The organism is Mycolicibacterium wolinskyi (assembly GCF_002101965.1).
GTDB classification, from domain to species: Bacteria; Actinomycetota; Actinomycetes; order Mycobacteriales; family Mycobacteriaceae; genus Mycobacterium; species Mycobacterium wolinskyi.
In genome coordinates this window covers 398,665-453,837 of record NZ_LQQA01000010.1, presented here as the reverse complement: position 1 = coordinate 453,837, position 55,173 = coordinate 398,665, and the positions used below count along the sequence as shown (strand labels likewise).

Below are 55,173 nucleotides of genomic sequence, written 5' to 3'. Positions count from 1 at the left end.
GACATGGGTGCCGATGTCATCAAAATCGAACCCCCGCAAGGTGATAACACGCGCTACATCTCGGTCGGCCCCGCTCCGGGGATGAGCGGCGTGTTCGTCAATGTCAACCGCGGGAAGCGCAGCGTGGTGCTCGACCTGCAGGCCGAGGCGGGCAAGGAGACGCTTCGAGACCTGATCGCAGGTGCCGACGTGTTCATCCACTCGATGCGGGCCAAGGCGGTTGCCCGCCTCGGCTTCGGCTATGACGACGTCAACGCGATCAACCCGCGCATCGTCTACACCAACTGCTACGGCTACGGCCGCCGTGGACCGGACGCGGACCGCCCGGCCTACGACGACACCATCCAGGCGGAGTGCGGATTGCCCGCGGTGCAAGAGCAATTGACCGGGGAGGCGGCCTACGTTGGCACCATCATGGCCGACAAGGTGGCCGGGCTGACGGCGCTCTACGCGACCATGATGGCGCTGTTCCATCGCGAACGTACCGGCGACGGGCAGGAGGTCGAGGTCAGCATGTTCGAGACCATGGCCTCGTTCATGCTGGTCGAACATGCCAACGGTGCGATGTTCGACCCGCCACTCGGGCCGGCCGTCTATCCGCGCACGGTCGCGCCCAACCGCAAGCCGTACGAGACCAAGGATGGTCACATCGCCGCGCTGATCTACAACGACAAGCACTGGAACACATTCATCGACGCCGTGCAACCCGCCTGGAACAGCGACGCTTTCGCCACACTCGAACTCCGCGCCAAACAGATCGACACTGTATACGGCCTGGTGGCGCAGACCCTCAAGGAACGCACGACCGACGAGTGGCTGGACCTTTTCCGGGTGCTGGAAATCCCCGCCGCACCGATCAACAGCCCGGACGCATTGTTCGACAACCCGCATCTGAACGCCGTCGGGCTGTTCGAAACCGTCGAGACACCGCACGGTCCCGTCAGGTTCCCCGGTGTGCCGACGTGGTTTTCGCGAACGCCCGGCCGGGTGGGTGGGTACGCACCGGAGCTCGGCGCGGACACCGCCGAGGTGCTCGGCGAGTTGAGCTCGCACGATAGAGCGGGATAGAGAGGCTTCGAGTGGATTTCGATCTGGGTGAATCGGCCAACGCGCTGCGCGGTGAGTTGCGTGAGCTGATCCGCGAGCAGGTACCCGCCGATTTTCTCGGTGCATTTACCGACGACCCGGCGGATCTCGCGGTGGCCCAACAGTTCTGCCGAACGCTGGCCCAGCGTCAGCTGTTGTGCATGTCCTGGCCCAAGGAATTCGGCGGCGGCGACGCGTCGGTGTGGGAGCAGACCGTCGTGCGCGAGGAGATGTGGGCGCATCACGAACCGCGCGGTGCGCAATACATGGGCGTGAACTGGGTCGGCCCCATCATCATGCGCCACGGAACACCGGAACAGCAGCGCAAACACCTGCCGCCGATCGCCAACGGCGAAGTCATCTGGTGCCAGGGATTTTCCGAGCCCGAGGCGGGCTCCGACCTGGCGTCGCTGCGCACCTCGGCACGCCGCGATGGCGACGGCTGGCGCATCAACGGCCAGAAGATCTGGACGTCGTACGCGACCATGGCTCAGTGGTGCTTCCTGCTGGCTCGCACCTCCAAAGGCGAGAAGAAGCAGCAGGGCATGACGATCTTTCTGGTGCCGATGGACGATCCGGCGATCACGGTCCGGCCCATCCGCACCATGATGGGTCCGCACCACCTCAACGAGGTGTTCTTCGACGAGTTGAAGGTCACCGAGGCCGACGTGTTGGGCACGGTCGATCAGGGCTGGTCGATCGTGCAGGACGTGGTGTCGTTCGAGCGGGTCGGCATCGCCAGATACGCCCGGTGTGAACGGCTCCTGCAGGCCGCGCCCGATGTGCTCGGCGACGCCTGGGAGGAGTTGCCCGCCGAACTGCGCGGCAGGTGGGCCCGGATGCTTACGCATTGCCGGCGCGCCCGCCTGATGGCTTACCGAGTCGTGGCGATGCAGGCCACCGGGCGGGTGAATCCCGGTGACGCCGCGGCCTATCGGATCGCGGTGACGCGCCTCGATCAAGACAGCGCCGAGGTGCTGATGGAGATAGCCGCGGTTCTACCGCGCGGTGACGGCGAGTACTTCCGCGCCGAGGTGGAGGATCATTGGCGCTATTCGCAGGCGTCGACGGTGTCGTCGGGCAGTATCGAGATGCAGCGCATCCTGTTGTCGCGCACGATGCTGGCGGGAGCGCGGGCATGATCCTCGACCTCAGCGACGACGCGAAAGAGTATGGCCGCCAAGCACTCCGCGCGTTCGAAGCCGCCGGCGGAGATGCGCTCCTGCAACAAGCCGAGGCCAAACCCGAAGCCCGTGAGGCCCTGGTGACCCCGGTGCTCGACGGGCTCGGTACACACGAACTCGACCCCCGCACCGATCCCGACTCGCTTGAGGCGGCCGCGGCCCTGTGCCGCAGTGCCGGGTACTGGGCATTGCCCTATCCGGTGGCCGAGCGTCTGGCCGGCACACTCGTCATCGCAGAAGATTCTCCGCAAGCCGCTGTCGCCGGACTCGATACCAGTTGGGCTGCAGTGACACTGGACGGCCGATGCTTTCGCGTCACCGGCACCTCAGGTGCGGGCCCGGCGTTCACCACGGCGTTGGAGCTCGCCGCGGTTGACGGTGACGCAGAGGTGGCACTCGGCCTGGTACTGCCGTGCTGGACGTTGCTGGGCATGCTCGACCGCGCGATCGATCTCACCGTCGCGCACGTGAGCTTGCGAAAACAGTTCGGCCAGACGCTGTCGTCGTTTCAGGGGGTCCAGTTCCAGCTGACCGAGGCCGAGGTGGAACGCAGCGGCGTCGACATGCTCGCCAAATATGCGCTGTGGAGCCTCGGCACACCGGATGCCGTCAATGACGCGCTCGCATTGCGGATGGCCGCGGTCGAGGCCGCTGAGGTGGTGTTCCGCGTCTGCCATCAACTGCACGGCGCGGTCGGGTTCTGTGACGAGACGACGCTGTCGTGGCTGTCGCGCTTCAGCCAGCCGTTGCGGCGCTTGCCGTTCGGGCTGTCGCAGACCCGCGACGCTCTGACGGCCCGCCTTGGCCGGCGCGGACTCACGGGATTGTTCTCGTGAGCGAGCTCGATGAATTCCGCGCAACCGTGCGGGACTGGTGTGGCACGCATGTGCCGACAGACTGGCGCGAAGCGCAGACCGGTGTCAGCGACGAGGAGTTCGTGACGTTCCAGAAGTCGTGGTTCGCCGAATTGCACAGCGCCGGTTATGCGGTTCCGCACTGGCCGGCCGAATGGGGCGGTGGACTGCGGACGCGAGGAGCAACAGGGCCGATGCCGGTGCCGCAGCAGATCGTGCTCTTCCAGGAGCTTGCCGCGCACGACGCGCCGCGGCTCGTGCTGGCCTTCGTCGGGATCCACCACGCCGCCTCGACATTGTTGGCGGCCGGCACCGATGCGCAGCGACAGCGACACCTGCCGGCGATCCTCGACGGTGAGATCTGGGTGCAGGGATTCTCCGAGCCCGAGGCCGGATCGGATCTCGCCGCATTGCGGACGAGTGCCCGCGCCGATGGCGAGAACTTCATCGTCAACGGGCAAAAGCTGTGGGCCAGCGGCGCCGTGCACGCGGACTGGTGCCTGCTGCTGGCCCGCACCGACCCCGACGCGCCGAAACGCCATGGCATCTCGTACTTCCTGATGGACATGACGACACCGGGCATCGACGTGCGGCCCATCCGCAACGCCGTCGGCGATTCTCACTTCTGCGAGATCTTCCTCAACGACGTCGTCGTACCGGCCGCGAACCTGATCGGCCCGGTGAACGAGGGCTGGCAGGTCGCCCAAGCCACCCTGGGAGCCGAACGCGGCATGACGATGCTCGAGTTGGCCGAGCGGCTGAGCAACGCCGGATTCCGCTGGCTCGTGCAAGCGTGCTCACCCGTGGCCGATTCGGTTGTGGCAGATCGACTGGCACAGTTCGAGATCGAGCTTGCCGGGCTGCGTGGGCTCTGCCGCGATCTGGTCGAGCGGGCGGAGGCGGGTGCGACCGGACCTGCCGACGCCTCGATCGTCAAGCTGTACTACAGCGAACTGCTACAGCGCATGACGGGCTTCGGTGCCGAGATCGGCGGTCTCGCGGCCCATACCGTGCTCGCCAAACCAGTGTCGAGCGGCTGGGAATCGGGTGCGTGGATGCTCGACTTCATCGGCTCATGGGAATGGACCATCCCCGGCGGGGCGAGTGAGATTCAGCGGACCATCATCGGCGAACGCGGACTGGGGCTGCCCCGATGAACTTCTCCGAACTCCATGACGAAATGCGCTCGGTTGCCGCCGATCTGCTCGCCAAAGACACCGTCGACTGGCCGCTGCTCATCCAGGCGGGCTGGGTCGGCCTCGACGTGCCCGACCACCTCGGCGGCGCCGGCGCCACGTTCGCCGAGGTTGCGGTGATCTGTGAGGAGATCGGCCGCGCGGCGGCGAAAACCGCATATCTCGGCGGGGCGGTACTCGGCATCGGTGCGCTTCTTGCCCTGCAGCCCAACGAGTTCCGCGATGAGCTGCTGGCAGACGCGGTGGAAGGCCGGCAACGGGTCACGCTCGCATTGTCCGGGGAAACGGCCGATGAACCGTTCGAGCTCACCACGACGCGGCTCGGCTGGCGCGTTCACGGCCAGGCGACCTTCGTGTCCGACGCCGTGGGTGCACAGCGACTGCTGTTGCCCGCGCGCGACCCCGACGGGGTTGCGGTGATCGTCGACGTCACGGCCGATGCGGTCGGACTCACGGTCGCCGATCAGCCGGTGCTCGACGAGAGTCGCGGCCTCGCCACGGTGAGCGCGCACGGCGTCGAGGTCGACCACGCCGCGGTGTGGCGCTTCGACGGTGATCCGGAAACGCGGCTGCGCGGGCTGGGGGAGCGGGCCGCGCTCGCGGTCGCCTGCGACAGTCTCGGTGTCGCGCAGGCCATGCTCGACACCACCGTTTCCTACGTCGGGGTCCGCCGGCAGTTCGGCCGGCCGATCGGGTCATTCCAGGCCGTCAAACACGCCTGCGCCGACATGCTCGTGCGGATCTCGGTGGCTCGCCAACTCGTGACCGCCGCGGTAGCCGACTCCGACAGCACGGCGATCTCGATGGCCAAGTCCTATGCCTGCGACACCGCCGTGGACATCGCAGGCAAGGCCATGCAACTCCACGGCGGCATCGGTTACACGTGGGAGAGCGGCGTGCACGTCTACCTCAAACGAGCCGCGCTCAACCGGTCGTTGTTCGGATCCCCGGCAGGCCACCGCACCCGGCTGGCCCAGCGTTATCGGTAGGTGCCGCCCGTCGTGGGAGTACGGTGCGGCCTGTGCAAAAGCGACACCCGGGCTTCGCGACGACCGTCACGCGTGAGTTGGCCGAAGCCACCCTGCCCGACGTCGAAACGCTGATCGACCGGTTGCTGTCGGCGATCTTCACCGACAATCCTGAGTGGACCGATTACGGCAGCGTGCCCCGCGACGACCTGCGTGAAGGCTGCCGGGACTATCTCACCCGCGTGCTGGAACTGCTGAGTGGGCGGGTGGCCGGCCCCGATCCGGCCGACGAGGTGGTCGGGGCGATCGCCCGGCACCGGGCCGAGCAGGGCGTCCCGTTGGAGGTCATGCTGCGTACGTTCCGGCTCGGTGGCCGGATCGTGTGGGAGGCGCTGCTGGAGCGCGCCGAGCAGACGGGCGTCGCCCCCGACGATGTGCTCGACGCCGGCACCGCCACGTGGACCGTGATCGACGAGCTGTCCTCGGCGCTGTCGACGTCCTACCGCGACAGTGAGCAGGAGCGGGTGCGTCACGACGAGCAGCGGCGCAACGCCCTCATCGAGGACCTGCTCGGCAGGCGGGCCGGCGACACCGGTTTCGCCGCCCGCGTCGCGCGCGAGCTGGAACTGCCCGCGACCGGCGGTTATCTGGTGGTGGTTGCCGATGTCCGGCCGGACGGAACACCCGCGCTCGCCGGCCCGCGAACGGTGCTCGACGCGCTCGGCTTCCGGTCGGTCTGGCAGACCAAGGTCGACACCCGCATCGGCGTGGTGGCACTGGAGCAGCGCGACGCCGCCGACGTCGTCGCATGTCTTCGCCCGTTGGCCCGGGGGCGGTCCGCGGCCTCGCCCGCGGTGTCCGGGCTCGCCGAAGCCGCCACCGCCTACACGCTTGCGATGATCGCGCTCAGCATGGCGCCGTCGACCGCGACCGAGCTCGTATGCCTCGACGAGCACTACCCGGAGGCGCTGCTCGTGCGGTCGCCCGACCTGGCTCAGCGGCTGGTGGCCCGCAATCTCGGCGGCATCCTCGACCGGCCCGCCCGCGAACGTGAGGTTCTGCTCGAGACGCTCATCGTCTGGCTCGAGGAGGACCGGTCGACCGCCAACGCCGCCGTGCGGCTGCACTGCCACCGCAACACGGTGCTCAATCGGCTGCACCGGATCACCGAGCTGGTCGGCAGACCACTGCACGGCAGAGCCGCCTACGTCGAACTGTCGCTCGCGTTGTCGGTGCTCGATCTCCCGCAGATTGGGCAGTCTGCCCAATCTGGGTGACTCAACGCTGGGCCGTCGCCCATGGTGGCCGCGCTCACACCGCAGCAGACTCAAGGGCGTGCGTGAGTTCGACCTTCTGGTTATCGGCGGTGGCCCCGGCGGCTATGTGGCGGCGATCCGGGCGGCCCAACACGGGCTCTCGGTCGGCCTGGTGGAAAAGGAACGCCCGGGCGGAGTGTGCCTGAACTGGGGCTGTATCCCCACCAAGGCCATGCTGCGGTCCGCCGAGGTGCTGCAGACCGTGCGCGACGCCGCCGAGTACGGAATACGTGCCGACAACGTCGGTTTCGACTACGCCGCGGTGCGTGGCCGCATGACCGAGGTGGTCACCGGCCTGACCGACGGTGTCGCCGGATTGCTGAAAGCCAACGGCGTCACCGTGATTGAGGGACACGCCCGGTTCACCAGCGCGACGACGGTCGACATCTACGACGTCGCAGCAATCGACGGACCGCGCTACGCGGCCACCCCGGGGCAGCTCGTCGACGCCGCCACCGCGCGCGACGTCATCATCGCGACCGGTTCCACGCCCATCCGGTTGCCCATACCGGGTGCCGACCTGCCCGGCGTGATCACGTCCGACGGCGCGTTCGGACTGACCAGTGTGCCCGAACGGGTCGTGATCGTCGGGGGCAGCGCCGTCGGCGCCGAATGGGCCAGCCTGTTCGCGGCATTCGGCAGCACGGTGACTCTCGTCGAGATGCGCAGCACGCTCGTCCCCGCCGAAGATGCCGAAATCGGTGCGGCACTGGGCCGCTCGTTCAAGCAACGTGGCATCACGGTGCTCACCGAATCCACCGTCACCTCGATCGCCCAAGCGGACGCATTGCGCGTGACGGTCGACGGGCCGGAGGCCGCCGAAATCGACGCCGATGTGGTGCTTTTCGGGGTGGGCCGCAAACCGAACACGGCCGATCTCAGCCTCGACGCGGCGGGGGTTGCCGTCGACGCGCGGGGGTTCATCGCCGTCGACGAGAAACTCCGCACGAACATCGACCACGTCTACGCGATCGGCGACGTCACCGGTAAGGCCCTGCTCGCGCACGTCGCATCGCACCAGGGTCTGACCGCGGCCGACGTCCTTGTCGGCCACGACAAGCAGATCGACTACAACGTCGTGCCCGCCGCCACGTTCACCCACCCCGAGATCGCGAGCGTCGGCCTCACCGAGGACGCGGCGAAGGCGGCCGGGCATGACCCGGTCACGGCGAAGTTCCCGTTCGCCGCGCTCGGCCGGGCCCGAACCTTCGGCGACACCGAGGGTTTCGTGAAGATCGTGGCCGGCCGGCAGTACGGTGAAGTGCTCGGCGTGCACATCATCGGCCCGTCCGCCAGCGACCTGATCACCGAGGGCGCGTTGGCGATCACGCTCGAGGCCACGCTCGACGAACTCGCCGACACCATCCACGCACACCCGACGCTCGGCGAGATCGGCATGGAAGCCGCACTCGCCGCGCTGGGCCTGCCCGTACACATCACTCCGCCGAAGCGTTGAGGAGCACCCGATGACCGACACGATCGACCGGCCGACCCATGTCGGAGAAGATCTCGAAACCCTGTGCGGCTACTACCGCCAGATGGTGTTGATCCGGCGGTTCGAGGAGCGCGCCGCGCAGGGCTACACCCAGGCGAAGGTGGGTGGTTACTGCCATCTCAACCTCGGTGAGGAGGCGACGGTCGTCGGCCTGATGGCTGCGCTGCGCCCCACCGACTACCTGTTCACGAACTACCGCGAGCACGGCTACGCGATCGCCAAAGGCATCGACCCCAAACGGGTCATGGCCGAACTGTTCGGCCGCACCACCGGCACCTCCAAGGGGTGGGGTGGGTCCATGCACATGTACGACACCGAGACGCGCCTGCTCGGCGGTTACGGCATTGTCGGCGGCCAACTTCCGCTCGCGGTCGGCGCCGCGCTGGCGATCGACTACCGCGGCGGCGACGACGTCGTGATGTGCCAGATGGGCGACGGCACCACCAACATCGGTGCCTTCCACGAGTCGCTCAACATCGCCGCGTTGTGGCGGCTGCCCGTGGTGTTCGTCGTGATCAACAACAACCTCGGCATGGGGACGACCGTCGAGAAGTCGTCGGCCGAACCCGAGCTCTACAAACGTGCCGCGGCGTACCGGATGACGGGTGAGCGGGTCGACGGCACCGATGTGCTGGCGGTTCGCGACGCCGCACGCCGGCTGGTCGAGGCGGCCCGCACCGAAGGCAAACCCGCGCTGCTGGAAGCCGTCAGCCATCGCCTGCGCGGGCACTCCGTGGTCGATCCGGCCAAGTACCGCACCGAAAGTGACGTGGCCGCCGCGCACGAGGCCGATCCGCTGACGCTCTTCAAACACACGCTGCTACGTGCCGGCGCCTTCGACGAAGACGGCGCCGCGGCGCTGGAGAAGTCCGCGCAGGAAGAGGCCGACGCCGCCGTCGCGTTCGCCGACGCCAGCCCGCACCCCGATCCGTCGACGTTGTTCGACTACACGTATGCGACCCCGGTTCCCGGTGAGTCGCGCCGGCTGCCCGCTGACCCATTGTTCTGACCGCATTCCCAGCAAGAAGGAAAACCGTTGTCTGTCATCAGTTATCGCGAAGCGCTGCGCGACACCCTGCGTGAGGAAATGCAGCGCGACGATTCGGTCTTCCTGATCGGCGAGGAGATCGGGATCTTCGAAGGCTCGTACAAGATCACCGCCGGGCTGCTCGCCGAGTTCGGCGAGAAGCGCGTGCGCGATACCCCGATCGCCGAGGAAGGTTTCGTCGGCGCTGCCGTGGGGGCCGCGATGCTCGGGCTGCGGCCGGTTGTCGAGATCATGACGATCAACTTCTCGCTGCTCGCGCTCGACCAGATCGTCAACCACGCCGCCAAGATCTACGGCATGTTCGGCGGGCAGACCAGCGTGCCCATGGTCATCCGAACGCCGGGCGGTGGCGGACAACAGCTCGGCGCAACGCATTCCCAGAACATCGAGCTCTACTACGCGTTCGTCCCGGGGCTCAAGGTGGTCGCACCGAGCACCCCGGCCGACGCACGTGCGCTGTTGCGGGCCGCGATCCGCGACGACGACCCCGTGCTGTTCCTGGAGAACCTGGCGCTCTACAACACCAAGGGTGAGGTACCCGCCGACCTGGCGCCCGCCGAAATCGGCAAGGCCGCGGTGCGCCGGGTCGGAACCGACATCACAATCATCGGCTACTCCCGGATGGCCGCTGTCGCAACGCAGGTCGCGCGGCGGCTGCACGATGAGGACGGAATCGAAGCCGAGGTCATCGATCTGCGCAGCCTGCGTCCGCTCGACCGGGACACCCTGGTGGATTCGGTCCGCAAGACCGGCTGTGCCGTCATCGCCGAGGACGACTGGCTCACCTACGGCATCGGCGCCGAGGTCGCCGCGTCCATTTCCGACGGCGCGTTCGATTACCTCGACGCCCCGGTGCGCCGCGTCGCGGCCGCCGAAGTTCCCCTGCCCTACGCCAAACCGCTCGAGCAGGCCGCGCTGCCCTCGGCCGAATCGCTCTACACCGCGGCGCGCGAAACACTGGCCGCCGTCGGCCGGCTCTGAGACAACCTGAGGAACGCACGTGCCTGAAATCACCATGCCCCGGCTCTCTGACACGATGGAAGAGGGCGTAATCATCGCCTGGCACAAGAACATCGGCGATCGGGTGGAGCGCGGCGACATTCTTGCCGAGATCGAAACCGATAAGGCCATCATGGAGCTCGAGTCCTACGACGAGGGCATCCTCGAGCGCATGCTTGCCGGCGAGGGCGACCGTGTGCCCATCGGTATTCCCATCGCCGTCATCGGCGACGGGAGCGGCGCCTCGACCGAGCCGGTCGGCGCACCAACGCCCGCGCCCGCTCCCGCCGCAACCCCACCAGCCCCGGCACCTGCGCCAGCCGCACCGCAGGCGTCCGGCGATCGGCCGAAAGCCTCACCGCTGGCCCGCAAGATCGCCGCCGAGAACGGTGTCGACCTGGCCGCCGTGACCGGGAGTGGACCCGGAGGCCGGATCATCCGCAAAGATGTCGAGAACGTGCGTCCCGCCGAAACACCGGCCGCCCCAACGCCTGTCGAAGGCGACTTCGACGCGGTGCCGCTGACCACGTTGCAGCGGGTCGCGGCCAAGCGCCTCACGGAGAGCAAGCAGACCGCACCGCACTTCTATCTCACCGCGGCCGTGGACGTCACTGCATTGCTGGCGTTCCGGGAGACCGTCAATGACAGCCTGCGGGCCGCGGACGGTCCGAAGGTCAGTGTCAACGACTTCATCGTCCGCGCCGTGGCGTCGGCCCTGCGCAGCAATCCCGGCGTGAACGTGTCGTTCGGCGGTGACGTGCTGCTGCACCATCACGGTGTGCACATCGGCGTCGCGGTCGCCGTGGAGGCCGGTCTCGTGGTGCCGGTGGTCCGCGACGCCGACCGCAAGTCCGTGTCGCAGATCGCCGTGGAGACCAAGGAGATGGCCGGGCGCGCCCGGATCGGCAAGTTGCGGGCCGACGAGATGTCCGGCGGCACGTTCACGATCTCCAACCTCGGCATGTTCGGTATCGAGCAGTTCGCCGCGGTCATCAATCCGCCCGAGGCCGCGATCCTCGCGGTCGGCGCGGCCACCGACGAATTGCGCCTGATCGACGGCGAGGTGGTGGCCCGAAAGATCCTGCGGCTGACGCTCTCGGCAGACCACCGGGCGATCGACGGCGCGACCGGTGCGGTGTTCCTGCGTGATCTGACGACGCTGCTCGAGAACCCGTTGCGCATCGTCGCCTGACACGTCCGCGATGAGTTTTGTTCGCGGCTTCGGTCGGTACCCATGACCGACCGCACACCGTGAAGGAGACATCATCGTGGTTACCCGTCAGACCGCCCCGCTGGGCGCCCCCACCTGGATCGACCTGACCACTTCCGACGTCGAGCGGGCCAAGCGGTTCTACGGCGCGGTGTTCGGCTGGACCTTCGAAACCGGCGGCGAGGAGTACGGCGGCTACGTCAGTGCGTTCCTGGACGGGCGTGTGGTCGCCGGGATCATGCACAACGATCCGCAGTGGAATTCGCCCGACTTCTGGACCACTTATCTGCACACCGCCGACGCCGAGGCCACCGTGGCCGCGGCCACTGCGGCCGGCGGCAGCAACTGTGGTGGCGTCATGGACATCCCGGCCAAGGGCCGGATGGCGATGATCACGGACCCGGCCGGAGCGTTCTTCGGGGTGTGGCAGCCCGCGGGGCATCAGGGATCGGAGGCGTTCAACGAACATGGGGCGCCGCTGTATCACCAGCTGACCACCCGCGACTATGCCGCATCGCTCGACTTCTACCGCACGGTGTTCGGCTGGACCACCAAGACGGTGTCGGACACCGACGAATTTCGCTACAGCACAGCCGCATTCGACGGTGAGGAACTCGTGGGCGTGATGGACGGCAGCGTGTACCTGCCGGAGGGCGTGCCGTCGACGTGGACCTGCTTCATGGGCGCCGAAGACGTCGACAAGACCATCGAGTTGATCGTCGACAATGGCGGCTCGGTGGCACGTGCGGCCGAGGACACCCCGTACGGCAGGCTGGCCGCGGTGGCCGACCCGACCGGAGCCGGGTTCAACCTGTCATCTTTGCAGGGCTGAGGTGTGTCGACGGGGTGGGTGCGGGTACCTCTGAAACCATGCCTCGTCACGAGATCTACCTCAAGGCGTGCATCAACGGCGCACGCACCCCGGATCAACACCCATCCCTGCCGGTGACGCCTGAGCAACTGGCCGACGCGGCTGTCGCGGTCCATCGTGCCGGGGCGGTGGCCGTGCACCTGCACCCCAAGACCGCAGACGGCGTGGACTCCCTGGCGCCCGAGCACGTCGCCGCGGCGGTGTCGGCGGTGCGCCAAGCCGTCCCCGGCCTACCGCTCGGTGTCACGACCGGCTACTGGGCACTACCCGATCCTCGGGCTCGACTGCGGGCCGTCGAGGCATGGGATGTACTGCCCGACTTCGCATCGGTCAACTGGCACGAGCCGGGTACCGAGGATCTCGCTCGGCTCTTGCTGAGCAAGGGCATCGGCGTCGAGGCGGGGCTGTTCGACGCCGAGGCAGCGCTGGCGTGGGCGGGGTCAGATCTCGCCGAGCACTGTATGCGCGCCATGGTGGAGCTGCCACCTGACAGTGACACGACCACCGCCGACGTGCTCCTCGGCGAGATCATGTCCGCCAACCTGCCGATGCCGGTGTTGTTGCACGGCGAAGACGAAAGCTGTTGGCCCCTACTGGAACACGCAGGCGCGAAACGCGTCCAGGTCCGAATCGGCTTGGAGGACACCCTCTTGCTTCCCGACGGCGCCCCCGCGCCGGACAACGCGGCGCTCGTCGCGGCGGCGATGCGGCTGCTCAGTCGGTAGACGCTGCCAGCGCGAAGTCGGCGAAGTCGAAGCCGGGCACCACGACACAACTGACGAGGGACGGTTCGTCGTCGCGGGGCCGGGCACGTTGCCAGTGCCCAGGCGGAACAAGCACCTGTGGTTGCTGGCGCGCGGTGATGTCGGAGCCCAGCAGATGCGTTGTCGCACTGTCCTGTTGTGCGCCGATCTCCAACAACAGTGGGCTGCCGCGATGGTGGAACCACAGTTCGGCACTGCGCACGGTGTGCCACGCCGACTGCTGGCCCGGCATGAGCAGGAACAGGATCGCGGTGCCGGCGCTGCGCGGTCCGGTGTAGCCCGACGGCAGCGATGACTGGCTGATGGTCAGCTCGCTGCGCCAGGTCTCCCGGTACCAACCGCCTTCGGGATGTGGGGCGAGGTCGAGTCGCCTGGCCCAGTCGGGTAGTTCGGTCACACCCGATAGTCTCGTCGGTATGGTTCGTCTGCGTCCAGGATGGCTGGTGGCACTGTGTGCGGCGATCGTGGTGGTCGCCGCTTGGTTGCCCTGGTTGACCACCGGCGCCGACGGCGGTGGCCGGGCCAACGCGATCGGCGGAGCGGTCGGCAGCATCGTGCTGCCACGCGGCTTCGGGCCGGGTCAGCTCATCGTGCTGCTCGGGTCCACCCTCATCGTCGCGGGCGCGATGGCCGGGCAAGGCATCTCCGAACGCTGGGCATCGCTTGCCGGAGTGCTGATTTCATTGGTTCTCGTCGCACTGACGGTGTGGTACTACACGCTCAACGTCAAACCGCCGGTCGCGGCCGGGTATGGGCTGTATGTCGGCGGCGGGTTGGCGCTGCTGGCGGTGGTGTGCTCGGTGTGGGCGCTGGTGGCGACGGTGGGGCGTTGATGAGCGGGTTCGTGACGCCGGTGGTGCTGACCGGCGAACGGTGGGTCACGTTGGAACCGTTGACGCGTGCGCACATCCCGGAGATCGACGACGTCGCTGCGGACGGCGAACTGGGCACGCTGTGGTACACGATGACACCGGCGCCCGGCGCGGCCGAATGGTGGGTTGAGCGGATGCTGCAATTGCGCGCGGCCGATCACGGAGTCAGCTTCGTCGTGCGCAGCCTCGACGGCCGGCTCGTGGGTTCGACGAGCTATCTGAACGTCGACGGCCCTAATCGACGGTTGGAGATCGGGCACACGTGGTACATCGCAGCTGCGCGGGGCACCGGAGTCAACGCCGAAGCCAAGCTGCTACTGCTGAGCCACGCCTTCGACGAGTTGGGTTGCGTCGCAGTCGAATTCCGAACCCACTTCTTCAACTTCGCGAGCCGGGCCGCGATCGAGCGGCTCGGCGCCAAGCAGGACGGCGTGCTGCGCAGCCACCAACTCGGGCCGGACGGCATACGCCGCGACACCGTGGTGTATTCGATCATCGACATCGAATGGCCGGCAGTGCGGTCCAACCTGAGGTTCAGGTTGGACCGCCGCGGCCGGCCTGATTAATCTGCGTCGACGGTGTTGGTCTCGATCGACTTCCTGTCGGCGCCGTGGGCCACCTCGATCTTGCGTGGCTTGGCGCGTTCGGCGATCGGGATCGTGACGGTGAGAACGCCGTTCTCGTACGTCGCGGAAATCGCCGACGCGTCGACGCCGTCGCCGAGCGACAGTTGCCGTCGGTAGCTGCCGAAGAACCGCTCATTGGCCAGCCACTGCACGGACTGCTCCGAGCGGGCGGTCCGGTGTGCCGAGATGGTCAGTGTGCCGTTGTCGACGTTCACGTCCACCGAGCCCGGGTCGATGCCCGGAAGATCCGCGGTGAGGACGTAGTGGTCGTCGATCTTGCACAGGTCCATCGGCATGAACCGCGGTGTGCGAGTTGACCCGGCATCACCTGACAGCAAACTCCTGGTCAACGCATCAAGGTCACTGAACGGATCAAAACGAAGCACAGCAATCCACCTCCTGTGTCGACTCAAGGCCCGCCACCCTGGCGGGCAGCCAATCACTGTGCAACGCCGATATTAGCACTCGCAATAGGAGAGTGCTAGTACATTTTCGGATGATTCTTGGGTATCTGAGCAGCGCGAAGACGAAGTCGCGGGCCGGTGGTAGCGGCTTCTCGATGTGCTGATGTGCGTCGAAGAGCCGCCAAGCGCCGCTGGTCGCCGTTCGGGTAGTGGGACCTTCGCCCGTAGCGCCGAGCGGGCAGGCGCGGCTCCGCTGCGGACCTCCAGCCAGCTACCTCGGATACCCAACAAGAAACGCCGTGGCGGACATCCTTTCGGACATCCGCCACGGCGTTGCGTGACTACTTCGGCTCAGTCGTCGTGGCCGTGACCATGACCGCGGCCGTGGCCCCGCCAGTGTGGGCCGTCGTCGTACCACGGGCGGACCCAGCCGGGACCTTCGACGCATGCGGTCACATAGCCGTACGGACCCGTCGCGCAGATCTCCGGACCTGCCGCCGCAGGTGCCGCGCCCGCCACTGCCACGCCCACCGGCACTGCCAGCGCGCCGAGCCCGAGCGCAGCGGCCCGCATCAGTTTCGAACGGTTCATTCCCCACCTCCGGGTTGTTTGCCATGTACGAGCTCTAAACCCCCGTCTGTAAATAACCTTAGTGCATCTCAGCATCTTCCTGTGAAAGGGTTGAGAGCCTGCGCCGCAGTCACTTTGCTCTCGTGAAGCCCGTACCAGTCACGGCGTTGGAGGCGTTTGCAGTCAAGATCTACGACACGCGTCTGGCGCGGGGGCTGTGCGACCGGCGGGCCGGTAGCTCGGTGGGCTGGTTGGTTAGCCCGCGGTGTTTGCGCTGACGTCAGTTAGCGGCGTGGTCGTGTGCCCGAAGCGAAGCCAGCCTCCGATGAGTTTCGCCGCACCCGGTGGTCACTACCGTGGACCGAGAAAGAGGAGGTGGCGCGCATGTGTGCGCTCGAGGGCAAGATCGCGCTGATCACCGGCGGTGCCCGAGGCCAGGGGCGGGCACACGCCACGACGCTGGCGCGCGCGGGCGCCGACGTGGTCGTGTGCGACATCGCGGCGGACGTGGACGAAATCGACTACCCGCTGGCCACGGCCGCCGATCTCGACGAGACCGTCGCACAGGTCAAGGCGCTGGGCCGGCGTTGTCTGGCGATCACTGCCGACGTGCGGGATCTGGCGGCGATGCAGGCGGTGGTCGACGCGGCGATCGCGGAGTACGGCGGCATCGACATCGTGATCGCCAACGCGGGCATCGCCAGCAGCGCACCGACGGCGACGATGTCCGAAAAGCGTTGGCGCACCATGATCGACATCAACCTCACCGGTGTGTTCAACACCTTCAGGGCTGTTCTGCCGCACCTCATCGAACGTGGCGGGGGACGCATCGTCGCGACGTCCTCGATCGTCGCCGGAACCGGGGCGACGAATTCTGGTCACTATGCGGCAGCCAAGGCCGGTGTGGTTGCGCTCGTGAAATCGGTGGCTCATGAGGTGGCCGAGCATGGGATCACCGTCAACGCAGTGCTGCCCTCCGGGGTGAACACACCGATGATCCACAATCCGGCCACCTACAAGGTCATTCGGCCCGATCTGGAGAATCCCGGCCTCGCCGATGTCGAGGAGATGTTCCAGCAGGGGCGTCCGCGGCCCGGTCTGCTGGAGCCCGAGGACGTCGCGAACGCGGTGCTCTATCTGGTGTCGGAGCAGGGCCGGCTGCAGACCGGCGAATCGATGATCTTGTCCAACGGGCTGAACTGAGGCGGCTAGCTGTCCGACGACAACGCGAGCAGACGACGCAGGATCCACACGACACGCGCGATCGATGCGACCGCCGCGAAGGCCGCCGCGATGATCACCGCCTGTACCCACCAATAGCCCGCTTCGGTGTTCGCATCGGTCGTCAATCCGACGAGGGCTGCGACGAACAGCGCGAACAGCGTGGGCAACGCCGCGACGAACGCGGCGCCCACCCGCTGCTTGTCGCCGGCAGGCAACAGCCTGTCCACCGCCGTCATCGGCGTGCGCAACAGGTTGACCAGGATCGAAATGCTGGTCAGCGTGAACCCGCCCATCGTCGCCGCCACGGTCGCGAGTATCTGGTAGGCGGTGCGCCGCGCGGCCTCCGGAACCTCCGTCAACGCCACCGGCAGCCACCCGATCCTGCCGAACACGAGCCACCCGCCGACCACGATCAGTGCGAGCAGCCAGTCCGTCCATCGATGCCGAACCCAGTTGTGCTGCAGCCTCTCCGGGAGGCTGAACTGTGTGACCGGTCGATTACTGGCGTTCATCGTCGGGCAATTCGATCAGGGTGTCGGGAAACGGCGCGTCCTCATCAGGAACCTCGGCAACGGCCGACGACAGGTACTCATGGTTGCGAGTCAACGACTGTGCCAAGAGATCTCGCGCATACGCGGTCGATTGGGCCGGGTCATTCAAGCGGTCGGCGTCCACTTCGGTCTTCTCCACGAACCGGTCTTCGAGGAGGTCGACCGACCGTTGCGAACCGCTGATCGATCCGACGACGTGGGCGCTGTCGAACTCTGACAGCGCGCCCGAACCGCGTAGGGCATCGATCAACTCGCGGATGCGTCGGCGCACGGCGTCCTTCTGCGACTCGCTGCCCCGCCGGCCCACCGACACTCCAACGCGGACGACGCCGTCTTGCGCGAGGGCGCGTGCGCCGTCGAGCGCCTGAACCCAATCGCCCCCGACGAGGTTGCGATTGATACGGCTCACGGGGATCGCCACGTCGATCCTCGAAACGCTCATGTCGCTCAGCACCTGGTCGAGGTTCTGCGTGAGCACGGGCTCGATGCCGACGTCGATGTCGAGCTTGTGTTTGAGGTAGTCCACCAGCCGGCGGGCACGCGGGCCGTTACCACTGGTCAGCATCGCGACGATGTTGCGCTCGGCGAACTGGCAATACGTCGGCTCCAGCAGGCTTTCGTCGGCGGTCAGCGCGATCGCGCGGCGGGCCCCGGCCGCGTCACCGACACTGGGCAGGTTCTCCCGCCGGACCTTGTCGAGGATCAGCAGGCTCTGGTCAGCCGTGGCCGCCCCGTGGCCGATCAACACCATGCCGTCCGGGCAGCGCCGGTACCGGTTGAGCCCTTCGGCCTCGGCATGCGCCAGCCGCTTGACGACGCGCTCGGCCGGAAACCTGCCGGGCAACGGAGTGCCGTCGGGCTGCAGCAGGCGCCAGTACTGCACCGTTCGGTTCACCTGCCACCCCCTCTACTGCCTTGATCTGGGGCTCACGGTACTGGGACGGTCCGACAAGAGCCTGCACGTTCGGCACAGTGCCAACACAGGACAGGGCCGGCCCTTTCCGGGCGAAGCCAGCGTCCTCGTGGGCGGTGAATGCTTGGCAAAGTGCCCCCGGCAGGATTCGAACCTGCGACACCGGCTTTAGGAGAGCCGTGCTCTATCCCCTGAGCTACGGGGGCGGGGACCATGGCAGCTTACCGAAGCCGCGATGTGCCTGAACACCGAGTTAGCGCAGTGGCAGCCGGGCGAAGATCGGCGTGGTCGGGGTCGATGATCCGGTCCCGGGCTCGACGGTGAACGCGAGCGCCGACGCGTCGCCGAGATCGGACAGGACCGCGGTGGTCGAGGGTGCGACGGCTGCGGAGTCCATCGTGCCTGCCGACTCCGGGCCGGTGTCGCGCATCAACCACATCTGGTAGACGGTGCCGGTCTCGGGTGGCGTGACACCGTTCATGACGAGCACGCCGGCGTTGCGGTCGCGGGAGAACACGACCGTCGCGGTACCGCCGGTGGGAATCGGACCGGAGACGGTCCGCACGTCCGGTGCGGCGAAGACCTGCTCGGCCGTCGACGGCGTGGCCGCGGGGCGCATGACGATCCCGACACCGATACCGGCGAGTGCGATGACCACGGCTGCGGCGGCGGCCAGGAGGGCGGTGCGCCACCGCGGACGAGACGGCCGCAATTCGCGCACGTTCCCGGGAGCGACGGCGGCCAGCACCCGGTCGCGCAGATCGGTCGGCGGCTCGACGGCGGTGCTCGCGGCCACGCGGGCCATGGTCTCGCGCACGGCCCGCACCTCTGCGGCGAACTGCTCGGCGACTTCCGGTGGTGCGGAGGCCACGCGTCGTTCGATGTCGGCCAGCTCGGACTCCGGCACCGCGTGCAGTGCGTACGGTGTCGCCAGGGTCAGGAGTTCGGGATCGCCAGGGCTGGTCATGCCACCCCCAGACAATTGCGCAGGCCCCGGATGGCGTCGCGCATCCGGGATTTGATCGTCGCCAGGTTCGCCGCCAGCCGCTGCGACACCTGGCTGTAGGTCAGCCCGTCGTAGTAGGCGAGGTGGATGCACTCACGCTGAGCGTCGGTGAGCGAGTCGAGGCAGTCGGAGACCCGGCGGTGCTCGTCGAGGGTGATCACCGAATCGGCGACGTGGTCGGCGGGTGTCTCGACATTGGCCGCGCCGTAGCGGGACTCGCGTTGGCTTGCTGCCTGCTCGGAGCGCACGCGGTCAACCGCACGCCGGTGCGCCAGCGTCATCAACCAGGCCAGCGGTGAGCCCGCGTCAGGGTTGTAGCTCCCAGCGGTGTTCCAGACCTGCAGGTAGATGTCCTGCGTGGTTTCCTCGCTGTAGCCCGGGTCGCGCAGGACCCGCGTGACCAGGCCAAACACCCTCGACCGGGTGTGATCGTAAAACGCTGCGAAGGCGTCGACGTCGCGCTGGGCCACCCGGCGCAGGAGGGCGTCGAGTTCGGTGGTCACGTTCGGTAGCCTAGCCAGCCCGTCCAGCGTCGTCACACTAATCGAGATCTCGATAAGGGGAGTGTGAAAGGCGAAGCGGGAGAGCGGTATTCAGCGAAACCAGATCGGCTGGCGACGAGCTCCTGATCACTCCGATACGTCTGTTCCACAACAGGTATTCGGAGCGGGGCCCGGCCCGGATGGAACGTCGCTTACCGAAGCTCGGTGATCACTTTCGCGAACGCCTCGGAATGGGCGGCCTGCACGATGAAGTAGCTGATCCCATAGGTTTCGCGGAGCTCGCGCAGCCGGTCTGCGATCGCGGTCGTCGACCCGGACAGCACTCCGGGGTGCCGCAGCAGCTGCTCGTCGGGGAGCCCGGGCAGGAAATGGCGCGGGATGGAAAGGTTGGGCATCTCCTCGCCGACGGCGGGCATCGCGGTGATGGCGATGTTCAGTTCGAGGTCTGAAAATCGGTCTCCGGCGGCGTTGCGTACGAACGTGATTCGCTCCGCCAGCGGATCGCCGTCGACGTGGTCGCCGCCGGTGAACCCGATGATGTCGGCGGTCTCGGCGGCCACCGTCAGCAGCCGATCGCCGTTGCCTGCGATGAGGATCGGCACATCGGTCAGGTGCTCTTTGATGTGCTCGGTCACGTGGCGCAGATACGCGATGCGTTCGCGGGCGCCGGGGAACGGCAGCTCGGCGGCTTCGAACTCCTCGCGCACGTATCCGGCGCCCAGCCCGAGATCCAGCCGGCCACCCGACAGGTCACGCAGGGCCTCGACATCGCGGGCCAACAGCGCCGGCTTGTAGAAGCAGGCGTTGAGCACGAACGTCCCGACCCGCAGCGTGCTGGTCGCGGTGGCCGCTGCGGTCAGGGTCGGGAACGGAGCCGGCGCGCCGAGGTGGTCCGGCACGTTGATGACATCGAAGCCGAAGTCTTCGGCGCGGCGGGCGGCGTCGGTGACCTGTGCTTGTGACTCGGCCGTGCGCAGGCTCACGCCGAAGCGGAAATCGTTGGGCATCACCCGATCCTATGCACTGCGCCTGAATGTTTGGTGTGGTGAAACTCGGGCAATCCTCAGCCGTGAGCCGTCATCCCACCATGGGCGTCGAAGAAGAGTTCCTACTGGTCGATCCCGAACACGGCGAACCGGTTGCCCGCAACAGGGCCGTCGCCGGCTATGCCTCGACGCGCGGAGTGGAGCTTCAGCTCGAGCTCACGAGCTGTCAGGTCGAGACCAGCACCGACGTGATGAGCAGCAGCAGTGCGCTGCGCGACGAGCTCATCCGCCTGCGCCGGGTCGCCACGGAGGCCGCCGAGGCCAACGGTGCTCGCTTGCTGGCGGTCGCGTTGCCGCCGACCGTGCCGCACAAGTTCCCGATCACCCCGACCCGTCGCTACCGCAAGATCGGTGACCGATTCGGCATGATCGCGCACGAGCAAGGTATTTGTGGCTGCCATGTCCATGTGGCGGTGCCCAGCCGCGAAGCCGCCATCCACGTGAGCAACCGGATCCGTCCGTGGCTGCATCTGTTGCTGGCGCTGACCGCGAACTCGGCGATCTACCGCAACACCGACAGTGGCTACGCGAGCTTCCGGAGCATGGTCTGGACGCGCTGGCCGAGCGCGGGACCGCCGCCCTATTTCGATTCCCTCGAACAGTTCGACGCCACCGTCGGAATGCTGCGACAGGCCGGCGCGGTGCTCGACGACGGCATGATCTATTGGGACGTCCGCCCGTCGGCCAACTTCCCGACCGTGGAAGTGCGCGTGTCCGATGTGCCCGCCACCGTCGCCGAAACGGTGTTGCTGGCGACACTGGTCAGAGCCAGTGTGATGACGGCGCTCGACGCGCAGGACAACGGGGAGCCGACTCCACCGATCACGGATTACGTTCTGCGCGCGGCATATTGGAAATCGGCCCACGACGGCCTTGACGGCGAGACGATCGACTTGATGGAAAGCCATGCGACCGCGCCGACCCGGGTGCTGCTCGGCGGTCTGATCGAACGGCTGCGGCCCGCTCTGGAGGACCTTGGGGACTACGACATGGTGCGCGACGAGCTGGAACGCATCGTGGGGCAGGGCAACGGCGCGATGCGGCAGCGACGGGCGTGGCGCTCGCACGGCGACGTCGCCGACGTCATCGCCGAACTGGCGAGTGCGACGACGACTGCCTAGCCGGCCGCGCTCCATCCACGCGCCGCTGCCGCGAGGCCGTCGACCAGAGCCGAGGTCACCGGCGACAGCCCGTCATCGCCGGGCAGCGGGCTGCGCGGGCTCAGGCCGCGCACGCGCGAAGGCAGCTCGAGCTGTACACCGTTGGCGCGATTCACGGGATTGTCGGGGTGCTGGCCGCGCAGTTCGCGGGGCATCGCGTCGAGGTCGGTGATGACGTGATACCCGGGTATCGCTACGTGTTGGGCAACGTGCTCGGCCAATGCCCGGTTGCGTCCACCGGCGAGCAGGTGTGTGCCGCGGCCCATCCGGCCGTAGCCGTGCAGCGACACCACCGCGTCGACATGGTCGAGAAATGCTGTGAGCCGGGCGGATTCGTGTGACAGGTACTGGGCCGAGGGCAGGTGGTGTGGATAGTGGTCGGGGTGGCGCACCACATACACCGAGGCATCCGATGCGGCGGCGGCGCGTTCGGCGATCACGTCGGTCATCTGTTCCAGGCCGCCGCCGTGGATGGCCATGAAGCCGAAACGGGAACGCAGCGTCGCGGATTCGACGATACCCGGCGCGGCGAGCAGCTCCGAAAGCGATTCTGGCGCGGGCGAAGTCGTCGCGAGAGCACGTTGCGGCCAGTGCATCGGGTCCCAACGGCGCAGGAATTCGATCCAGCGGTGCGGCAACTCGTGATGAACGGCTCCGGCAAGGATGCGTTCGAGGTAACCCGGACGCGGTGGCCCAGGGTCGACGCGGTGGTCGATGTAGACCCATGCCGGCGCCGCGCCGTCGGCGGTGTGCACCGTCAGCCGGTCCCGTCGATATCGAACGGGCACCCCTTCGGCGCTGTCGAGGGCGTCGAGATCGTGATCGGTCACGTGCCACAGCACTCCGTGCACGTGCGATCCGTCGAACGGCTCGATGGTGGCCACGCCGCGCTGGTTGATCAGCCAGTCGTGGCCGTCCAAGCGTGCCGGCCTTGGATCTACGGCACCCGGACAGCGTCTGGCCATCTGTGCCACGCACAGATTCGAGCCGTAGGCGAAGTACGGGTGAAGCATTCAGCCTGTGACGGTCAGATAAATCAGCACCACGTTCAGCACACTAATCAGTCCGGCCACCACCCAGCCAAGTGCCGTGGTCACACGATGGTTGGCGTCGGCGCCCATCAGCGCTTTGTTGCTGGTCAGGCGGACGAGGGGAATCAGCGCGAACGGTATGCCGAACGAGAGCACCACCTGGGAGAGCACCAGGGCGCGGCTCGGGTCGACGCCGATGGCCAGGATGACCAGCGCCGGGATCAGGGTGACGAGGCGGCGCAGCAGCAGCGGGTAGTACCGCTTCAGCAGGCCCTGCATGATCATCGCGCCCGCGTATGCGCCGACGGATGTGGACGCGAGACCGGAGGCCAGCAGGCCGATCGCGAACAGTAGCGCGACCGTCGGGCCTAGCGTGTCGCGGACCGCGGCGTGTGCGCCTTCGATCGAGTCGGTGTTGTCGCGGCCCTGCAGGTTGGTCGCGGCGACCAGGAGCATGGACAGGTTGACCGCACCGGCCACGACCATCGCGATGCCGACGTCGAAGCGGGTGACGCGCAGCAGCATGCGCCGCCGCGGGCCGGCTTCGGGATGACCGTGGCGGTCGCGGGCAAGTCCGGAGTGCAGATAGACCGCGTGCGGCATCACTGTTGCGCCAAGCATGGCGGTCGCGAGCAGGATGCTCTCGGCCCCCTCGAAACGGGGGATCAGCCCTTCGGCGACCGCGGCCGCCGGCGGGGTTTCGACGAACAGACTCGTCAGGAAGCCGATCGCGATGACCAGCAGCAGACCGCTGATGACCCGCTCGAACATCTGTTGGCCGCGCCGGTTCTGTACGGCGAGCAGAAGTAATGAGACGACGCCGGTGATGACCCCGCCGATCAGCAGCGGCAGGTCGAACAGCAGGTACAACGCGATGGCGCCGCCGACGACTTCGGCGAGATCGGTTGCCATGGCGACCAATTCGGCTTGCACCCAGTAGGCGATCCGGCTCGGGGTCCGGGTGTGGTCGGCGACCGCCTCGGGCAGTGAGCGCCCGGTGACCAGGCCCAGCTTGGCGGACAGGTATTGCACAAGGCCGGCCATCGCGTTGGCGACGACGATCACCCAGACCAGCAGGAAGCCGAATTGGGCTCCGGCACTGATGTTGGCCGCGACGTTGCCGGGGTCGACGTAGGCGATGGCGGCGACGAACGCGGGCCCGAGCAGCAACCAGCTCGGCCTGGTGCGCACCTTGGTGTCTTCCAACAACTGTCCCAACTCCCTATCCGGATAGGCGAATAGGAAAGTTAGGTTAGCCGAAACCTTGTCTTTGGGCTAGCGGCGGGGGTGTCGACCGCCGCCGCCGTGGTGGTCACCGCCGCCGCCGAAGTCGATGGCGATGCCGGGTAGATCGTCGTAGCAAAGTGCGGCGTACGCCGGATCGCATCCGTATGGGAGATAAGGCCCGCGCTGCGTCGGGGTGGCGTTGATCTGCACATTGCCGGGGCTCGAGCAGCGCGTCGCTCCGCCGACATCGGTGCACTGCGGATCGGCTGCGGCCGTCGGCGCTCCGATAAGTCCTAATGCGGCAAGTGCCGCGGATGGGCCGACAAGGGTCTTAACGATCTCCGCGGCGTTCACCATCCGATGACGACTCCTCCTACTCCGAATCCCCAGCCATACCAAGGCCCGTAGTTCATGGCCGGAGGCGACGTGACGATCTGGGTGCTGCCGCCGGTCTGACATTGCGTGGTGGTGGGTCCGGTGTTCGTGCACTGCGGTGCGGCCGTGGCCACGGGTGCGGCGAATACTGCCAGGAATGGCACGGCCAGTACGGCGGCCAGGTACCGGGATTTATTTGTCATGACCTACTCCGATCGCTAGAGCAAGTCTACGTCCGAAAAAGCCGGGGTCAGAGGATGAAGAACTCGTCGTCCCAAGGGAACATGCCATAGCCGGGCTGGGGCGGCGTGGCGTCGATCTGAACGTTGCCCTCGGACGCACACTCGGTGGTCTGTCCGCCTTCGACCGAGCTGCCGCCGGTCACCTGGCACTGAGGCAGCAGATGCGGCTCTTTCGGCGCACTGGGTTCGGCCGCGGCCAATGGGGCCAGACCGATCGCGGCGGAAGCGCCGCCGACAAGCAAACATCCGGCAAGCGTGGTGAGGCGTGACTTCATCAGAGCGTCCCTTCCCCGGGGGTGTTTACCCGGCAGCGTACAGCCCTTTGCCAGTGATCAGTGGCAGATCGAGCGTGGTCCGGATTCCCGGGGCCGCGGCCACCACGGCGGGAATCGCGTTGACGACACGGGCTGCGGTGGCCACCAGACCGGCGTGGTTGTGATCGCCGTTCGGGCTGCTCAGGCACAGATCAAGGGCATAGGACGGCTCACCGGTCAGCTCGATCCGGTACGAGCCACCCTCTTGTGCGGGCTGCGGCCAGTCCGGACAGAGGTCATCGCGCAGCCGAGTGACGTGTTCGAGCACCACGGCAGCTTTTCCGTCGCGCATGCCGCGAACCTCGAACCGCATCGCCGCGGTGGTGCCCTTCGGAATGTGGCCGGCGGCGATCTCGAAATCCTCGGGCGCGGGGACCCGCGTATGTTCTTCGGTGACCGCTTCGAGTTCGATACCCAAACCCGCGGCGAGTTGCCGGACCACCGAACCCCACGCCAGGCTCAGCACGCCGGGCTGCAGCAGCATCGGGGTTTCGTCGAGTGACTTTCCGAAACCCATCACGTCGAACATCACCGTCGCGCTGTCGTAGGTCGCGTAGTCGACGATCTCCATGCAGCGGATCTGCTCGACCTGCTGGCAGGTTCCGGCAAGCGCAAGGGGCAGAAGGTCATTGGCGAAGCCCGGATCGATGCCGTTGACGAACAGGCTTGCCGCGCCGGCCTTCGCCGCCTCTTCGATGGGCGTGACGAGCTCGTCGGGTAGCACCTGCCACGGGTACTGCAGGAACACTGCTGAGCTACCCACGACGTTGATGCCGGCTGCCAGGATGCGCCGGTAATCCTCAAGCGCGTCAGGCAGCCGGTTGTCGGCCATGGCGGTGTAGACCGCGCATTCGGGCGCGGTCGCGAGCACTGCATCGAGATCGTCGGTGGCGAGGATGCCTGTCGAAACATCAAGCCCGGCAAGTTCGCCCGCATCCTTGCCGGCCTTGGCGGCCGAGGACACCCACACGCCGGTGAGCTCGTAAGCCGGATCGGTGATGAGTTGCTTGAGCGCGTGCCGGCCGACGTTTCCCGTTCCGATCGCCGCGACTTTGATTGCCATGGGTGTCCTTACAGGTCGGGGATGGGCAGATCGAGGTTCGGCATGGTCAGGCCGCCGTCGACCTCGAGAGTCTTACCGGTCAGGTAACTGCCTGCGGGCGAGGATAGGTAGACGGCGGCGGCGGCGATGTCGGCCGGATCCCCGAGACGCCGCATCGGAGTTGCCTTCTCCATCGGTTCACGGAGTTCGTCGTTGGACGCGACGATGTCGAGCGCGGAGGTGAGGATCGAGCCCGGCGCGATCGCGTTGACGCGTATGCGCGGGCAGAGGTCGAGCGCGGCCAGGCGCGTGTAATGAGCCAGTGCGGCTTTCGCGGTGCCGTAGGCGACGAACCCGCGCCCCGCGAGCCGTCCCATCGTCGAGGTGATGTTGATGATGCTGCCGCCGCCGGAGTGTTCGAGCATGAGCGGTACGGCCGCCGCGGTCAGCGCGTGCGCGGTCGACACGTTGAAGGTGAAGGCGTCGCGAAGGTCCTTGGCCGACGTGTTGACCAATGGCGCGGGCATGGTGCCGCCGACGTTGTTGACGACGATGTCTAGTTTCCCGAACGCCTCGGCAGCCGCGGTCGCGAGCTCGGCGGTGGACTCGGGATGTGCGAGGTCGGCGACGACGATGTGAGCGCGCCGGCCCGCCGCCGCCACCTGTTCGGCGACCTCTTCGAGTTGAGACTGCGTTCGGGCCGCGATGACCACGTCCGCACCGGCTTCCGCGAACGCCACGGCGATCGCGGCGCCGAGCCCACGGCCGGCGCCGGTGACGATTGCAACTTTGTCGTCGAGGCGAAATCTATCGAGAATCACGTGCGCTCCATTCGCTTACCGCGCGTCACGGTAGCAGTGGGCGCCAAGGCTTCGGGCGACTTTCTGAAACATGTTCTAGTTCGGCGGAATTTGTCGTACCCGTCTGGCAGTATCGAACGTATGTTCGAAGAACTCGATGACGCAGCGCTTGCTGCCGGGATCGAGCACGAGACCCGCGCCGCGGCTGCGTCGGATTCACGCCGGCTGCAGATGATCGCCGAGCTGATCGGTCGGCGGGTCGCTGAGCAAGACGACGAACTCCTGCACTGGGCGTGTGATTACTGGGATTCCGCGGCCGGGGAGGTGGCCGCGGCGATGAACGTCGGCCACCGTGCCGCTTCGCGGGAGATGCTGATCGCCGTAGCTCTGCAGGAGCGTTTTCCGCGGGTGGCTGCACTGTATGCCCAGGGCCGGTTGAGTTCTCGGCTGATCTCGACGGTCACGTGGCGGACGCGGTTGATCGAAGATGCCGAGACGCTGCAGATCATGGACGCTGCGCTGGTCGATCGTGTCGTCGAATGGGGACCGCTGTCGGTGGAGAAGCTCGAACAGTCCATCGACGCGTTGATCGAGCGCCACGATCCGGAGGCCTTGCGCCGGACCCGGACCGTCGCGCGGGACCGCGACGTATGTTTCGGCAAGCCGGACGACGCCACCGGCACGGTGTCTCTGTACGGCAGATTGTTGGCCACGGATAGGGCGGCATTCGAAAACCGCCTCGCACACATGATCAGCGGTGTGTGCGAGGACGATCCGCGGACGCTCGGGCAGCGGCGGTCGGACGCGATGGGGGTGCTCGGCGCCGGCGGGGATCGGCTCAAATGCCAATGCGGGAAGCCGGACTGCCCGGCTGCGGACGTGGTGGATGCGCGCGCCGCCAACACCGTCGTCTACGTGCTGGCAGAACCTGGCGCGCTCGACGCCGAGCCGGATCCCTACCTGTCGGGTGACGACGAGTCGAATCCCATACCGCGCGACGAGCCGCCCCGTCCGGCCAAGAAGCCGGCCAGCGCCGTGATCATCGGCGGTGGAGTGGTGCCCACACCGTTGCTGGCTCAGCTGATCGCTTGTGGGGCCAAGGTCCGCGAACTTGCGCAACCCTGCGGTGAGCCGGAGCCACGCTATCGGCCTTCGACAAGGCTGGCCGCGTTCGTGCGCATGCGAGACATGACGTGTATGTTCCCCGGTTGTGACCGCCCCGCGGTGAACTGCGACATCGATCATTCGGTGCCGTACCCGGCCGGAGCGACCCATCCGTCAAACACGAAGTGCCTGTGTAGAACTCATCACCTTCTGAAAACCTTCTGGGACGGTTGGTCGGACCGTCAGCTGCCGGACGGAACGGTCGTGTGGACGACGCCGAGCGGCCGGACGTACACCAAGAAACCCGCGAGCCGGCTGTTCTTCCCGCACTGGGACACCACCACCGCGGCATTGCCGCCACCGCGAGGAAGGACGGTCGCGACCGATCGCGGCGTGATGATGCCGCGGCGTGCGCTCACACGCGCCCAGCGGGAAGCACGCCAGATCAAAGCGGAGCGTGCACTCAACCGGGCTTATCTTGCCGAACGCAACAAACCACCCCCGACGTAGCGCGCCCAGGCGCACAATTGGGGTGTCGCGTACCGACGTGGGGAGCCCCGATGAACGATCACGCCCATGATTTCTTCGGCGACATCTTCCAGCGCTACTTCAGACCTGCGGTCGACGAATATCCGGGGATGGGTGCTGCGCTGGTCCACCGACTGATGACGTCGACAGACGACGTTCAAGATCGGCTGGCCGAGGCCAGACACGCCGCACTGGCCTGGAACGGGGAGGAGCGCAGCCCCGCCTGCATCACCTCGGAGCTGTTCGTCATAACCCAATGCGGACTGATGTACGCCGCGGGCTTCGGCGATAGCCGGCACCGGCATTACTACCTCGCCACACCGGCCGCTCTGTTCGACCCGTTCGTCGATCAGGTCGAAGGTGTGCAGCTGCATCCGGGTGAAGTGGTCGCCGTGGACCGGCGATGCTGCAACGACCTTGCCGCCGCTCATCCGATGGATGCCGCGCTCAGCCGGATTCTCGATGAGCACGAGGCGTTGCGGGTCAACGTTTCGATGTAGGACTGAGGTCCTATCCGCCCACAGGCTTGTGCGCCTCTCGCTCATTTTCTTGAAGCACGAAGATTTTTCGAAAGCGTGTAGCAAACAGCCCGCCTAAGGTCCTGTGAGGTTCCTGCGAGGCGTGGGACGCAATGCTGGATCTACGGCTCGGATCGCGATGCGAAGACGAATACACCGAGATGACCGATGCTTGGAGCGAGTTGCTGGCCCTCTACCTGAAGCAAATGGCACCCCGACTGGCAAGCGCTGTTGCGTCTGTGGTGCTGGCGTCCGTTGTGGTGGTCGGCTGTGGTGGGCCGCCCGCTGACGACGCAGCGCATCTGGCGGCGAACGCCGCGACCCCTGCCGGTTCCGTAGCGGCTGAACCCGACCCCGCGACACCTGAAGAAGTCGCGGCAAGACCGATTTACGGTGATCCGTCAGAAGCCTCCGAACACTGGGCGAAGCAGAGTTTCGAGGACTGTGGCCTGATGGCGGTCGCCAATGTGGTGGGCCTGATGACGGGCGACTTTCCGACGGAGGACGTCGTGATCGATGTTGCCGCGAACACCCCCAGCCCCACGAGGTCGGGACCGATTTACGAGCCGCCGGACCCGGGTGACGACACCACCGACAACGGAACGTCCTCGGCCGATCAGATCCGGCTGCTCAAGCATTTCGGAGTCGATGCGACGGCGACCGATGACGACATCTCGTCGTCGGGTGGAATTGCCACGGGATTGCCTGCTCTGGAGCAGTACCTCGGTGCGGGCCGTAAGGTGATCGTCGGCGTCAATGCTGAAACCATCTGGGGCGAGGACGGCGACCATACCGAGGACGACCACTCGGTCGTCGTGGCGGCCGTCGATGCCGATCAACGGATCGTGTACTTGTCCGACAGCGGAACCGACGACGGTGCGGGTGAACAGGTCGACCTGGATACATTCGAAAGTGCTTGGGCTCCTGGAGGACACGATCTCATAGTGACGGACGCACCGGCATGAACGATCAGCTGTCGGTCGGTCAACCCCAACAGTCGATCAGACCCCCGACGACGGCGTGGGCTATCGCGGCTCTCATCTTCGGAATCATCGGCGCCGCGTTGGTGAGCATCGTGTGTGCGGCAATCGCCCTGGCCAAGACCAGGACTGGCCAGGTTGGCGGCCGTGGTCTGGCAATCACCGGGTTGATCCTGTCCGGAACCTGGATTGTCGTCGGGGTGATCGCGGTCGCGGTCTTCGTGCTTCTTCCTGACGACAGTCCCGGCAATCGCTATCCCCCGGCGGTCGGCACCTGCTACGCATCCGAACCTGATGACGGCTTGGACGAGAGCGATGAGGTGGCATGCGATCAGCCGCACCGTGCAGAGGTTTTCGCGGTGTTCACCGTCCCCGGTGATACATATCCAGGTGACGATGTCCTCGAGAAGTACACCAGCAGGTGTAGTAGCGAGTTCGCCAAGTATGCAGCCGAAGATGCGGCCGGCTTTGATATCGACGATCTACGGCCAACTCGGGAGACGTGGTCATCGAGTGACCGTACGGTGAAATGTCTTGCCGTTACCCAGGATCCTGTCACAGGTTCCGCGCAAGGTTGAGCCAACGTTATGTGTCGCAAAGGTCTTCGGGAGGTCTTTAGGTGAGGTTGCGTTCTGCGGTACTCCCCATGTTTGGGATGTTTCTCATGGTGTTCGTTGTGGGTTGCAGTGAGGGGTTGTCGCCCACATCGACATCGTCGACGAGCGGTCGTCCGACGGCGTCGTCGCAGGCTCGGGCGGGGGAAGGGCCTGACGCCCAGTACTGCGCACACAATCAAGACCCGAAATGCGCCAAAGGCAGCTACCTCGGCCCGTTCGTCTCGCTGACCGCCGGAGGCGGACATTGGGATGCCAACGGCGCACCCGTCAACGGCGGGCCGGTCGGCGCCGACGGTTCGACCGGCAACAACCTGACGCAGGAGTACTGCGCGCGCAACGAGGACCCGGCATGTCCGATCGGAAGTTATGTGGCGCCCAACGCCATTCGCAATCCGGACGGCAGCCATACCTATGTGGCATGTGAGGGTACGGTGTGCACCAACCCCAATCACGGCGGTGCGGATCCCGCCGGTACATGGGGGCCGGACGGTCAGCCGGTCAACGGTGGACCGGTCGGTGCGGACGGTTCGGTCAACAACAATCTGACGCAGGAGTACTGCGCGAGGAACCAGGATCCTGGCTGCCCCGTCGGAAGCTATGTGGCACCCAACGCGATCCAGAACCCTGATGGCAGTAGCGGATACGTCCCGTGTGAGGGAACGATTTGCACCAATCCGAACCACGGCGCCGGCGACGCACCCGAAACCGCGGGGCCGCCGGTCGACGATGCGCCCGACGTCGATGCGCCGCCGCAGGGCGACGATTCCGGTGATGCAGGCGATGACACCACCGATGCCCCCGAGGTCGGCGACGCGCCATGAAACTCAGTCGCCCATGCCGCATTTCGTTGATGCATGTGTGAATTCTTTGAACCTGCCCTGAATTTGGTCGGACTCAGGTGTTCGTATGTGTTCCATATGAATTCGTGAAACGGTGGAATACCGCTGCTTAGGGTTAACGGACGTTGGCCGAAGTCCTAAGGAGCAAGAAACATCCGTGAAAATGACCGCAAAGTGTTCAGCCGCCGGTGTCGGATTGATCGCGAGCGCACTGGCGTGCGGACCGTCCGCCACCGCTGCGCCGTCTGAGGCGTCGGCAACGGAGACAATCAATCAACTGCAGAGCGAGGGATACCGGGTAATCCTGAGCAAGGTCGGCAACGGGGCGATCGAGAACTGCACGGTGAACGCGGTTCGGCCGGGCCGGACTGTTACCGGTCCGCAGCCGCCCGTCAACGGCAACTTCACGCTGATGGGTCCGGGCCAGGTGCTGCAGTACACAACGGTCTATGTGGATCTCGACTGTAAGCGGTGAGTGGCCGAGCGGCGGCCTAGGACGACTTCTTCGCCGCAGCTTTCTTTGCGGGAGCCTTCTTGGCGGCGGCCTTCTTCGCCGGTGCCTTCTTGGCAGGCTTGCTGTCGTCCTTGCCGCCGCGCCGTGCCTTCACGCTGGCTTCGAGCTTGGCCAGCAGGTCTGACACATCCTCGGTCTCGTCGAGCTCGGCCGGCTGCTGCTCCTCGACGGCGAATGCTTCGCCGCCTTCGAGTTTGGCCTGCACCAACTCGTGCAGCTGTTCCTGGTAGTCGTCGCGGAACTCGTCCGGTTTGAAATCGTCGGTCATCGACTCCACGACTTGGCCGGCCATCTTGAGCTCGGCCGGTTTGATCTGAACTTCCTTGTCCAGCACCGGGAAATCGGGATCGCGGATCTCATCGGGCCACAAAAGGGTGTGGATCATCATGACGTCGCGCTTGCTGAAGTCCTTGACCCGTAATGCCGCAAGCCGGGTCTTGTTGCGCAACGAGAAGTGCACGATCGCGATGCGGTCGGTCTCGGCGAGCGTCTTCGCCAGCAGTACATAGGACTTGGACGACTTCGAATCGGGTTCGAGGAAGTAGCTCTTGTCGTACAGCATCGGATCGAGCTGCTCGGCCGGGACGAACTCGACCACCTCGATCTCGCGGCTGCGTTCCTCGGGCAGCGTGGCGATGTCCTCGTCGGTGATGACCACCATCTGACCGTCGTCCGACTCGAAGGCCTTGTTGATGTCGCGGTACTCGACGACCTCACCGCACACTTCGCAGACACGCTTGTAGCGGATCCGCCCGTTGTCCTTCGCATGGACCTGATGGAACTTGATGTCGTGGTCCTCGGTCGCGCTGTAGACCTTGACCGGCACGTTCACCAGGCCGAAGGCGATCGAACCCTTCCAGATGGATCGCATATGGCCAGTATGGCCCACCGGCTCGCCGAGTCGCGGGAGTTGCTCCAGGAACACGGAGCCGTGGCCTTGCCGGCCGACCGCGGCCCGGTGGTGTCGGCGATGCCGACTGCTGGTCCGGCGAGGATCCGAGACATGTTTGCGGAGGTTCTATCCGCGGACCCGATGATGTGGCCGCCAGAGAGTCGGTGCGATGTCGGCAAGTCGCCGGGGCGGGACGCTGACGGCAAAGTCTTTCAATCCGCAAGTCAGGCGATTCTCTGACATTGGATTCAACTGATGATCTTGTGCAGTAGCATCCGGCGCAGACAACGGCGGGCGGGGTAGCAGCTGTGTAACCCGTTATAGAACGACCGTGCGGCTCTGGAACGAATACTTCTGGGAAGGATTCCTGGATGTCGGCAATGGTGGGAACCCCCGGTTTCGGTAAGCCCGGTGATTTATCGGGCCTCGACGAGGCCGAGATGCAGTGCTGGGATCAATTCTTTCAATCGGCGTGGCTGTTCTACGAGACGCTCAACCGCGAGTTGATCGGCACGCACAACCTGAGCCTGTTCGATGTCCAGCTACTTGACCTCCTCGCCAAGTCTGAAGGCGGATCCGCGCGAATGGGCGACGTGGCCGAGGCGTTGATCCTGCAACCGAGTCGCGTGAGCGAGCAGATCCGTCGGCTGGAATCCCACGGCTTGGTGCTGCGGCGAGCCAGCAAAAGAGACCGGCGAGGCGTGGTTGCGACCGTCACCCAGGAGGGACGCGCACGGCTGAAACCCGCCCTCGTGACCTATTCGCGCGTCGTCCGGACGTTCTACCTCGGCCAGATGAGCCGCCAGCAGATGATTGCCCTCGGCGAAAGCAGTCGTCGAGTAGCGGTTGGCTTGAAGTCCCGAATGGCGGCAAAGATCGGCCGCATTTGACTTATGACGGCTCGTCGTCGTCCTATTCGGCCAGCGAAGCGCATAAACCTCGGCTAGTGGTGTGGCCAGCCGTTGTACTCCTGACTGCAACTGCGGCAACCTGGTGAACGCGTTTCAATTTATGAATACGATACTTGTGCACTGAAACTGTCCGCCGCTGCCACAAGTGTGCTGACCGGAGTCGGCTGGACACATGAGCTGGCATCTTTGAATGCATTGATGTTGCACGGCCGCTTGCCGCGGAGCGGATTAATTGACACCTACGGCAACCGCGGCTTGCTCAGGTTTTTCTCAGGTAGGTTCTGGTTTGCCCGGGCTCACATCCATCCGCCTCAGAAGGGGACAAACATGGAAACAGCGGCTCGCTCATGCCTGATGGCCGGCGTCGCCCTTGTCGGCGCCGGCGCCATCGCGGCGGCACCGATTCATCCGGTCCTGCCGGCTAGCCAAGCCCCGGCCATACCGTCGTCATCGGCGTCGGTTGAGCTCAATGCCCTGGTCAACCCGATCGAGTTGTGGGCCGAGGTCCTGAGCACGACAGCGACCAATCTGGGCAGCATCGCCCAGACGGTGCTGGAGAATCCCGCCCCGATCCTGGGCAAGATCATCGACAATCAGCTGATCACCGCCCAGGTGTTCGCGTCCCTTGCGAGCACATTCGCCAGCGGCTTCGCCGACGGAGTGGGCCTGATGCCGCAGCAGATCGAGGATTCCATCCGCGCAATCCTGGCAGGCGACATCTATCAAGGTTCGATCAATCTGGCGACCGCCTTCCTTTCGCCGATCGTGAGAGGTGCATTCGGCGCGCTGAACCAGCTTCCCAATCTCATAGCCGTGCTGCAGAACCCGTTCGTCAACACGGCGGCAGTCATCGAAACCGCGATCACGCAGGGCATCCTGAACGTGGGATTCCCGCTTCTGACGCAGGTGCTCGCGCCGGTCGGCCAGATCGGCCTCACCGGACAGGCGATCTATGACGGGTTGCAGGCAAACGACTTCGAAGCGGTTGCCAACGCCATCATCAGTTTCCCGTCGGACATGGTGAACACCATCGTCAACGGCAATACCGAAATGGGCTTCCCGGGACTCATCGGGGCTGACTTCGGCCTGGTGCCCGGTCTGCTCGCCTTCGGTCGGGCGATCGCCGACTCCATCCAGCCGCCCGTGCTGACCAGTCCGCCGTCGCCCAGTGTTGCGCCCGACCTGAATGCTGAAACTGTCACCATCGACACCAGCGAGATCGACGGTGGGCAGAACGGTTCGGCCGATGGGCCTGCCGCAGTTTCTGATGACGCGCCTGCCGAAGACGCCGCTGCCGAAGACGCCGGCACGGGTGATCTCGCCGGTGACATCGAGAGTGAAGAAGAGTCGGCGCCGCCGGCCGCCGAGGTGGCTGTCGTCAAGAACAACCCGCTGGCCAAACTCGGCAAGCTTGGTCCGGACTCGAACCGCCAGGGCCGGGCTGCGGCGGCGGTCAAGTCGTTGGGCGATGACGTCGGCAAGGCCGTCAAGAAGATCGGTGACGACGTCAAGAAGGCGCTCGGCGTGAAACCGAAGAAGGAGAAGGAAAATAAGGAGCAGAAGGCCACTGCTGACGCCGGGGAGGAGTAACCGCGGAAGGTGAATACAGCAGACCCCCGAAACCCGGGGGTCTGCTGCTAGCAGCACCCGGCGTCAGTCTCGGGTCGCCTCCAGCGTGACCCGGTCCGGCAGATCGGCGCCTGGCCGGGCGACCGTCAATGCCGACGCGAGCACCGCCGTCGACAGCACTTGCTCCAGCGCGTCGGTGCTGATTCGGGCCAACTCCCGTCGCCGATCGGCACCCAGCAGCCCGCGTGACCACAGCGCGTCGATCAACCCCGTCATGAATGCGTCGCCTGCACCGACGGTGTCCACCACCTGCACCGGCCGCGCCGGAATCCGCACCACACCGGCGGCACACATCGCGAACGCACCCCGATCACCCATCGTCACCGCGACGATCGAGGGCCCCATGCTCAGCCAGGTCTTCGCGACCTGTTCAGGGTCGCGGCGGGGATCGAGCCAGCGGAGGTCCTCGTCGCTGGCTTTGACCACGTCTGCCCGCTCGACCAGACGGTCGATGCGGCCCCTGGCGGCTTCGTCGTCGGTGATCAACGCCGGCCGCACGTTCGGATCGAACGTGATGGTTGCCGACAGGTGATAGGCGTCGAGGAGGGCTGCGGTGGCGCGGCAACCCGGCTCGAGCACGGTCGCGATGGAGCCGGTGTGCGCGACGAGCGGGGGCGCCACCTCAGGGGTGCCGGCCAGTTGCCAGTCGATGTCGAATGTGTACCGCGCCTGGCCGGAGGTGTCGAGCACGGCCAGCGCCGTCGGCGTGCGCTTCGCCGACAGGCTTCCCGAAACCAGCTGAACCCCTGAGGCTTTCAGGTAGTCGACGATGCGCTTGCCGCGGTCGTCCTGGGCGATGTGGGTCAGGAAGTCGACGTCGCGGCCCAGCCTCGACAGGCCGACAGCGACGTTGAGGGGGCTGCCGCCGACGTGCTCGCCGCTGATGCGGCCGTCTCTCTCGACAATGTCGATCAGTGCCTCACCGATAACCAGAGCCCGGCTCATGGCCTCAATGATTCCAGGGTGGCCCGGGCGCCGTGGCGGTGTAGCGAATCCAGGGCCCACAGATAGTCGTCGACGAACCGCGGTGCGGCGGCGAGATCACCGAACAACGCGGTGTTCTCGATGAAGGCCGTCGGGTTCTCCCGCTGGGACCGGGCCAGCGGCACGAGCGTCTCGGCGAGCTGATCCTGCACGTCGATCGGCTCGCCCTGCTCATCGACGCCCTCGGCGTAGCGGGCCCAACTGGCCACCACGGCCGCCGACAGCCGCACCGGCGCGCCCGTCTTGAGGTTTTCCCGGACGACGGGCAGGAGCCATTTCGGGATCCGGTCCGACGAGCCGAAGCACAACCGGGCGATCGTGTCGCGCACCCCCGGGTTGGCGAACCGTTCGATCAGCGTGCGCTTGTAGTCGACGAGATCGATCCCTGGCACCGGCTGAAGCGTCGGTGTCGCCTCGGAATCCATGTAGTCCAACAAGAATTCGGCGAACAGCGGGTCGCTGGCGGCGTCGTGCACCAGGCGGTAGCCGGCCAGGTAACCGAAGTAGCACAGGGCCTGATGGCTCGCGTTCAGAAGGCGCAGCTTCATCAGCTCGTAGGGCGTGACGTCGTCGACGAGCATGACCCCGGCGTCCTCGTAGGGCGGGCGCCCGTCGGAGAACGAGTCCTCCAGAACCCACGACGTGAACGGCTCGGCCACCACCGGCCATTGGTCGGCGACACCGAATTCACTCTCGACCGTGGCGATCACGTCCGGTGTCGTGACCGGCGTGATCCGGTCGACCATCGAATTCGGGAACCGGACGTTGGCCGCGATCCAATCACCCAGACCGGGATGGCGCCGGTCGGCGTAGGTGGTGAAGGCCTGGCGGGCGACCTCGCCGTTGCCCTCGATGTTGTCGCACGAGACGATCGTCGGCGCACCGAGGCCGCGGTCGCGGCGCCGGGACAGCGCCTCGGTGACCAGGCCGAAGACGTTCAGCTCCGGCACGGCCTCGATGTCGTAGCCGCCCTCGGTGATGGTCAGCGAGACGATCCGGGTGGACGGGCTCGCCAAGAGCTCGATGACGCCATCGGGGTCGTCGGGCGCGAAGCGGTAGTCGACGATCGAACCGATGACCCGTGCCTCGCGCTTACCGTCGGGGTGCACGAGCAGCAGCGTGTAGAGGCCGTCCTGGGCCGCCATCACGTCAGCCATCTTTCGATCGGACGGCAGCACGCCGACGCCGCAGATGCCCCAATCGGTGGCCAGGCCCTGCTCCAAGAGCTGATCGACGTACATCGCCTGATGGGCCCGGTGAAAACCGCCGACACCGAAATGGACGATTCCGACCTGGATTTCGTCGCGGTTGTAGCTCGGACCCGGAATGGGCAGTTCCTTGAGCGTCGAGGCGGCCAGCTTAACCGGAGGTGTTGTGTACGTCACAATCCTCATGTTAGCGTGTTGAGCATCTACTCGCGACCCTGAGCATCTGCTCATATCGGAAGTGGTGATCAGTGACCGGACCGACGCCCGAGGATCTGCGCCTCGCACTGCGTGCGGCGACGCTGTACTACCTCGACGGCCTCACGCAGGCCGAGATCGCGTCGCGGCTCGGCGTCTCCCGCCCGACCGCCGGTCGGCTCGTGGCCAAGGCGAAGGCCAATGGCCTGGTACGCATCGAGGTGGTGGTGCCGCCCGACATCTCCGACGACTTACACGCCGACGAGGAGCGCGAACTGGAACGGCGGTTCGGGCTGACCGAGGCTGTCGTCGCAAGCAATGCGAGCCGGGCCGGGGCGGCGCTGTTGATGCGCCGGATCGGAGCCGACGAGGTGCTCGGGTTCACGTGGGGGCCCGAGCAGGTCGGCGTGGCGAGCGCGCTCGTTCCCGGGATCGCGAGCTGCCGCGCGGTCGTGCAGCTCGACGGTGCCATGTCGACCGCCGCGTACCAAACCGGCACCGAACAGATCCTCACCAGATGCGCCGACACCTTGCGCGCCGAGACGTTCCGGCTGCCCGCGCCGCTGTACGCCGATCCGGCGACCGTGGTGTCGATGCGCGAGGACTCGGTGATCTCGCGGACCCTCGACGCCGGCAGGCGCGCCGAGGTCATGCTGTTCGGAGTCGGTGCGGTGTCGACATCGACGACGCTGTTCGAGGGCAGCTTCCTCGATATCCGGATGCTCGACGAACTGGTCTCCCTCGGCGCCGTCGGCGAGATCGGCGGCCGGTTCTTCAACGCCTACGGCGAGCCCGTGCACGACGAACTGCAGCAGCGTGCGATGTCGGTCCCGCTCGAGGACATCCGGACCTGTGAGAAGACCATCCTGGTCTCCGGCGGCGCGAGTAAGCACCAGGCCATTCTCGGTGCCCTGCGGGGCAAGCTGGCTCGCCTGCTTGTCTGCGATATCGACTGCGCCCGTTGGCTGTTGACCCAATGAGAGGTGAGTACAGGTGAATCGGTTGAAAAGATTGGCGGCCTGCGTAGCAGCCGCGGGATTGCTGGCGACGGCCGGTTGCGCGGGCGCGGGCACGCTCGGCGCGACCGACCAGACGGTGACCATCGCAATGGTCTCGAACTCGCAGATGACGGACGCACGCGAGCTGTCCGCGAAGTTCGAAGAGGCCAATCCGGACATCAAACTGCGATTCATCACGCTGTCCGAGAATCAGGCCCGTGCCAAGATCACCGCATCGACGGCAATGGGTGGCGGCGAGTTCGACGTCGTGATGATCAGCAACTACGAAACGCCGCAGTGGGCGCAAAACGGTTGGCTGGTCAACCTTTCCGACTACGCTCGTCAGACACCCGGTTACGACGAGGACGACTTCATCCCGTCGTTGAAGGACTCGTTGTCGTACGAGGGCAACATGTACTCGGTCCCGTTCTACGGTGAGTCCTCGTTCCTGATGTACCGCAAGGACCTGTTCGAGCAGGCCGGTATCGAGATGCCCCGCAACCCGACCTGGCGGCAGGTCGCCGATGCGGCCGCCAAGCTCGACAGCCCGGACATGGTCGGGATCTGCCTGCGCGGCAAGCCCGGTTGGGGCGAGGTGCTGGCCCCGCTCGACACCGTGATCAACACCTTCGGCGGCCGCTGGTACGACGACCAATGGAACGCGCAGTTGACCAGTCCCGAGGTCGTGAAAGCCGTCGAGTTCTACACCAACCTGGTGCGCGAACACGGCGAGCCGAACGCGCCTGCAGCTGGATTCGGCGAATGCGCAACGCAGTTCGCGCAGGGCCTGGCAGCGATGTGGTACGACGCGACGTCTGCGGTGTCGGTGCTTGAGGATCCGCAAGAGTCGAACGTCGTTGGCAAGGTCGGCTATGCGATGGCACCCACGGTAGAGAAGCCGAATTCCGGCTGGCTCTATACGTGGTCGCTGGGCATCCCGGTCAGCAGCGACAAGAAAGACGCCGCATGGAAGTTCATCTCGTGGATGACCGACAAGAACTACATCAAGTTGGTCGGCGAGGAACTGGGCTGGGCCAGGGTGCCACCGGGTAGCAGGCTCTCGACCTACGAGATTCCCGAATACAAGGACGTGTCACAGGCTTTCGGTCAGGTGACGCTGGACTCGATCAACGGCGCCGACCCGCTGAAGCCGACCGTTGAACCCGTGCCGTACACCGGCGTGCAGTTCCTCGCGATCCCCGAGTTCCAGGACTTGGGCACCCGGGTGAGCCAGCAGATCAACGCCGCGATCGCCGGGCAGAAGTCGGTGAGAGAAGCGCTCGAACAGTCCCAGCAATACGCCGAGGTCGTGGGCCGCAGCTATCAGGAGAAGTCATGACAACTCTCGAGCGAGAAACCGAAACCGAAGCCCAGCACGTCGCCCGCATCAAACAGAAGCAGGATCTGGGGGTTTCGCGCGCCGAGGGTTGGCGGCGCCGCGGGCCGCTGCTGCCGGCGCTGCTCTTCATGATCGTCGTCACCCAGATCCCGTTCCTGTTCACGCTGTACTACTCGACGCTGTCGTGGAACCTGGTCCGGCCCGGCTCACGCCAGTTCGTCGGACTGCAGAACTACCTGGATGTCGTCGGCGACAGCGTCTTCTGGCAGGTCGCCCTCAACACGGTGTGGATCATCGTGGCAACGGTGCTGATCTCGGTGGTGCTCGGCCTGCTCCTGGCGCTCCTGCTCGACCGCGCGTTCCTGGGCCGCGGCGTGGTGCGCACACTGCTCATCACCCCGTTCCTCGTGACACCCGTTGCGGGAGCACTGATGTGGAAGACGGCGATGCTGGACCCGGTGTTCGGCATCGTCAACTGGGTGCTGCCCGGCCCCGACATCGACTGGGTGAGCAGGTTCCCGGTGTCGTCGGTGATCCTCGCGCTGGTGTGGCAGTGGACCCCGTTCATGATGCTGCTGATCCTCGCCGGCCTCCAGTCGATGCCGCGAGACATCCTGGAGGCCGGCCGAGTCGACGGTGCGGGGGCGTTTCAGCTCTTCCGCGAGTTGACGCTCCCGCACCTGCGGCGGTTCATCGAACTGGGAGCGGTGTTGGGTGCCATCTATCTGGTCAACACGTTCGACCAGATCTACATGATCACCCAGGGCGGTCCCGGTACGGCGAGCGCCAACCTGCCGTTCTACATCTACCAGCGCGCATTCCTGGGCTTCGACATCGGCCAGGCCGCGGCGATGGGCGTGATCGTCGTGATCTTCACGATGGTCATCGCGAGCTTCGCCCTGCGGTTGATCTTCAAATCGTTCACCGGCAAGGAGGAGGCGGCCTGATGACCACGACCGAGGTGCAAAAGCCAGTCGAAACCCCTGTCCGGAAGGCCAAGGTCAAGCGCCGCAAGTTCGATCCGTGGGGTGCGGTGGCCTGGATCGTGGGGCTGGGGTTCGTCTTTCCGGTGTTCTGGATGGTGCTGACGGCCTTCAAGCAGGAGGTCGACGCCTACACCGCCACCCCGAAGCTGTTCTTCGTGCCCACCCTCGACCAGTTCAAGGCGGTGTTCGAGCAGGGCGTCGGTACGGCGTTGCTGAATTCGCTTTTCGCAACGACGGTTTCGACCATTCTGGTGCTGGCCCTTGGTATCCCGGCGGCGTTCGCGCTGTCGCTGCGGCCGGTCCGCAAGACCCAGGACGCGTTGTTCTTCTTCATGAGCACCAAGATGCTGCCGATCGTGGCCGCGATCATCCCGCTGTATGTGATCGTGTCGAATATCGGCCTGCTGGACAATATTTGGGGGCTGGTCATCCTGTACACGGCGATGAACCTTCCCATCGCGGTGTGGATGATGCGGTCGTTCTTCCTCGAGGTTCCCGGCGAGCTGCTGGAGGCCGCGAGCCTCGACGGCGCCAGCACTTGGCGATCGGTTCGTGAGGTGATCCTGCCGCTGGTGTCGCCGGGTATCGCGGCGACCGCGCTGATCTGTGTGATCTTCGCCTGGAACGAGTTTTTCTTCGCGGTCAGCCTGACCGCGGTCCAGGCGCAGACCATGCCGGTGTACATGGTCGGCTTCATCGCCGGTCAAGGCCTGTACTGGGCCAAGCTGTGCGCGGCGGCGACGATGGCCGCGCTTCCGGTGGTTCTGGCGGGCTGGATCGCGCAGAACAAGCTGGTTCGTGGACTGTCGTTCGGCGCCATCAAGTAAGGGGAATTCAAATGGCTGCAATCACTTACCGCAACGCTTCCTGCATCTACGAGGGGTCGGACAAGCTGGCCGTCGACTCGCTCAACCTCGACATCGCCGACGGCGAATTCGTGGTGCTGGTCGGTCCTTCCGGATCCGGCAAGAGCACCGCGCTGCGCATGCTGGCCGGTCTGGAGGACATCGACGAGGGCAACATCGAGATCGGTGGCCGCGACATGGTCGGCGTGCCCTCCAAGGACCGCGACATCGCGATGGTGTTCCAGAACTACGCGCTCTATCCCAACAAGACCGTCGCCGAGAACATGGGTTTCGCGCTCAAGTTGCGCGGTGTGCCCGCCGCCGAGCGGCGCCGCAAAGTCGAAGAGGCGGCCAAGCTGCTCGACCTGGAGCCGTTCCTGGATCGCAAGCCCGCCAAGCTGTCCGGCGGGCAACGGCAGCGCGTCGCGATGGGCCGTGCGATCGTGCGCGAACCTCAGGTGTTCTGTATGGACGAGCCGCTGTCCAACCTCGACGCCAAGCTGCGCGTACAGACCCGCACCCAGATCGCCGCGCTGCAGCGCCGGCTCGGCACCACCACGGTCTACGTCACCCATGACCAGGTCGAGGCCATGACGATGGGGGACCGGGTCGCGGTGCTGCGCAACGGCAAGCTGCAGCAGTTCGCCTCGCCCACCGACCTGTACAACAAGCCGGCCAACGCGTTCGTGGCCGGGTTCATCGGTTCTCCCGCCATGAATCTGGTGACCGGGCCGATCGTCGCCGACGGTGTGCGCATCGGTGACGACGCGACGCTTCGCCTCGAACGCGACCAGCTCACGCTTCTGCACGAGGCTGGTCTGGAGACCGTCACCGTCGGCGTGCGGCCCGAACATCTCTCGGTATCCGACAGCGGCGGCATCGACGTCGTCATCGACCTGATCGAGGATCTGGGCAGCGAGATCTACCTCTACACCCACGCCGGGCCCGACGTACAGATCGTCGCGCGTGCCCTGTCCCGCGGCCCGATCAAGCTGGCCGACAGCATCGAACTCCGCAAGACACCGGAAGGCGTAGTGCACATGTTCCATCCGGAGTCGGGTGAGCGCCTGTAATCGCTCACCGAGACTGCGCGCAGATCGCGATTTTTCGTCGAACGGCGATCTCAGCGCAGGGTCGATGAAAGTGGGTACTTTGAGTTCATGGAGCGCTACGAACGGGTTCGCCTGACGAACCCTGACAAGGTGCTCTATCCCGCCACGGGCACCACGAAGGCGGAGGTGTTCGACTACTACCTGGCCATCGCCGATGTGATGGTTCCGCATATCGCCGGGCGGCCGGTGACGCGCAAGCGCTGGCCCAACGGCGTCGCTGAGGCCTCGTTCTTCGAGAAGCAACTCGCGTCGTCGGCGCCGGACTGGCTTGAGCGCGGCACCATCGTGCACAAGTCCGGGACGACGACCTACCCCATCATCAACACGCGTGAGGGTCTGGCGTGGATCGGCCAGCAGGCCTCACTGGAAGTGCATGTGCCGCAGTGGCGCTTCGCCGACGGCGAGCAAGGGCCGGCCACCCGCATCGTGTTCGACCTCGATCCGGGTGAGGGCGTGACCATGCGCCAGCTGTGTGAGGTCGCGCAGTCGGTGCGGGAACTGATGGGCGACATCGGGTTGAGCACCTATCCGCTCACGAGCGGCAGCAAGGGTCTGCACCTGTATGTGCCACTGGCCGAGCCGATCAGCTCGCGGGGCGCCTCCGTGCTCGCGAAGCGGGTGGCCCAGCAACTCGAGCAGGCCATGCCGAAGCTCGTCACCGCGACCATGACGAAGAGCCTGCGGGCCGGCAAGGTGTTCCTGGACTGGAGCCAGAACAACGCCGCAAAGACCACGATCGCGCCGTATTCCCTACGCGGACGCGACAATCCGACCGTTGCCGCGCCTCGCACGTGGGATGAGATCTCCGATCCCGAGCTGCGGCATCTGCGCTTCGACGAAGTGCTGCAACGGGTTTCCGACAACGGGGACCTGTTGGCAGAGCTCGATGAAGACGCACCGGTGGCCGACAAACTCACGACGTACCGCAGCATGCGCGACGCGTCGAAGACGCCCGAACCGGTTCCCAAAGAGATTCCCAAGACCGGCAACAACGACAAGTTCGTCATCCAGGAGCATCACGCCCGCCGGTTGCATTACGACCTGCGTCTGGAGCGTGACGGCGTGCTGGTGAGTTTCGCGGTGCCCAAGAACCTTCCCGATTCCACATCGGTGAATCACCTTGCGGTGCATACCGAAGACCACCCGATGGAGTACCTGACCTTTCACGGCACCATTCCGAAGGGGGAGTACGGCGCCGGGAGCATGACTGTCTGGGATACCGGAACATATGAGGCGGAGAAGTTCCGGGTCACCGACGATCCCGACGACACTCACGGCGAGATCATCATGACGCTGCACGGCAGCCGCATCAACGGCCGCTATGCGTTGATCCAGACCGAGGGCAAGAACTGGCTCGCGCACCGGATGAAGGACCAGAAGAACCCTCAGCCGCAGGACTTCGCGCCGATGCTGGCGACGGAGGGCTCGGTCGCCAAACTCAAGGCGACGCAATGGGCATTCGAGGGCAAGTGGGACGGCTACCGACTGCTCGTCGACGTCAACCGGGGCCGGCTTCAGCTGCGCTCTCGCCGCGGCCGCGACGTCACGGGTGAGTATCCGCAACTGAAGGCGCTGGCCGCCGACCTCGCCGACCATCACGTGATCCTCGACGGCGAAGCTGTCGCGCTCGACGAGTCCGGGGTGCCGAGTTTCGGCGAGATGCAGAACCGCGCCCGCTCCACGCGCGTCGAGTTCTGGGCGTTCGACATCCTGTGGCTCGACGGCCGATCGTTGTTGCGCGCCAAGTACTCCGATCGCCGCAAGATCCTCGAGGCGCTCGCGGCCGGGGGTGGGTTGATCGTGCCCGACCTGCTGCCCGGCGACGACGGGCCCGCGGCGATGGAGCACGTGCGCAAGAAGGGGTTCGAAGGCGTCGTCGCCAAGAAACGCGACTCGACCTACCAACCGGGCCGGCGTTCGGCGTCCTGGATCAAGGACAAGATCTGGAACACCCAGGAAGTGGTGATCGGCGGCTGGCGGCAGGGTGAGGGTGGCCGGTCCAGCGGCATCGGAGCACTCATGCTCGGTGTGCCCGGGCCGGACGGCCTGCAGTTCGCCGGCCGTGTCGGCACGGGCTTCACCGAGAAGGAACTGACCAAGCTCAAGAAGATGCTCGCACCCCTGCACACCGACGAGTCGCCGTTCGACCAACCACTGCCGAAGCTCGACGCCCGCGGCGTCACGTTCGTGCGACCCGCGTTGGTGGGGGAGGTCCGCTACAGCGAACGCACGTCGGACAATCGGTTGCGCCAACCGAGCTGGCGCGGGCTACGGCCCGACAAGACTCCGGACGAGGTGCGCTGGGAATAGGAGGCGATCGTCAGTCTGCGGTGACCATGCCGAGCAGCGCGTCGGTCAACTCGTCAGCGGTGGTTTGCCATTTGTCGGTGTGCAACAGGCCGCTTGCTTCGATGCCTGCGGCGCCGTGCACGCACGTCAACAGGATGCCGGAGTATCGCGCGGCGTCCTGTTCGCCGACGACTGCAGCGACGATGGCCAGGAATTCCTCGCACATCGCTTGCGCGGCCCGGACGACTGCCGACGGGTCGCTTTCCGGTGCGGTGAACATCAGTCGATAGAGGTGTGGCTGCTCGCGGCTGATCGCGATGACCGCGTGAAGCGCCGCGCGCAACGTCTCCGCGGGCAATGCACTGCTGTCGGCGCGCAGCGTCCGCATGCGGTCGCCCAGGCGCTCCCAACCCCCGGCGGCAACGGCGGTCAGCAGGCTCTCTTTGTCTGCGAAGTGCCGGTACGGCGCGCCGCGGCTCACCCCGGCGCGGGCGCCCACCTCCCGCAACGTGACCGCGTCGGGACCGCCGCCGTCGAGCAGCGCGCCGGCCTGCTGCAGCAGCGCGCGGCGGGTGGCCGCCGCCGATTCGACTCGATTCACTCGCCCAGCGTACCGGTTGAGTTGACAATGTCATCTGACGCCTGTGAGATGACGTTGTCAACCGAGTTTCGAAGAGGGACGCACGAATATGGCCGAGCAGCACTCGACCGCGCGGATCGCACTGCGCGCATTGGTCGACGAATACGCATTGGCGTCGGACACGGCCGACCTCGAACGGTTCGGTTCGCTGTTCACGGTCGACGGCGAATTCGTCACGTCGGCCCCCGGGTCGACCGAGCCCGTGACCCTACGCGGCCGGGAACAGGTGAAGTTCGGCCCGAGCGGAAATCAGATGTTCGAGCAGACCTTCCACGCGGTCCACAACCACATCGTTGATGTCGACGGCGATCGCGCAAAGGGCATAACCTATTGCACCGCAAGGCATCTGCTGCGCAAGGCCGACGGCAGTCTCGAAGTCATCCTGGCTCCGATTCGCTACATCGACAACTATGCACTCACCGCGGACGGCTGGAAGTTCGCGCGCCGTGAACTCGAATGGACCTGGCTGGAGCGCAGGCCGGCCCAGCCACCCGAGCCGTGGTGGTAACGATCACGGTCGTAAGCCGCGCCCGACGACGTCCGCGGCTAAGGCGAGCAGTTCGGCGAGGGCTTCGTCGCCCTGATGCAGACCGTCGGTGCGCCAGGCGAGGCTGATGACCCCGTTCCAGCTGGCCCAGAGCACGGTGGCGGCCTTGCGGGCGTCGAGCGGACGGATTGTGCCGTCGTGGATTCCGCGCTCGATCGCTTCGACCATGCGCGCGTTCTGCTCGTCGACCCGACGCGCGAGCCGTTCGGCGGTCTCCGCTGCCGCCGCATAGGGGCCGGGTGGCGGCGGGAAGGCGAGCATGCGGAAGAACTCGGGCTGATCGAGGTAGAACCGGAAATACTGCTCCGCGGCCGCCTCGAGCTGTTCGATCGGTGAGCGTTCGGGCGTGTATGCCTTGTCCATGTACTCGCGGTCGACGTCGAGTGCCCGCTCGATGACTGCCGCATACAGACCGGACTTGGAGCCGAAGTTGTTGTAGATCGACCCGACTGCGACGCCGGCACGCTCGGCGATCTCGTCGACCGTCACCTCTTCGAAAGGCAAAACGGCGAAGACTGCCTCGGCGGCCGAGAGCAGTGCATCAACGGTCCGCTGCTTGCGGGGATCGACGGAGTTCGAGGCGGCCATGGCGATCCCGACCATCGTAAGGCGGACGTCGGCACTTCTTGTAATCGTTGCAACAAGTCGGTGTTCGCGGTACCGTCGAGCATGGATCTCTTGCAACCGTTGCAATAGTTGCGCCGGAGTGCGAGGTAAAAGGAGCGTGACGATGTCGTCCCCCTCTTCCGAGTCCGAGCAGGTCGCACCGGTACCCGGGGCCGCTGACCTGGTCGAGCGGTTCGCGCAGGCCTGGGCTCAGATGGACCCTGACGCCTTCACACCGCTGTTCCGGCCCGATGTCCACCTGATTCACCCGATCGAACGAGACACACACGGGGTGCAGCAGGCCCGAAACTTCATGGCGCGGACGATGTCGTTGATTCCGGACCTGCGCTACGACGTTCAGGGCTGGGCGAGCGGATCGGACCACGTCATCATCTGGGGTCGGTTGTACGGCACGATCGGCGGCGGGCCGATCGAATGGCCTCTGGTTGACCGAATCAAGTTGGAAGACGGGCTGATCCGTGAGCGCGTCGCATACTTCGATCCGCTCGTGATTCTCGGCACCGTGGCTCGGCGGCCCAGCGCGTGGTGGCCGTTCGTCCGCGGTCAACTCCGCCGGCTGTCTGGTGGCTACACCCACCCGGCCGGTCGCCAGGACGAGCGTTCCTGAATCGCTCGCATGTCGCGATTCACGATGCCCGGGTAACGCTTCCCGGGATACCACGGTTGCCGAGTGACTTCGTCGAAACCTGGTATGCCCTGCACATGTTCGAGCATCCTGGCGCGCATGGCAGCGTCCGGCATCGGGCCGCTCGCGGCCGCCATGTTGTCGACGACGTGGTCGGGCACCGACGTCGCCGGCAGCGCCACCGCGACGGCGGGGTGCGAGATCACCCACTTGAGGAAATACTGCGACCAACTCCGAATATCAAGGTCGGCAACGAAACCCGGAAGTGGGCGATCTCCGACCAGCTGATGCAGCCGCCCCTTCTCGAGCGGCATGTTGACCATGACAGTCACGCCGCGGTCCATCGCGACGGGAAATACCTGCTGCTCGGCACTCCGCTCGGCGATCGAATAACGGGTTTGCACGAAATCGACGTCGCCGGTCCGCACCCAGTTGGCCAATTGCCCGAAATAGGCTGGGTCGTGGTGTGTCACACCGATCCGGCTGATCCGGCCTTCTGCCTTCCAGGCGTGCAGGATCGGCACGATCGTCTCGACGTTGACGAGGGAATGGCATTGCATCACGTCGATCGGTTTGGTGCGCGACAGGCGTTGCATCGAGGTGTTCAGGCTTGCGAGCGCATGCGATTCGTCCCAGAGATGTTCGCCCGTCGACCAGATCTTGTTGGTGAGAAAGATGTCGTTCTGGATCCCCGTGGGTACCGCGTAGCGCGCGATGTTCTCTTCCGACGTGCCGTACAGCGGCGACACATCGACGACCCGGCCGCCGGCTTCCCAGAACCGGCGCAAGACCTCGACCCGCTGCGCGCGAGCGTCTTCCGGCAACGCGTCGAAGGTTTGGAACGTCCCCAGCCCCACCGCGGGCAGTGAGATGTCGGATCCGGGGATGTTCGTTCGGATTTGCGTGCCGCTCGCCGGTGCCGGCAGCTGATCCGAGCCGCCGTCGGACACCGCTGCCAGCACCCCACCGCCCACAACGGTCGCTGCCGCCCCGAGCCCACCAATTTGCAGTACCTGCCGTCGTGTTGGCTGCCACATGCTTTCAGGATCGGCGTAAACCCGCCCGAACACACGGACCGATTGAGTACGCGGCAGTACCTTTGAGGTATGTCGATCGAACTGCGCACCATGCGCTACGTGATCGCCATCGCCGAGGCCGGCGGCTTTCAGCGTGCGGCCGAACAACTGCACATGGCGCAGCCGCCGCTGAGCCGTCAAATCCGGGAACTCGAACGCGAACTCGGCGTCGCGCTGTTCCATCGCAGGCCCACGCGTCTGACGGCCGAGGGACATGTCTTCGTCAAGCACGCTCGCGCCGTGCTGGCCGAGGCCGAGCGGACGGTGGCCGAGACCCGAGCGGCCGGCGGCGCGGCAGCGGGTGTGGTGCGAGTGGGTTGCGGGCCGATGTCAGGTTCCACTGACGTCCCGGCGTTGGTGCACGCGGTCGCGGCCAGGCACCCGGGAGTTGTCATCGAGGTGAGCGAATTATGGGACACCGCACTGTGTTCCGCGCTTGTCAGCGGCGAGGTCGATGTTGCGATCGGATGGCACCTGTCGGTCGGCGGCGAGCTGGCGCGCTGCGTTCTGCGGCGCGAGCCGTACGTCGTCGTGGTTGCCGACGACCACCCACTCGCCGGCCGAACGGCCGTGAAATTGCACGAGTTCGCCGGCGATACGTTCCGGTTCCTGCCCCGACGGTTCGCGGCGGCGTATTACGACGCGGTGTTGCGCGCGGTGCGCAGCACGGGCGTCGAATTCGCAGTCTGGGAGAACCCGCTGCCCGGGCTACGTCACTTCGGCGATCTTCACACCGGCGGGTTCAACGTGCTACCCACCTCGATCAGCCGGTCGCTGCCCGCCGGTCTGACGTGCCTGACGATCCTCGACGATCTGCCCCCGGCGGAACTCGCGATGGTCTGGCGACCGGGCACGGGCAAGGCGGTCGAAGCGGTTGCGGCGACAGCGAGATCGCTGTGATGGTCAGGGGATCAGATCGCGGGACGCGTCGAGCGCTTCCCGCATACCTCGGGTAGCCAGTTCGTCGGCCAATTCGTTGTCGCCGACCCCCGAGTGTCCTTTCACCCAGAACCACTCGACCTGGTGGCGCGCGCAGGCGGCCTGCAGCCGCTGCCAGAGGTCGACGTTCTTCACGGGTAGCTTCGCGGCGGTCAGCCAGCCGTTGCGTTCCCAGCCGAGCACCCATTTGGTGATGCCGTTGCGGACGTAGGTGCTGTCGGTGTAGAGATGCACGACCACGGGCCTCGTGAGCGCCTCGAGCGCCATGATGGGCGCCGTCAGCTCCATGCGGTTGTTGCTCGTGACTCCGGGGTCCCCGCCGCACATCTCACGCACGTGCTCGCGATGACGCAGCACGGCGCCCCAGCCGCCGGGGCCGGGATTCGGCCGGCACCCGCCGTCGGTGTGGATGACCACGACGTCGTTGCTCATGAGTTGTCCCGGGCCTCGTGCAGCACACGAACCGCCTTCGGGCCGACGCCGTGCAGGGCGAGAAGCTCATGGAGGTCCGCGGGCAGATCTGCGAGAGTTCGGTAACCGGCGTCGACGAGAGCGCCGGTCGCGGGACGGCCGATCGGGATGCCGTCGAACAGCCGGCCGCGGTCCGCGGGATCGGTCATGCGCAGAGAATAGGCAACCGCATCGAACGCCAGGCGTCCCGACACACGTCAGCGCTCGGGTATCGCCGAGATCATCGCGGTCCGGACCGACATGCCGAGATCGCGATGCCGCAGCGTCGTGATCCGCCGACCGCGCTGGACCGCGTCCTTGACCGGCCCGGCGTGCTCGCCGAAGAACGACGCTGTCGCGTCGATGTCCGCGACGACGTACGTGATGCCCCAGAGTGTCGACGGACCCTCGCTCGCGGTCTCCGGGGAGCCGACGACCTCGACGATCACCTCCCCGAACCGGAAGAAGATCTGGCGTATCGGCCGCCCGCCGAGTTCGGCGTCGCGTTCGCGGCGCGGGGCCACGCCGATGGCGGCCAATGATGCGACCGTGCGGTCGAGGTCGGGGGACATCAGAACGACGTGGTCGATCGCGGTGGCGCCGTTGGCGTGGCTGGCAGGCTGGGCTGGATCGGCGGCCGAGTGCGTGGTCGGGATGCCGTCGACGTCGGCCGAGCCTGCGGATTTTGGCAGGCCCCGCAACGACCACCCGACTATCCCGCTGCCTCGTTCCCGTCCGACCAGTCGGATTCGAGCGCCACCGACCCGGCAGACCGGGTCGCCATCGACCGTGAAACCTGCCCGCGTCCAGGCATCCGGTGAATCTGCGATTTCGAACTCGGCCACGGTGACGGTCATCGACGTGGCAGTTTATCGGCCGGGCGCTCACTTGCGCGGCGGACGTAACGCTTTCATCGCCAACCGCATGACCGGTGCGGGCACGTTGTCTTTGGCCGACAGTGCGGCGTTGGCCGCGCGGGTACGCAACGGCGTGCCTCGACCGAACCATCGGTTCAATGGTCCGCCGGACGGCTCCAGATCGACGTGCAGCGGCGGCTTTCCGTCGGCGGCGCCGAGGGCGTGCGCGATGACGATGCGCTGGATTTCGCTGGTTCCCTCGAAGATGGTGTACAGCTTGGCATCGCGATACCACTTCTCGACGGGATGGTCGGTGACATAGCCCCAGCCACCCATCGTCTGGATCGCCCGCTCAGTGGTCCTGACCGCCACCTCACTGGCCGCGAGCTTCGACATCGATCCCTCGCCCCGGTCGAACGGAACGCCGGTCGCTGCCATCCATGACGCGCGCCACGTCAGCAACCGCGCGGCGTCGAGCTGCGTGGCCAGGTCGGCGAGCGGAAACGCGATGCCCTGGTTGTCGATGATCGGCCCGCCGAACGCAACCCGACGGTTGGCGTATTCGGTGGCGTATTCCATTGCTGCCCTGGCGATTCCAAGGGCTTGCGCAGCCACCATAGGCCGGGTCTGCTCGAAGGTGCCCAGTGTCGCCGAACCGGAATGCCTCGCGCCCTCGATCGCTTCGCGGGCCCGGGCGAGCTTGCGCTCGAGCTTTTCGTGCCCGCCGAGAAGGTGGTCGGCGGGAACCCGGACGTCGGTGAATTTCAGCTCGGCGGTGTGCGATGCGCGGCAGCCCAGCTTGTCGAGTTTGCGGACCATCTCCAGCCCAGGTGTGCCCCCTTCCACGATGAACAGCGCCTGCCCTTTGTGGCCGAGCTGTTCGTCAACCACTGCGTTGACCACGTGTACGTTGGCGATGCCGCCGTTGCCGATCCACATCTTGTGGCCGTTGATGATCCAGTCCGCGTCGGGTCCCGAGCCGTCGCGAACGGCTCGGGTGCGCAGGTTGCGCACATCGCTGCCGCCTTCAGGTTCAGAAATCGCCAGCGCGGCGAGCTTGAGGTCGCCCGGAGTCCCGAAGCATTCCGGCGCCCACTGCAGCATCTGCTCCGGCGATGCGGCCTGCCCGATCGCCGAGAGCGCGAGCGCCGGCATGACGATGGCCAAGCCGATGCCGGCGCAACCCCAGAACAGTTCCTCCATGAACATCGGGAGGGACAGTCCGGTCGGGTCGCCGATCAGGTCGCGGTAGAACAGCGGGCTGTAGAAGCCCTGGGCAGCCGCTTCTTCGAGCACCGGCCACGGAAACTCCTGGCGTCGGTCATAGTCCGATGCCACAGGGCGAATGACCTGTTCGGCGAACTCGTGTGTGCGCCGCGCCAGGTCGTGCTGGGCCGCGGTGGGGGTGATATCGAATGCCATCGATCGGTCGGGTACCCACTGTGGCCCGCCCTGAACTCTCGACTGAAGCTCAGGCCGCAGGGGGGCCGGCGTCCGAGATCCGTCGCCGCGCTTCACCGAGCGATATCCGCAGCCGCCTCGCCAGCACTGCGGCGGGATCGAACTGCGGCGGCGACGCGGTCGCGGTGGCGACCATCCGGCCGAGCAGCCGTTGCTGAACGGTCGCCAACCGTTTCTCACCGGCGTGCAGGCGGCTCAAGACCTCCTGGAGCTCGGACCGTGTCAAGGCGTGCACCGACAACGCGTCGATCTCTTTGCATGCAGTGGCCAGATGTTCGAGAGCATCACCGAGGACGTCCCGTTCGGATACCAATATCGAACTCATGTTCGGAACGCTACGCCGACCCACCGACAACATTCAGTGCCGCGGAAGCGGGCACTCCGAAGGTGGCGCCGCGGCGCGCTCCGGTCCATCGGCCACGGCGCGGTCGGGCAGCCAGATGACGAACGTGCTGCCTTCGCCGAGCCGGCTGAACAGCGTTATCCGGCCCTCATGGCTTTCGACGATCTGGCGTGCGATGGCCAGGCCGAGCCCCGAACCCCGGCGAGACCCGTTGTCGCCGTTGGACGCGCGCTTGAACCGATCGAACACGTATGGCTGTTCGTCGTCGGCGATGCCGGGACCGTCGTCCTGCACGGCGATCCATGCCCATCCTCGGGTGCTTCCCCCGGCAACTGTCACGGTCGAATCGGTCGGTGCGAGCCGAATCGCATTGGAAAGCAGATTCGCCACTGCCCGGCCGAGCGACTCGGGGTCGGCATACACCACCGGTCCGGGGGAGCTGCGGGCGACGACAGCCAGCGGCCGCTCGGCGGCCAGCAGGCTGTGCTCGTCGACGACATCGCCGATGAATCCGTGTAGGTCCACGTTGCGATCGGCGAAGCTTCCGGAGCGTCGTCGCGCCGTCGCGAGCAGATCCTCCAAGAGCCGCGACATCCGAGCGGTCGCGCGGGAGATCACCACGAGCGCATGTTCGCGCTCGGCCACGGTGGCATCGGGGTTGGCCAGCACGGCCTCGACATTGGCCTGCACGACCGCGACCGGGTTCCGCAGTTCGTGCGACACGTCCTCGACCAGTGCACGTTCAGCGCGGAACGCGGAGTCGAGGCGGTCTAGCATGCCGTCCAATGTGTCAGCGAGTGCCCGGAGTTCGTCATGCGGGCCCGTGGCGCCGATGCGCTGCGACAGGTCGGTGGCGCGCAGGCGGTTGGCGGTGGCGGTGATCTGCCCGATGGGCCGTAGCAGTCGGCCTGCGACGATCCAACCCACGAGCAGGCAGATGACGAATATCGCCGCCAGCGCGATCAGCGAGTAATTGCGCAGCAAGTCCAACGTCGACTGGTTGACGGCCTGCTGGACGCTGCGCAGATCGGCGGCCTGAAAGTTCTCCCCGGGCCGGTAGACCATGGTGCCGTCGGGCTTGCGTTCGAACCGCTTGACCGTCACCGCGTCGAGCGGTGCGGCGTCGATCGTGCGGGACAGCGCGAAGTAGACGCCGAGCAGGATCAGCGCCGACAACGCGAACAGCCACGCCGATGTGGTGATCGCCATGCGGGCCCGGATGGTGCGGGCCCACGCCGGCAGCTTCACGTACTGCTCGCAGGCGAAACCGGTTGTGCGGCAGGCTCCTTCAACCGGTATCCGCGACCGACGAGCGTCTGCAGCACCTGCTCCTCGGCGTCGACGGTGAGCTTGCGGCGCAGGGTGCCGACGGTTACCCGGACAGTCTGGGTGAACGGGTCGGCATTCTCGTCCCATACGTGTTCGAGGATCTGTTCGGCGGACACGACGTGGCCTGGCCTTGTCATGAGGAAGCGCAATACGGCGAATTCCTTGAGGGTGAGATCGACCTCGCGCGGCCCGCGGTGCACCGCCTGGCGTGCGACGTCGAGCACGATGTCGCCCACGCGTAATTCCGTGGATTCACCCCGGACCTCGCGGCGCAGCACCGCGCGCAACCGCGCGGTGAGTTCGGCAAGGGCGAACGGTTTGACGATGTAGTCGTCGGCGCCGGCGTCGAGGCCGCGCACCCGGTCGGGAAGGGTGCCATGCGCGGTCAACATCACGATGCGCAGATCACGCCCCGACCGGCAGTCCAGATCGCCGCTGCGCACACGGCCCGCGAGCCGCATCCCGTTGCCGTCGGGCAGAGTCACGTCGACGAGCGCGACGTCGTATTCGTTGATCCCCAGACGCTCTTCGGCCTCGGCGTGCGACAGCGCGGCGTCCACTGCGTAGCCCTCGCGTTGCAAACCCACTCGTAGCGCGCTGACCAGGCCTTCTTCGTCCTCGACGATCAACACCCGCATGGTTGCCGAGGATAGCCATGTAGTGGGGTCGGTGCCTACAGCGCTTTCGGTCGGCTTTCGTTTCGCCTTGCGCTGGTTTTCGTGTGCCCCTGGTGAACTGACGTCCATGACCACTGCTGAAACCGCACCCGTGGAAGTCAGCGCCGTTGTCGAACGGGCGTTGTTCGAGATGAAACACGTTGTCGTGGGCCAGGATCGAATGCTCGAGCGGCTTCTTGTCGGCTTGTTGGCCAACGGGCACATCCTGCTTGAGGGC

Annotated in this window: 62 protein-coding genes and 1 tRNA gene (2 of these 63 cut by a window edge); 34 read left to right on the top strand and 29 right to left on the bottom strand. The window is 66.1% G+C overall.

Annotated features, from left to right (window positions below; genetic code table 11):
* The 12 genes from AWC31_RS10970 to AWC31_RS10915 all read left to right on the top strand — a co-directional run.
* Window positions 1–1,068: the 3' portion of a CaiB/BaiF CoA transferase family protein gene (locus AWC31_RS10970; RefSeq protein WP_085144262.1), read on the top strand. It extends 84 nt beyond the left edge of the window; the window shows 1,068 of its 1,152 coding nt (coding positions 85–1,152); its start codon lies beyond the left edge, outside the window; the stop codon is at window positions 1,066–1,068.
* 11 nt (window positions 1,069–1,079) lie between these two features.
* Complete coding sequence (locus AWC31_RS10965; protein WP_085144261.1) at window positions 1,080–2,228, top strand: acyl-CoA dehydrogenase family protein; 1,149 nt, start codon at window positions 1,080–1,082, stop codon at window positions 2,226–2,228.
* Complete coding sequence (locus AWC31_RS10960; RefSeq protein ID WP_085144260.1) at window positions 2,225–3,106, top strand: acyl-CoA dehydrogenase family protein; 882 nt, start codon at window positions 2,225–2,227, stop codon at window positions 3,104–3,106. The genes AWC31_RS10965 and AWC31_RS10960 overlap by 4 nt, the downstream gene beginning before the upstream one ends.
* On the top strand, window positions 3,103–4,281 hold the full coding sequence (locus AWC31_RS10955) for an acyl-CoA dehydrogenase family protein (RefSeq protein ID WP_085144259.1): 1,179 nt from the start codon (window positions 3,103–3,105) through the stop codon (window positions 4,279–4,281). Before AWC31_RS10960 ends, AWC31_RS10955 begins: the two co-directional genes overlap by 4 nt.
* Window positions 4,278–5,309, top strand: a complete 1,032-nt coding sequence (locus AWC31_RS10950) for an acyl-CoA dehydrogenase family protein (protein ID WP_085144258.1) — start codon at window positions 4,278–4,280, stop codon at window positions 5,307–5,309. Before AWC31_RS10955 ends, AWC31_RS10950 begins: the two co-directional genes overlap by 4 nt.
* 32 nt (window positions 5,310–5,341) lie before the next feature.
* Window positions 5,342–6,565: a PucR family transcriptional regulator gene (locus tag AWC31_RS10945; RefSeq protein WP_085144257.1), complete on the top strand. Its 1,224-nt coding sequence runs from the start codon at window positions 5,342–5,344 to the stop codon at window positions 6,563–6,565.
* 58 nt (window positions 6,566–6,623) lie between these two features.
* Window positions 6,624–8,060, top strand: coding sequence for a dihydrolipoyl dehydrogenase (gene lpdA / locus AWC31_RS10940; protein ID WP_085144256.1), 1,437 nt, complete (start codon window positions 6,624–6,626; stop codon window positions 8,058–8,060).
* A 10-nt stretch (window positions 8,061–8,070) separates the two neighbouring features.
* The gene (pdhA, locus tag AWC31_RS10935) at window positions 8,071–9,108 is read left to right on the top strand and encodes a pyruvate dehydrogenase (acetyl-transferring) E1 component subunit alpha (protein WP_085144255.1); all 1,038 of its coding nucleotides are present in this window, start codon (window positions 8,071–8,073) and stop codon (window positions 9,106–9,108) included.
* A gap of 36 nt (window positions 9,109–9,144) precedes the next feature.
* The gene (locus tag AWC31_RS10930; protein WP_207626339.1) at window positions 9,145–10,128 is read left to right on the top strand and encodes an alpha-ketoacid dehydrogenase subunit beta; all 984 of its coding nucleotides are present in this window, start codon (window positions 9,145–9,147) and stop codon (window positions 10,126–10,128) included.
* 19 nt (window positions 10,129–10,147) lie between these two features.
* A complete protein-coding gene (locus AWC31_RS10925) occupies window positions 10,148–11,338 on the top strand; it encodes a dihydrolipoamide acetyltransferase family protein (protein ID WP_207626335.1) in 1,191 nt (396 codons plus the stop codon).
* A 76-nt stretch (window positions 11,339–11,414) separates the two neighbouring features.
* Window positions 11,415–12,188 carry a VOC family protein gene (locus AWC31_RS10920; RefSeq protein ID WP_085144253.1) on the top strand — a complete coding sequence of 258 codons (774 nt, stop codon included), beginning with the start codon at window positions 11,415–11,417 and terminating at the stop codon, window positions 12,186–12,188.
* 38 nt (window positions 12,189–12,226) lie between these two features.
* Entirely contained in the window at window positions 12,227–12,952 is a 726-nt protein-coding gene (locus AWC31_RS10915) for a 3-keto-5-aminohexanoate cleavage protein (RefSeq protein WP_085144252.1), read from the top strand.
* Here the strand turns inward: AWC31_RS10915 and AWC31_RS10910 are convergent.
* Window positions 12,942–13,388 (bottom strand): cupin domain-containing protein, encoded by a 447-nt coding sequence (locus AWC31_RS10910; RefSeq protein ID WP_067845966.1) that lies wholly within the window; start codon window positions 13,386–13,388, stop codon window positions 12,942–12,944. The genes AWC31_RS10915 and AWC31_RS10910 overlap by 11 nt on opposite strands.
* Before the next feature lie 19 nt (window positions 13,389–13,407).
* Between AWC31_RS10910 and AWC31_RS10905 the strand changes: the two genes are divergently transcribed.
* Window positions 13,408–13,824, top strand: coding sequence for a hypothetical protein (locus AWC31_RS10905; protein ID WP_067845963.1), 417 nt, complete (start codon window positions 13,408–13,410; stop codon window positions 13,822–13,824).
* Window positions 13,824–14,429 carry a GNAT family N-acetyltransferase gene (locus AWC31_RS10900; RefSeq protein WP_085144332.1) on the top strand — a complete coding sequence of 202 codons (606 nt, stop codon included), beginning with the start codon at window positions 13,824–13,826 and terminating at the stop codon, window positions 14,427–14,429. The genes AWC31_RS10905 and AWC31_RS10900 overlap by 1 nt, the downstream gene beginning before the upstream one ends.
* On the opposite strand, the gene AWC31_RS10895 is transcribed toward AWC31_RS10900, so the two are convergent.
* Together AWC31_RS10895 and AWC31_RS10890 are read right to left on the bottom strand one after the other, a co-directional pair.
* Window positions 14,426–14,875 carry an Hsp20/alpha crystallin family protein gene (locus tag AWC31_RS10895; protein ID WP_067845956.1) on the bottom strand — a complete coding sequence of 150 codons (450 nt, stop codon included), beginning with the start codon at window positions 14,873–14,875 and terminating at the stop codon, window positions 14,426–14,428. The two genes, AWC31_RS10900 and AWC31_RS10895, sit on opposite strands and share 4 nt — an antisense overlap.
* Window positions 14,876–15,244: 369 nt before the next feature.
* Complete coding sequence (locus tag AWC31_RS10890; protein WP_085144251.1) at window positions 15,245–15,484, bottom strand: hypothetical protein; 240 nt, start codon at window positions 15,482–15,484, stop codon at window positions 15,245–15,247.
* Between the two features lie 363 nt (window positions 15,485–15,847).
* Here AWC31_RS10890 and AWC31_RS10885 point away from each other — a divergent pair, with 363 nt between their 5' ends.
* Window positions 15,848–16,666: a mycofactocin-coupled SDR family oxidoreductase gene (locus tag AWC31_RS10885; RefSeq protein WP_085144331.1), complete on the top strand. Its 819-nt coding sequence runs from the start codon at window positions 15,848–15,850 to the stop codon at window positions 16,664–16,666.
* Between the two features lie 5 nt (window positions 16,667–16,671).
* Here the strand turns inward: AWC31_RS10885 and AWC31_RS10880 are convergent, their stop codons facing one another.
* The 6 genes from AWC31_RS10880 to AWC31_RS10855 all read right to left on the bottom strand — a co-directional run bounded on the left by AWC31_RS10880 (window position 16,672) and on the right by AWC31_RS10855 (window position 20,667).
* Window positions 16,672–17,199, bottom strand: coding sequence for a hypothetical protein (locus AWC31_RS10880; protein WP_085144250.1), 528 nt, complete (start codon window positions 17,197–17,199; stop codon window positions 16,672–16,674).
* Complete coding sequence (locus AWC31_RS10875; protein ID WP_085144249.1) at window positions 17,186–18,133, bottom strand: oxidoreductase; 948 nt, start codon at window positions 18,131–18,133, stop codon at window positions 17,186–17,188. The genes AWC31_RS10880 and AWC31_RS10875 overlap by 14 nt, the downstream gene beginning before the upstream one ends.
* A gap of 151 nt (window positions 18,134–18,284) precedes the next feature.
* Window positions 18,285–18,357 (bottom strand) — tRNA-Arg (locus AWC31_RS10870).
* A gap of 47 nt (window positions 18,358–18,404) precedes the next feature.
* Window positions 18,405–19,118, bottom strand: a complete 714-nt coding sequence (locus AWC31_RS10865; protein WP_085144248.1) for an anti-sigma factor — start codon at window positions 19,116–19,118, stop codon at window positions 18,405–18,407.
* The gene (locus tag AWC31_RS10860; RefSeq protein WP_085144247.1) at window positions 19,115–19,696 is read right to left on the bottom strand and encodes a sigma-70 family RNA polymerase sigma factor; all 582 of its coding nucleotides are present in this window, start codon (window positions 19,694–19,696) and stop codon (window positions 19,115–19,117) included. The genes AWC31_RS10865 and AWC31_RS10860 overlap by 4 nt, the downstream gene beginning before the upstream one ends.
* Window positions 19,697–19,851: 155 nt before the next feature.
* Window positions 19,852–20,667 carry an LLM class F420-dependent oxidoreductase gene (locus AWC31_RS10855; RefSeq protein ID WP_085144246.1) on the bottom strand — a complete coding sequence of 272 codons (816 nt, stop codon included), beginning with the start codon at window positions 20,665–20,667 and terminating at the stop codon, window positions 19,852–19,854.
* 62 nt (window positions 20,668–20,729) lie between these two features.
* Here AWC31_RS10855 and AWC31_RS10850 point away from each other — a divergent pair, with 62 nt between their 5' ends.
* A complete protein-coding gene (locus tag AWC31_RS10850; protein WP_085144330.1) occupies window positions 20,730–21,827 on the top strand; it encodes a glutamate--cysteine ligase 2 in 1,098 nt (365 codons plus the stop codon).
* On the opposite strand, the gene AWC31_RS10845 is transcribed toward AWC31_RS10850, so the two are convergent.
* The 7 genes from AWC31_RS10845 to AWC31_RS10815 form a co-directional block, all read right to left on the bottom strand.
* On the bottom strand, window positions 21,824–22,879 hold the full coding sequence (locus AWC31_RS10845; RefSeq protein WP_085144245.1) for a poly-gamma-glutamate hydrolase family protein: 1,056 nt from the start codon (window positions 22,877–22,879) through the stop codon (window positions 21,824–21,826). The two genes, AWC31_RS10850 and AWC31_RS10845, sit on opposite strands and share 4 nt — an antisense overlap.
* Complete coding sequence (locus tag AWC31_RS10840; RefSeq protein ID WP_085144329.1) at window positions 22,880–24,106, bottom strand: Nramp family divalent metal transporter; 1,227 nt, start codon at window positions 24,104–24,106, stop codon at window positions 22,880–22,882.
* Window positions 24,107–24,172: 66 nt separating this feature from the next.
* Window positions 24,173–24,481: a hypothetical protein gene (locus AWC31_RS10835; protein WP_085144244.1), complete on the bottom strand. Its 309-nt coding sequence runs from the start codon at window positions 24,479–24,481 to the stop codon at window positions 24,173–24,175.
* Window positions 24,475–24,702, bottom strand: coding sequence for a hypothetical protein (locus AWC31_RS10830; RefSeq protein WP_084356427.1), 228 nt, complete (start codon window positions 24,700–24,702; stop codon window positions 24,475–24,477). The genes AWC31_RS10835 and AWC31_RS10830 overlap by 7 nt, the downstream gene beginning before the upstream one ends.
* Before the next feature lie 47 nt (window positions 24,703–24,749).
* Window positions 24,750–25,016 (bottom strand): hypothetical protein, encoded by a 267-nt coding sequence (locus tag AWC31_RS10825; RefSeq protein WP_067843885.1) that lies wholly within the window; start codon window positions 25,014–25,016, stop codon window positions 24,750–24,752.
* A 25-nt stretch (window positions 25,017–25,041) separates the two neighbouring features.
* Window positions 25,042–26,118 carry an NAD(P)H-dependent amine dehydrogenase family protein gene (locus AWC31_RS10820; RefSeq protein ID WP_085144243.1) on the bottom strand — a complete coding sequence of 359 codons (1,077 nt, stop codon included), beginning with the start codon at window positions 26,116–26,118 and terminating at the stop codon, window positions 25,042–25,044.
* 8 nt (window positions 26,119–26,126) lie between these two features.
* Window positions 26,127–26,918, bottom strand: a complete 792-nt coding sequence (locus AWC31_RS10815) for an SDR family oxidoreductase (RefSeq protein WP_067843890.1) — start codon at window positions 26,916–26,918, stop codon at window positions 26,127–26,129.
* A 120-nt stretch (window positions 26,919–27,038) separates the two neighbouring features.
* Here AWC31_RS10815 and AWC31_RS10810 point away from each other — a divergent pair, with 120 nt between their 5' ends.
* The 6 genes from AWC31_RS10810 to AWC31_RS10785 all read left to right on the top strand — a co-directional run bounded on the left by AWC31_RS10810 (window position 27,039) and on the right by AWC31_RS10785 (window position 31,958).
* Window positions 27,039–28,511, top strand: coding sequence for an HNH endonuclease signature motif containing protein (locus AWC31_RS10810; RefSeq protein WP_085144242.1), 1,473 nt, complete (start codon window positions 27,039–27,041; stop codon window positions 28,509–28,511).
* A 50-nt stretch (window positions 28,512–28,561) separates the two neighbouring features.
* The gene (locus AWC31_RS10805) at window positions 28,562–29,029 is read left to right on the top strand and encodes a glucose-6-phosphate dehydrogenase (RefSeq protein ID WP_085144241.1); all 468 of its coding nucleotides are present in this window, start codon (window positions 28,562–28,564) and stop codon (window positions 29,027–29,029) included.
* 131 nt (window positions 29,030–29,160) lie between these two features.
* Complete coding sequence (locus tag AWC31_RS10800) at window positions 29,161–30,012, top strand: C39 family peptidase (protein ID WP_085144240.1); 852 nt, start codon at window positions 29,161–29,163, stop codon at window positions 30,010–30,012.
* Window positions 30,009–30,605: a DUF4190 domain-containing protein gene (locus tag AWC31_RS10795; RefSeq protein ID WP_085144239.1), complete on the top strand. Its 597-nt coding sequence runs from the start codon at window positions 30,009–30,011 to the stop codon at window positions 30,603–30,605. Before AWC31_RS10800 ends, AWC31_RS10795 begins: the two co-directional genes overlap by 4 nt.
* Before the next feature lie 86 nt (window positions 30,606–30,691).
* Window positions 30,692–31,465, top strand: coding sequence for a hypothetical protein (locus tag AWC31_RS10790; RefSeq protein ID WP_234816797.1), 774 nt, complete (start codon window positions 30,692–30,694; stop codon window positions 31,463–31,465).
* Between the two features lie 181 nt (window positions 31,466–31,646).
* A complete protein-coding gene (locus AWC31_RS10785) occupies window positions 31,647–31,958 on the top strand; it encodes a hypothetical protein (protein ID WP_067843900.1) in 312 nt (103 codons plus the stop codon).
* Between the two features lie 16 nt (window positions 31,959–31,974).
* Here the strand turns inward: AWC31_RS10785 and ku are convergent, their stop codons facing one another.
* A complete protein-coding gene (gene ku / locus AWC31_RS10780; protein WP_085144237.1) occupies window positions 31,975–32,868 on the bottom strand; it encodes a non-homologous end joining protein Ku in 894 nt (297 codons plus the stop codon).
* A gap of 392 nt (window positions 32,869–33,260) precedes the next feature.
* Between ku and AWC31_RS10770 the strand changes: the two genes are divergently transcribed.
* Entirely contained in the window at window positions 33,261–33,779 is a 519-nt protein-coding gene (locus AWC31_RS10770) for a MarR family winged helix-turn-helix transcriptional regulator (protein WP_234816796.1), read from the top strand.
* 168 nt (window positions 33,780–33,947) lie between these two features.
* Window positions 33,948–35,390 carry a hypothetical protein gene (locus tag AWC31_RS10765; RefSeq protein ID WP_234816795.1) on the top strand — a complete coding sequence of 481 codons (1,443 nt, stop codon included), beginning with the start codon at window positions 33,948–33,950 and terminating at the stop codon, window positions 35,388–35,390.
* Window positions 35,391–35,453: 63 nt separating this feature from the next.
* Here the strand turns inward: AWC31_RS10765 and AWC31_RS10760 are convergent, their stop codons facing one another.
* Window positions 35,454–36,374, bottom strand: coding sequence for a carbohydrate kinase family protein (locus AWC31_RS10760; protein ID WP_085144234.1), 921 nt, complete (start codon window positions 36,372–36,374; stop codon window positions 35,454–35,456).
* Window positions 36,371–37,807: a mannitol dehydrogenase family protein gene (locus tag AWC31_RS10755; protein WP_085144233.1), complete on the bottom strand. Its 1,437-nt coding sequence runs from the start codon at window positions 37,805–37,807 to the stop codon at window positions 36,371–36,373. The genes AWC31_RS10760 and AWC31_RS10755 overlap by 4 nt, the downstream gene beginning before the upstream one ends.
* Before the next feature lie 62 nt (window positions 37,808–37,869).
* Between AWC31_RS10755 and AWC31_RS10750 the strand changes: the two genes are divergently transcribed.
* The 6 genes from AWC31_RS10750 (at window position 37,870) to AWC31_RS10725 (ending at window position 45,406) form a co-directional block, all read left to right on the top strand.
* Window positions 37,870–38,796: a sugar-binding transcriptional regulator gene (locus tag AWC31_RS10750; protein ID WP_085144232.1), complete on the top strand. Its 927-nt coding sequence runs from the start codon at window positions 37,870–37,872 to the stop codon at window positions 38,794–38,796.
* A gap of 13 nt (window positions 38,797–38,809) precedes the next feature.
* Window positions 38,810–40,153, top strand: a complete 1,344-nt coding sequence (locus AWC31_RS10745; RefSeq protein WP_085144231.1) for an ABC transporter substrate-binding protein — start codon at window positions 38,810–38,812, stop codon at window positions 40,151–40,153.
* Window positions 40,150–41,100: a carbohydrate ABC transporter permease gene (locus AWC31_RS10740; protein ID WP_085144230.1), complete on the top strand. Its 951-nt coding sequence runs from the start codon at window positions 40,150–40,152 to the stop codon at window positions 41,098–41,100. Before AWC31_RS10745 ends, AWC31_RS10740 begins: the two co-directional genes overlap by 4 nt.
* The gene (locus AWC31_RS10735; RefSeq protein ID WP_067843926.1) at window positions 41,100–41,966 is read left to right on the top strand and encodes a carbohydrate ABC transporter permease; all 867 of its coding nucleotides are present in this window, start codon (window positions 41,100–41,102) and stop codon (window positions 41,964–41,966) included. Before AWC31_RS10740 ends, AWC31_RS10735 begins: the two co-directional genes overlap by 1 nt.
* Before the next feature lie 11 nt (window positions 41,967–41,977).
* On the top strand, window positions 41,978–43,057 hold the full coding sequence (locus AWC31_RS10730) for an ABC transporter ATP-binding protein (protein WP_067843929.1): 1,080 nt from the start codon (window positions 41,978–41,980) through the stop codon (window positions 43,055–43,057).
* A gap of 87 nt (window positions 43,058–43,144) precedes the next feature.
* On the top strand, window positions 43,145–45,406 hold the full coding sequence (locus AWC31_RS10725; protein WP_085144229.1) for an ATP-dependent DNA ligase: 2,262 nt from the start codon (window positions 43,145–43,147) through the stop codon (window positions 45,404–45,406).
* 10 nt (window positions 45,407–45,416) lie between these two features.
* On the opposite strand, the gene AWC31_RS10720 is transcribed toward AWC31_RS10725, so the two are convergent.
* A complete protein-coding gene (locus tag AWC31_RS10720) occupies window positions 45,417–45,986 on the bottom strand; it encodes a TetR/AcrR family transcriptional regulator (RefSeq protein ID WP_085144228.1) in 570 nt (189 codons plus the stop codon).
* 88 nt (window positions 45,987–46,074) lie between these two features.
* Between AWC31_RS10720 and AWC31_RS10715 the strand changes: the two genes are divergently transcribed.
* Window positions 46,075–46,533: a nuclear transport factor 2 family protein gene (locus AWC31_RS10715; protein WP_085144227.1), complete on the top strand. Its 459-nt coding sequence runs from the start codon at window positions 46,075–46,077 to the stop codon at window positions 46,531–46,533.
* Between the two features lie 3 nt (window positions 46,534–46,536).
* On the opposite strand, the gene AWC31_RS10710 is transcribed toward AWC31_RS10715, so the two are convergent.
* Window positions 46,537–47,160: a TetR/AcrR family transcriptional regulator gene (locus tag AWC31_RS10710; RefSeq protein WP_110775018.1), complete on the bottom strand. Its 624-nt coding sequence runs from the start codon at window positions 47,158–47,160 to the stop codon at window positions 46,537–46,539.
* A 142-nt stretch (window positions 47,161–47,302) separates the two neighbouring features.
* Here AWC31_RS10710 and AWC31_RS10705 point away from each other — a divergent pair, with 142 nt between their 5' ends.
* Window positions 47,303–47,806, top strand: coding sequence for a nuclear transport factor 2 family protein (locus AWC31_RS10705; protein WP_165765938.1), 504 nt, complete (start codon window positions 47,303–47,305; stop codon window positions 47,804–47,806).
* On the opposite strand, the gene AWC31_RS10700 is transcribed toward AWC31_RS10705, so the two are convergent.
* Entirely contained in the window at window positions 47,767–48,861 is a 1,095-nt protein-coding gene (locus AWC31_RS10700) for an aldo/keto reductase (protein WP_085144326.1), read from the bottom strand. The two genes, AWC31_RS10705 and AWC31_RS10700, sit on opposite strands and share 40 nt — an antisense overlap.
* A gap of 69 nt (window positions 48,862–48,930) precedes the next feature.
* Between AWC31_RS10700 and AWC31_RS10695 the strand changes: the two genes are divergently transcribed.
* A complete protein-coding gene (locus AWC31_RS10695; RefSeq protein WP_085144225.1) occupies window positions 48,931–49,800 on the top strand; it encodes a LysR family transcriptional regulator in 870 nt (289 codons plus the stop codon).
* A gap of 3 nt (window positions 49,801–49,803) precedes the next feature.
* On the opposite strand, the gene rnhA is transcribed toward AWC31_RS10695, so the two are convergent.
* From rnhA to AWC31_RS10660, 7 genes are read right to left on the bottom strand one after another with little or no spacing between them, the layout of a single operon-like run.
* Window positions 49,804–50,271 carry a ribonuclease HI gene (rnhA, locus tag AWC31_RS10690; RefSeq protein WP_085144224.1) on the bottom strand — a complete coding sequence of 156 codons (468 nt, stop codon included), beginning with the start codon at window positions 50,269–50,271 and terminating at the stop codon, window positions 49,804–49,806.
* Complete coding sequence (locus tag AWC31_RS10685) at window positions 50,268–50,459, bottom strand: helix-hairpin-helix domain-containing protein (protein WP_085144325.1); 192 nt, start codon at window positions 50,457–50,459, stop codon at window positions 50,268–50,270. The genes rnhA and AWC31_RS10685 overlap by 4 nt, the downstream gene beginning before the upstream one ends.
* Window positions 50,460–50,507: 48 nt before the next feature.
* The gene (locus AWC31_RS10680) at window positions 50,508–51,146 is read right to left on the bottom strand and encodes a VOC family protein (protein ID WP_085144223.1); all 639 of its coding nucleotides are present in this window, start codon (window positions 51,144–51,146) and stop codon (window positions 50,508–50,510) included.
* A 27-nt stretch (window positions 51,147–51,173) separates the two neighbouring features.
* On the bottom strand, window positions 51,174–52,568 hold the full coding sequence (locus AWC31_RS10675; RefSeq protein WP_085144222.1) for an acyl-CoA dehydrogenase family protein: 1,395 nt from the start codon (window positions 52,566–52,568) through the stop codon (window positions 51,174–51,176).
* Between the two features lie 49 nt (window positions 52,569–52,617).
* On the bottom strand, window positions 52,618–52,932 hold the full coding sequence (locus tag AWC31_RS10670) for a hypothetical protein (RefSeq protein WP_084356432.1): 315 nt from the start codon (window positions 52,930–52,932) through the stop codon (window positions 52,618–52,620).
* A gap of 33 nt (window positions 52,933–52,965) precedes the next feature.
* A complete protein-coding gene (locus AWC31_RS10665; protein WP_085144220.1) occupies window positions 52,966–54,198 on the bottom strand; it encodes a sensor histidine kinase in 1,233 nt (410 codons plus the stop codon).
* Window positions 54,195–54,917 (bottom strand): response regulator transcription factor, encoded by a 723-nt coding sequence (locus AWC31_RS10660; RefSeq protein WP_067844012.1) that lies wholly within the window; start codon window positions 54,915–54,917, stop codon window positions 54,195–54,197. The genes AWC31_RS10665 and AWC31_RS10660 overlap by 4 nt, the downstream gene beginning before the upstream one ends.
* Window positions 54,918–55,023: 106 nt before the next feature.
* Here AWC31_RS10660 and AWC31_RS10655 point away from each other — a divergent pair, with 106 nt between their 5' ends.
* On the top strand, window positions 55,024–55,173 hold the start of the coding sequence (locus tag AWC31_RS10655) for an AAA family ATPase (RefSeq protein WP_085144219.1). 867 nt of this gene lie beyond the right edge of the window; the window shows 150 of its 1,017 coding nt (coding positions 1–150); the start codon lies at window positions 55,024–55,026; the stop codon falls past the right edge of the window.

Excerpts from the sequence above, each read along its gene's own strand:
- AWC31_RS10710 (WP_110775018.1), bottom strand. The coding sequence starts at position 47,160 with ATGGCCGCCTCGAACTCCGTCGATCCCCGCAAGCAGCGGACCGTTGAT.
- AWC31_RS10670 (WP_084356432.1), bottom strand. The coding sequence starts at position 52,932 with ATGAGTTCGATATTGGTATCCGAACGGGACGTCCTCGGTGATGCTCTC.
- AWC31_RS10730 (WP_067843929.1), top strand. The coding sequence starts at position 41,978 with ATGGCTGCAATCACTTACCGCAACGCTTCCTGCATCTACGAGGGGTCG.
- AWC31_RS10805 (WP_085144241.1), top strand. The coding sequence starts at position 28,562 with ATGAACGATCACGCCCATGATTTCTTCGGCGACATCTTCCAGCGCTAC.
- AWC31_RS10695 (WP_085144225.1), top strand. The coding sequence starts at position 48,931 with ATGTCGATCGAACTGCGCACCATGCGCTACGTGATCGCCATCGCCGAG.
- AWC31_RS10785 (WP_067843900.1), top strand. The coding sequence starts at position 31,647 with ATGACCGCAAAGTGTTCAGCCGCCGGTGTCGGATTGATCGCGAGCGCA.
- AWC31_RS10685 (WP_085144325.1), bottom strand. The coding sequence starts at position 50,459 with ATGACCGATCCCGCGGACCGCGGCCGGCTGTTCGACGGCATCCCGATC.
- AWC31_RS10900 (WP_085144332.1), top strand. The coding sequence starts at position 13,824 with ATGAGCGGGTTCGTGACGCCGGTGGTGCTGACCGGCGAACGGTGGGTC.
- AWC31_RS10855 (WP_085144246.1), bottom strand. The coding sequence starts at position 20,667 with ATGCCCAACGATTTCCGCTTCGGCGTGAGCCTGCGCACGGCCGAGTCA.
- AWC31_RS10715 (WP_085144227.1), top strand. The coding sequence starts at position 46,075 with ATGGCCGAGCAGCACTCGACCGCGCGGATCGCACTGCGCGCATTGGTC.
- AWC31_RS10845 (WP_085144245.1), bottom strand. The coding sequence starts at position 22,879 with ATGCTTCACCCGTACTTCGCCTACGGCTCGAATCTGTGCGTGGCACAG.
- AWC31_RS10755 (WP_085144233.1), bottom strand. The coding sequence starts at position 37,807 with ATGAGGATTGTGACGTACACAACACCTCCGGTTAAGCTGGCCGCCTCG.
- AWC31_RS10880 (WP_085144250.1), bottom strand. The coding sequence starts at position 17,199 with ATGAACGCCAGTAATCGACCGGTCACACAGTTCAGCCTCCCGGAGAGG.
- AWC31_RS10735 (WP_067843926.1), top strand. The coding sequence starts at position 41,100 with ATGACCACGACCGAGGTGCAAAAGCCAGTCGAAACCCCTGTCCGGAAG.
- AWC31_RS10830 (WP_084356427.1), bottom strand. The coding sequence starts at position 24,702 with ATGACAAATAAATCCCGGTACCTGGCCGCCGTACTGGCCGTGCCATTC.
- AWC31_RS10885 (WP_085144331.1), top strand. The coding sequence starts at position 15,848 with ATGTGTGCGCTCGAGGGCAAGATCGCGCTGATCACCGGCGGTGCCCGA.
- AWC31_RS10825 (WP_067843885.1), bottom strand. The coding sequence starts at position 25,016 with ATGAAGTCACGCCTCACCACGCTTGCCGGATGTTTGCTTGTCGGCGGC.
- AWC31_RS10705 (WP_165765938.1), top strand. The coding sequence starts at position 47,303 with ATGTCGTCCCCCTCTTCCGAGTCCGAGCAGGTCGCACCGGTACCCGGG.
- AWC31_RS10960 (WP_085144260.1), top strand. The coding sequence starts at position 2,225 with ATGATCCTCGACCTCAGCGACGACGCGAAAGAGTATGGCCGCCAAGCA.
- AWC31_RS10810 (WP_085144242.1), top strand. The coding sequence starts at position 27,039 with ATGTTCGAAGAACTCGATGACGCAGCGCTTGCTGCCGGGATCGAGCAC.
- AWC31_RS10660 (WP_067844012.1), bottom strand. The coding sequence starts at position 54,917 with ATGCGGGTGTTGATCGTCGAGGACGAAGAAGGCCTGGTCAGCGCGCTA.
- AWC31_RS10740 (WP_085144230.1), top strand. The coding sequence starts at position 40,150 with ATGACAACTCTCGAGCGAGAAACCGAAACCGAAGCCCAGCACGTCGCC.
- AWC31_RS10865 (WP_085144248.1), bottom strand. The coding sequence starts at position 19,118 with ATGACCAGCCCTGGCGATCCCGAACTCCTGACCCTGGCGACACCGTAC.
- AWC31_RS10770 (WP_234816796.1), top strand. The coding sequence starts at position 33,261 with ATGTCGGCAATGGTGGGAACCCCCGGTTTCGGTAAGCCCGGTGATTTA.
- AWC31_RS10760 (WP_085144234.1), bottom strand. The coding sequence starts at position 36,374 with ATGAGCCGGGCTCTGGTTATCGGTGAGGCACTGATCGACATTGTCGAG.
- rnhA (WP_085144224.1), bottom strand. The coding sequence starts at position 50,271 with ATGAGCAACGACGTCGTGGTCATCCACACCGACGGCGGGTGCCGGCCG.
- AWC31_RS10915 (WP_085144252.1), top strand. The coding sequence starts at position 12,227 with ATGCCTCGTCACGAGATCTACCTCAAGGCGTGCATCAACGGCGCACGC.
- AWC31_RS10675 (WP_085144222.1), bottom strand. The coding sequence starts at position 52,568 with ATGGCATTCGATATCACCCCCACCGCGGCCCAGCACGACCTGGCGCGG.
- AWC31_RS10680 (WP_085144223.1), bottom strand. The coding sequence starts at position 51,146 with ATGACCGTCACCGTGGCCGAGTTCGAAATCGCAGATTCACCGGATGCC.
- AWC31_RS10820 (WP_085144243.1), bottom strand. The coding sequence starts at position 26,118 with ATGGCAATCAAAGTCGCGGCGATCGGAACGGGAAACGTCGGCCGGCAC.
- AWC31_RS10795 (WP_085144239.1), top strand. The coding sequence starts at position 30,009 with ATGAACGATCAGCTGTCGGTCGGTCAACCCCAACAGTCGATCAGACCC.
- AWC31_RS10835 (WP_085144244.1), bottom strand. The coding sequence starts at position 24,481 with ATGGTGAACGCCGCGGAGATCGTTAAGACCCTTGTCGGCCCATCCGCG.
- AWC31_RS10790 (WP_234816797.1), top strand. The coding sequence starts at position 30,692 with ATGGTGTTCGTTGTGGGTTGCAGTGAGGGGTTGTCGCCCACATCGACA.
- AWC31_RS10725 (WP_085144229.1), top strand. The coding sequence starts at position 43,145 with ATGGAGCGCTACGAACGGGTTCGCCTGACGAACCCTGACAAGGTGCTC.
- AWC31_RS10905 (WP_067845963.1), top strand. The coding sequence starts at position 13,408 with ATGGTTCGTCTGCGTCCAGGATGGCTGGTGGCACTGTGTGCGGCGATC.
- AWC31_RS10700 (WP_085144326.1), bottom strand. The coding sequence starts at position 48,861 with ATGTGGCAGCCAACACGACGGCAGGTACTGCAAATTGGTGGGCTCGGG.
- pdhA (WP_085144255.1), top strand. The coding sequence starts at position 8,071 with ATGACCGACACGATCGACCGGCCGACCCATGTCGGAGAAGATCTCGAA.
- AWC31_RS10800 (WP_085144240.1), top strand. The coding sequence starts at position 29,161 with ATGCTGGATCTACGGCTCGGATCGCGATGCGAAGACGAATACACCGAG.
- AWC31_RS10950 (WP_085144258.1), top strand. The coding sequence starts at position 4,278 with ATGAACTTCTCCGAACTCCATGACGAAATGCGCTCGGTTGCCGCCGAT.
- AWC31_RS10890 (WP_085144251.1), bottom strand. The coding sequence starts at position 15,484 with ATGAACCGTTCGAAACTGATGCGGGCCGCTGCGCTCGGGCTCGGCGCG.
- ku (WP_085144237.1), bottom strand. The coding sequence starts at position 32,868 with ATGCGATCCATCTGGAAGGGTTCGATCGCCTTCGGCCTGGTGAACGTG.